At 35.4% G+C, this 57671-nt stretch carries 63 protein-coding genes (1 of these 63 cut by a window edge); 58 read left to right on the top strand and 5 right to left on the bottom strand.

Features of this window, described 5'->3' with window-relative positions; translation table 11 throughout:
• From prsW to BM260_RS02615, 35 genes are all read left to right on the top strand, one after another.
• On the top strand, positions 1 to 64 hold the end of the coding sequence (gene prsW / locus BM260_RS02785) for a glutamic-type intramembrane protease PrsW (protein ID WP_093534783.1). The gene continues 629 nt to the left of window position 1, outside the view; the window shows 64 of its 693 coding nt (coding positions 630-693); its start codon lies off the left edge, out of view; it ends in the stop codon at positions 62 to 64.
• 70 nt (positions 65 to 134) lie between these two features.
• Positions 135 to 923, top strand: coding sequence for a spore cortex-lytic enzyme (gene sleB, locus BM260_RS02780; RefSeq protein ID WP_407691696.1), 789 nt, complete (start codon positions 135 to 137; stop codon positions 921 to 923).
• Between the two features lie 9 nt (positions 924 to 932).
• Positions 933 to 2216, top strand: a complete 1284-nt coding sequence (locus tag BM260_RS02775; RefSeq protein ID WP_093534779.1) for a PepSY1/2 domain-containing protein — start codon at positions 933 to 935, stop codon at positions 2214 to 2216.
• A gap of 76 nt (positions 2217 to 2292) precedes the next feature.
• Positions 2293 to 2940, top strand: a complete 648-nt coding sequence (locus BM260_RS02770) for a flagellar brake protein (RefSeq protein ID WP_093534777.1) — start codon at positions 2293 to 2295, stop codon at positions 2938 to 2940.
• A gap of 148 nt (positions 2941 to 3088) precedes the next feature.
• Positions 3089 to 3763, top strand: a complete 675-nt coding sequence (cmk, locus tag BM260_RS02765) for a (d)CMP kinase (RefSeq protein WP_175496167.1) — start codon at positions 3089 to 3091, stop codon at positions 3761 to 3763.
• Between the two features lies 1 nt (position 3764).
• Positions 3765 to 4352 carry a lysophospholipid acyltransferase family protein gene (locus BM260_RS02760; RefSeq protein ID WP_093534775.1) on the top strand — a complete coding sequence of 196 codons (588 nt, stop codon included), beginning with the start codon at positions 3765 to 3767 and terminating at the stop codon, positions 4350 to 4352.
• Positions 4353 to 4445: 93 nt separating this feature from the next.
• Positions 4446 to 5594 (top strand): 30S ribosomal protein S1, encoded by a 1149-nt coding sequence (rpsA, locus tag BM260_RS02755; RefSeq protein ID WP_093534773.1) that lies wholly within the window; start codon positions 4446 to 4448, stop codon positions 5592 to 5594.
• Between the two features lie 101 nt (positions 5595 to 5695).
• Positions 5696 to 7006 (top strand): ribosome biogenesis GTPase Der, encoded by a 1311-nt coding sequence (der, locus tag BM260_RS02750; RefSeq protein WP_093534771.1) that lies wholly within the window; start codon positions 5696 to 5698, stop codon positions 7004 to 7006.
• 30 nt (positions 7007 to 7036) lie between these two features.
• Positions 7037 to 8056: an NAD(P)H-dependent glycerol-3-phosphate dehydrogenase gene (locus BM260_RS02745; protein ID WP_093534769.1), complete on the top strand. Its 1020-nt coding sequence runs from the start codon at positions 7037 to 7039 to the stop codon at positions 8054 to 8056.
• Positions 8057 to 8308: 252 nt separating this feature from the next.
• Positions 8309 to 8497, top strand: a complete 189-nt coding sequence (locus BM260_RS02740; RefSeq protein ID WP_093535689.1) for a DUF2768 family protein — start codon at positions 8309 to 8311, stop codon at positions 8495 to 8497.
• Positions 8498 to 8510: 13 nt separating this feature from the next.
• Positions 8511 to 9221, top strand: coding sequence for an LptM family lipoprotein (locus BM260_RS02735; RefSeq protein WP_093534767.1), 711 nt, complete (start codon positions 8511 to 8513; stop codon positions 9219 to 9221).
• Positions 9222 to 9549: 328 nt separating this feature from the next.
• Positions 9550 to 11028, top strand: a complete 1479-nt coding sequence (gene spoIVA, locus BM260_RS02730; protein WP_093534765.1) for a stage IV sporulation protein A — start codon at positions 9550 to 9552, stop codon at positions 11026 to 11028.
• Between the two features lie 172 nt (positions 11029 to 11200).
• Positions 11201 to 11473, top strand: coding sequence for an HU family DNA-binding protein (locus tag BM260_RS02725; protein WP_093534763.1), 273 nt, complete (start codon positions 11201 to 11203; stop codon positions 11471 to 11473).
• Positions 11474 to 11711: 238 nt separating this feature from the next.
• Positions 11712 to 12281 carry a GTP cyclohydrolase I FolE gene (folE, locus tag BM260_RS02720; protein WP_093534761.1) on the top strand — a complete coding sequence of 190 codons (570 nt, stop codon included), beginning with the start codon at positions 11712 to 11714 and terminating at the stop codon, positions 12279 to 12281.
• 67 nt (positions 12282 to 12348) lie between these two features.
• Positions 12349 to 12570, top strand: a complete 222-nt coding sequence (mtrB, locus tag BM260_RS02715; RefSeq protein WP_093534759.1) for a trp RNA-binding attenuation protein MtrB — start codon at positions 12349 to 12351, stop codon at positions 12568 to 12570.
• 56 nt (positions 12571 to 12626) lie between these two features.
• Positions 12627 to 13388: a heptaprenyl diphosphate synthase component 1 gene (locus BM260_RS02710; protein WP_093534757.1), complete on the top strand. Its 762-nt coding sequence runs from the start codon at positions 12627 to 12629 to the stop codon at positions 13386 to 13388.
• A gap of 3 nt (positions 13389 to 13391) precedes the next feature.
• On the top strand, positions 13392 to 14096 hold the full coding sequence (locus BM260_RS02705) for a demethylmenaquinone methyltransferase (protein WP_093534755.1): 705 nt from the start codon (positions 13392 to 13394) through the stop codon (positions 14094 to 14096).
• A 27-nt stretch (positions 14097 to 14123) separates the two neighbouring features.
• Positions 14124 to 15089, top strand: coding sequence for a heptaprenyl diphosphate synthase component II (gene hepT, locus BM260_RS02700; protein WP_175496198.1), 966 nt, complete (start codon positions 14124 to 14126; stop codon positions 15087 to 15089).
• 143 nt (positions 15090 to 15232) lie between these two features.
• Positions 15233 to 15679 (top strand): nucleoside-diphosphate kinase, encoded by a 447-nt coding sequence (gene ndk / locus BM260_RS02695; protein WP_093534753.1) that lies wholly within the window; start codon positions 15233 to 15235, stop codon positions 15677 to 15679.
• Between the two features lie 453 nt (positions 15680 to 16132).
• Positions 16133 to 16903: a CheR family methyltransferase gene (locus BM260_RS02690; protein ID WP_093534751.1), complete on the top strand. Its 771-nt coding sequence runs from the start codon at positions 16133 to 16135 to the stop codon at positions 16901 to 16903.
• A 256-nt stretch (positions 16904 to 17159) separates the two neighbouring features.
• Positions 17160 to 18341, top strand: a complete 1182-nt coding sequence (gene aroC, locus BM260_RS02685; RefSeq protein WP_093534749.1) for a chorismate synthase — start codon at positions 17160 to 17162, stop codon at positions 18339 to 18341.
• Positions 18342 to 18343: 2 nt separating this feature from the next.
• A complete protein-coding gene (gene aroB, locus BM260_RS02680) occupies positions 18344 to 19435 on the top strand; it encodes a 3-dehydroquinate synthase (protein WP_093534747.1) in 1092 nt (363 codons plus the stop codon).
• On the top strand, positions 19432 to 19794 hold the full coding sequence (aroH, locus tag BM260_RS02675) for a chorismate mutase (RefSeq protein ID WP_093534745.1): 363 nt from the start codon (positions 19432 to 19434) through the stop codon (positions 19792 to 19794). Before aroB ends, aroH begins: the two co-directional genes overlap by 4 nt.
• A gap of 22 nt (positions 19795 to 19816) precedes the next feature.
• Complete coding sequence (gene hisC / locus BM260_RS02670) at positions 19817 to 20917, top strand: histidinol-phosphate transaminase (RefSeq protein WP_093534743.1); 1101 nt, start codon at positions 19817 to 19819, stop codon at positions 20915 to 20917.
• Positions 20917 to 22017, top strand: a complete 1101-nt coding sequence (locus tag BM260_RS02665) for a prephenate dehydrogenase (RefSeq protein ID WP_093534741.1) — start codon at positions 20917 to 20919, stop codon at positions 22015 to 22017. Before hisC ends, BM260_RS02665 begins: the two co-directional genes overlap by 1 nt.
• 12 nt (positions 22018 to 22029) lie before the next feature.
• The gene (gene aroA, locus BM260_RS02660; protein ID WP_093534739.1) at positions 22030 to 23322 is read left to right on the top strand and encodes a 3-phosphoshikimate 1-carboxyvinyltransferase; all 1293 of its coding nucleotides are present in this window, start codon (positions 22030 to 22032) and stop codon (positions 23320 to 23322) included.
• A 132-nt stretch (positions 23323 to 23454) separates the two neighbouring features.
• A complete protein-coding gene (locus BM260_RS02655) occupies positions 23455 to 24699 on the top strand; it encodes a tetratricopeptide repeat protein (protein WP_093534737.1) in 1245 nt (414 codons plus the stop codon).
• A gap of 20 nt (positions 24700 to 24719) precedes the next feature.
• Positions 24720 to 25271 (top strand): ReoY family proteolytic degradation factor, encoded by a 552-nt coding sequence (locus tag BM260_RS02650; RefSeq protein WP_093534735.1) that lies wholly within the window; start codon positions 24720 to 24722, stop codon positions 25269 to 25271.
• 12 nt (positions 25272 to 25283) lie between these two features.
• Positions 25284 to 25730, top strand: coding sequence for a YpiF family protein (locus BM260_RS02645; protein ID WP_093534733.1), 447 nt, complete (start codon positions 25284 to 25286; stop codon positions 25728 to 25730).
• 158 nt (positions 25731 to 25888) lie between these two features.
• Entirely contained in the window at positions 25889 to 26392 is a 504-nt protein-coding gene (locus BM260_RS02640) for a QcrA and Rieske domain-containing protein (protein WP_090561754.1), read from the top strand.
• Positions 26393 to 26412: 20 nt separating this feature from the next.
• Entirely contained in the window at positions 26413 to 27087 is a 675-nt protein-coding gene (gene qcrB / locus BM260_RS02635; protein ID WP_093534731.1) for a menaquinol-cytochrome c reductase cytochrome b subunit, read from the top strand.
• Positions 27088 to 27128: 41 nt separating this feature from the next.
• Complete coding sequence (locus BM260_RS02630; RefSeq protein ID WP_093534729.1) at positions 27129 to 27908, top strand: menaquinol-cytochrome c reductase cytochrome b/c subunit; 780 nt, start codon at positions 27129 to 27131, stop codon at positions 27906 to 27908.
• A 69-nt stretch (positions 27909 to 27977) separates the two neighbouring features.
• Positions 27978 to 28574 carry a lipoprotein heptaprenylglyceryl N-acetyltransferase LhaT gene (gene lhaT, locus BM260_RS02625; protein ID WP_093534727.1) on the top strand — a complete coding sequence of 199 codons (597 nt, stop codon included), beginning with the start codon at positions 27978 to 27980 and terminating at the stop codon, positions 28572 to 28574.
• A 56-nt stretch (positions 28575 to 28630) separates the two neighbouring features.
• The gene (locus BM260_RS02620; RefSeq protein WP_093534725.1) at positions 28631 to 29311 is read left to right on the top strand and encodes a zinc metallopeptidase; all 681 of its coding nucleotides are present in this window, start codon (positions 28631 to 28633) and stop codon (positions 29309 to 29311) included.
• 403 nt (positions 29312 to 29714) lie between these two features.
• Positions 29715 to 30926 (top strand): MFS transporter, encoded by a 1212-nt coding sequence (locus tag BM260_RS02615; protein WP_093534723.1) that lies wholly within the window; start codon positions 29715 to 29717, stop codon positions 30924 to 30926.
• 433 nt (positions 30927 to 31359) lie between these two features.
• Here the strand turns inward: BM260_RS02615 and BM260_RS02610 are convergent, their stop codons facing one another.
• The 4 genes from BM260_RS02610 to BM260_RS02595 all read right to left on the bottom strand — a co-directional run bounded on the left by BM260_RS02610 (position 31360) and on the right by BM260_RS02595 (position 36420).
• The gene (locus BM260_RS02610) at positions 31360 to 33960 is read right to left on the bottom strand and encodes an ABC transporter permease (RefSeq protein WP_093534721.1); all 2601 of its coding nucleotides are present in this window, start codon (positions 33958 to 33960) and stop codon (positions 31360 to 31362) included.
• Complete coding sequence (locus tag BM260_RS02605; RefSeq protein ID WP_093534719.1) at positions 33957 to 34640, bottom strand: ABC transporter ATP-binding protein; 684 nt, start codon at positions 34638 to 34640, stop codon at positions 33957 to 33959. Before BM260_RS02605 ends, BM260_RS02610 begins: the two co-directional genes overlap by 4 nt.
• Before the next feature lie 102 nt (positions 34641 to 34742).
• Entirely contained in the window at positions 34743 to 35735 is a 993-nt protein-coding gene (locus tag BM260_RS02600; RefSeq protein ID WP_093534717.1) for a sensor histidine kinase, read from the bottom strand.
• Position 35736: 1 nt separating this feature from the next.
• Entirely contained in the window at positions 35737 to 36420 is a 684-nt protein-coding gene (locus BM260_RS02595) for a response regulator transcription factor (protein ID WP_093534715.1), read from the bottom strand.
• Between the two features lie 211 nt (positions 36421 to 36631).
• On the opposite strand from BM260_RS02595, the gene BM260_RS02590 reads away from it, so the two are divergent.
• The 17 genes from BM260_RS02590 to BM260_RS02510 all read left to right on the top strand — a co-directional run bounded on the left by BM260_RS02590 (position 36632) and on the right by BM260_RS02510 (position 50626).
• Positions 36632 to 37117 carry a GNAT family N-acetyltransferase gene (locus BM260_RS02590; RefSeq protein ID WP_093534713.1) on the top strand — a complete coding sequence of 162 codons (486 nt, stop codon included), beginning with the start codon at positions 36632 to 36634 and terminating at the stop codon, positions 37115 to 37117.
• A gap of 357 nt (positions 37118 to 37474) precedes the next feature.
• Positions 37475 to 37942 (top strand): DUF3885 domain-containing protein, encoded by a 468-nt coding sequence (locus BM260_RS02585; protein WP_093534711.1) that lies wholly within the window; start codon positions 37475 to 37477, stop codon positions 37940 to 37942.
• A gap of 129 nt (positions 37943 to 38071) precedes the next feature.
• Positions 38072 to 38449, top strand: a complete 378-nt coding sequence (locus tag BM260_RS02580; RefSeq protein WP_175496166.1) for a DUF1428 family protein — start codon at positions 38072 to 38074, stop codon at positions 38447 to 38449.
• Between the two features lie 142 nt (positions 38450 to 38591).
• Entirely contained in the window at positions 38592 to 39002 is a 411-nt protein-coding gene (locus tag BM260_RS02575) for a VOC family protein (protein ID WP_322788063.1), read from the top strand.
• 167 nt (positions 39003 to 39169) lie between these two features.
• The gene (locus tag BM260_RS02570) at positions 39170 to 39541 is read left to right on the top strand and encodes a YxiJ family protein (protein ID WP_093534705.1); all 372 of its coding nucleotides are present in this window, start codon (positions 39170 to 39172) and stop codon (positions 39539 to 39541) included.
• A 331-nt stretch (positions 39542 to 39872) separates the two neighbouring features.
• Positions 39873 to 40139, top strand: a complete 267-nt coding sequence (locus BM260_RS02565; RefSeq protein WP_093534703.1) for a hypothetical protein — start codon at positions 39873 to 39875, stop codon at positions 40137 to 40139.
• Positions 40140 to 40144: 5 nt separating this feature from the next.
• Positions 40145 to 40654, top strand: a complete 510-nt coding sequence (locus tag BM260_RS02560) for a hypothetical protein (protein WP_175496165.1) — start codon at positions 40145 to 40147, stop codon at positions 40652 to 40654.
• A gap of 445 nt (positions 40655 to 41099) precedes the next feature.
• Positions 41100 to 41432 carry a hypothetical protein gene (locus BM260_RS02555; RefSeq protein WP_093534699.1) on the top strand — a complete coding sequence of 111 codons (333 nt, stop codon included), beginning with the start codon at positions 41100 to 41102 and terminating at the stop codon, positions 41430 to 41432.
• 151 nt (positions 41433 to 41583) lie between these two features.
• A complete protein-coding gene (locus tag BM260_RS02550; RefSeq protein WP_245762616.1) occupies positions 41584 to 41946 on the top strand; it encodes a hypothetical protein in 363 nt (120 codons plus the stop codon).
• A gap of 442 nt (positions 41947 to 42388) precedes the next feature.
• On the top strand, positions 42389 to 43207 hold the full coding sequence (locus tag BM260_RS02545) for a CPBP family intramembrane glutamic endopeptidase (RefSeq protein ID WP_093534695.1): 819 nt from the start codon (positions 42389 to 42391) through the stop codon (positions 43205 to 43207).
• Positions 43208 to 43485: 278 nt separating this feature from the next.
• Positions 43486 to 43761, top strand: a complete 276-nt coding sequence (locus BM260_RS02540) for a YesK family protein (RefSeq protein WP_093534693.1) — start codon at positions 43486 to 43488, stop codon at positions 43759 to 43761.
• A gap of 135 nt (positions 43762 to 43896) precedes the next feature.
• The gene (gene rraA, locus BM260_RS02535) at positions 43897 to 44379 is read left to right on the top strand and encodes a ribonuclease E activity regulator RraA (RefSeq protein WP_093534691.1); all 483 of its coding nucleotides are present in this window, start codon (positions 43897 to 43899) and stop codon (positions 44377 to 44379) included.
• A gap of 384 nt (positions 44380 to 44763) precedes the next feature.
• Complete coding sequence (locus tag BM260_RS02530) at positions 44764 to 45555, top strand: phosphotransferase (protein ID WP_093534689.1); 792 nt, start codon at positions 44764 to 44766, stop codon at positions 45553 to 45555.
• A gap of 707 nt (positions 45556 to 46262) precedes the next feature.
• Positions 46263 to 47975 carry a hypothetical protein gene (locus BM260_RS02520; protein ID WP_093534687.1) on the top strand — a complete coding sequence of 571 codons (1713 nt, stop codon included), beginning with the start codon at positions 46263 to 46265 and terminating at the stop codon, positions 47973 to 47975.
• A gap of 415 nt (positions 47976 to 48390) precedes the next feature.
• Positions 48391 to 50103 (top strand): hypothetical protein, encoded by a 1713-nt coding sequence (locus BM260_RS02515; protein ID WP_093534685.1) that lies wholly within the window; start codon positions 48391 to 48393, stop codon positions 50101 to 50103.
• A gap of 75 nt (positions 50104 to 50178) precedes the next feature.
• Positions 50179 to 50334, top strand: coding sequence for a hypothetical protein (locus BM260_RS18340; protein ID WP_175496164.1), 156 nt, complete (start codon positions 50179 to 50181; stop codon positions 50332 to 50334).
• A gap of 49 nt (positions 50335 to 50383) precedes the next feature.
• Entirely contained in the window at positions 50384 to 50626 is a 243-nt protein-coding gene (locus BM260_RS02510) for a hypothetical protein (protein WP_093534683.1), read from the top strand.
• 83 nt (positions 50627 to 50709) lie between these two features.
• Here BM260_RS02510 and BM260_RS02505 read toward each other — a convergent pair whose 3' ends face one another.
• Entirely contained in the window at positions 50710 to 51858 is a 1149-nt protein-coding gene (locus BM260_RS02505; RefSeq protein WP_093534681.1) for a YhgE/Pip domain-containing protein, read from the bottom strand.
• A gap of 128 nt (positions 51859 to 51986) precedes the next feature.
• Here BM260_RS02505 and BM260_RS02500 point away from each other — a divergent pair, with 128 nt between their 5' ends.
• From BM260_RS02500 to BM260_RS02475, 6 genes are all read left to right on the top strand, one after another.
• Positions 51987 to 52583, top strand: coding sequence for a TetR/AcrR family transcriptional regulator (locus BM260_RS02500; protein WP_093534679.1), 597 nt, complete (start codon positions 51987 to 51989; stop codon positions 52581 to 52583).
• 203 nt (positions 52584 to 52786) lie between these two features.
• Entirely contained in the window at positions 52787 to 53914 is a 1128-nt protein-coding gene (locus BM260_RS02495; protein WP_093534677.1) for an ABC transporter permease, read from the top strand.
• Positions 53914 to 54585: an ABC transporter ATP-binding protein gene (locus BM260_RS02490; protein ID WP_093534675.1), complete on the top strand. Its 672-nt coding sequence runs from the start codon at positions 53914 to 53916 to the stop codon at positions 54583 to 54585. The genes BM260_RS02495 and BM260_RS02490 overlap by 1 nt, the downstream gene beginning before the upstream one ends.
• Positions 54586 to 54638: 53 nt before the next feature.
• Complete coding sequence (locus tag BM260_RS02485) at positions 54639 to 55310, top strand: response regulator transcription factor (protein WP_093534673.1); 672 nt, start codon at positions 54639 to 54641, stop codon at positions 55308 to 55310.
• Complete coding sequence (locus BM260_RS02480; protein ID WP_093534671.1) at positions 55307 to 56692, top strand: sensor histidine kinase; 1386 nt, start codon at positions 55307 to 55309, stop codon at positions 56690 to 56692. The genes BM260_RS02485 and BM260_RS02480 overlap by 4 nt, the downstream gene beginning before the upstream one ends.
• Before the next feature lie 4 nt (positions 56693 to 56696).
• The gene (locus tag BM260_RS02475) at positions 56697 to 57089 is read left to right on the top strand and encodes a hypothetical protein (RefSeq protein WP_093534669.1); all 393 of its coding nucleotides are present in this window, start codon (positions 56697 to 56699) and stop codon (positions 57087 to 57089) included.
• The last annotated feature ends 582 nt before the right edge of the window (positions 57090 to 57671 follow it).

Here is a 57671-nt window from a genome sequence, read left to right as displayed (position 1 = left end):
TCATGTTCTATCTCGTAGAAAAAGATATGCAAATCATGAATATTATGTAGAAGAAAAAGTCTAGCAAATGCTAGACTTTTTTTGTATAATTTGGCGCATCTTACTCCATGCTAAGAAAAAAGGAGAGATGTCGTTTGAAACAACTAAAGTACATCCTGATCAGTTTACTATTTTGTACATTCAGTTATTCGTTTATCAGTGAGCAACCAACTACCCAGGCTTTTTCTGCTCAGACATTAGAACGAGGTGCCTATGGAGACGACGTTATTGAACTCCAGGCAAGATTACAGTATATCGGATTTTATAAGAGTGACATAGATGGCAAGTTTGGTTATAGTACCTACTGGGCATTAAGGAATTTCCAGGAAAAATACGGTCTGCCGATAGATGGACTATTAGGACAAGACACTAAGAAAAAACTTGTAGGTGTTTCGGATTACGATAAAAAATTTGTACACGATCAAATAAATAAAGGAAATAGTTTTACGTATTACGGTGGGATTGATTTAGATAAACAAGTAAAAAACAAAAAAGAAGAAAGTACAAATATGCAATTGCCACCACAATATTCGGAAAAAGATTTGAAATTGATTGCAAATGCTGTATATGGAGAGTCGCGTGGAGAGCCTTATGAAGGACAAGTGGCAGTTGCTGCGGTAATTCTAAATCGTGTTGAACATCCTGAATTTCCAAATACAGTTTCGGAAGTAATCTTTCAACCTTTAGCCTTCACTGCAGTAGCGGATGGACAGATTTGGCTTGAGCCAAATGAACGGGCTAAGGAAGCAGTATTAGATGCACTCAACGGTTGGGATCCTACTGAAAATGCTATTTATTACTTTAATCCGAAAACAGCAACTAGTAAGTGGATTTGGAGCCGACCACAAATTAAAACAATTGGACAGCATATATTCTGTTCATAAGGAGATAAAATGAAAAAAACTATATGGGTTATCGTGTCTTCTGTTGCTGTAGTCTTCCTTGTGTATCATTTCTCTGTTCAGTCTCAAAATAATAGGCTTGAGAATGCATTAGCAGTACAATATTCAAATCAATTGACCTCAGCTTCAGAGAAATTGACGAAGCTAACAGAATCCGTAGATCAGACAATGCTGTTTACCGATAAGGAAGCATTAGAGCAGCCTTTAGATGATGTGTGGAGGATTTCCTCGGATATAAGAACTTCGATAAGTGCATTGCCGATAAATAACGAAACATCTGCTATATGGATGAATTATCTAAACAGATTAGGAAATGGTGCTGCACAGGTCAAAGATGGCAAGGTTCCTATTGAAGAATGGCAAAAAAATATGGCTGGTGCTAGAGAAAACTTGCAGGAACTTTCAAATCAGTGGGCATTTACAAACAAAGACGGTGGGAGTAAGGATTATATTGTTAAAGCATTTGTTCAGAACAAATTAGATCAAAATGGCGAAAAGAGTTGGAAGTCGCTAGGTAACTCAGTGAAAGCTTATACAGAAAGCGATTTCCCAATGACTGCAAGTGAGGCAGATCAACAAAAGAAAAAAGATTTACAGCATATTAAAGACGCCGATATTACATCAGCGGAAGCAAAAGAAAAGTTCTTTAAATTGTTTCCAGAATTTAAGGATGCAAAGATTCACATAACGGAAAGCTCACAGGATGCCCCTTATCCTTTTTACCATATCCAATTTCATGAAGGTATTCGTATAGGATACGCAGATTTGACTAAAAAAGGCGGACATTTACTATCCTTTTTAATGGAAAGACCTTTTGAAAAGACGACTATAACTGTGCAGCAGATGAAAGACAAGTCCGCTGAGTATATGAAAAATTTCGGATTTACTGATACGGAAATGGTTGAATATCGTGAAAATTCAATTGCTTGGCATTTATCATTTGCAAGAAAAGCGCAGGATAACGATGCTTTAATTTATGCAGATGGAATCCAATTAAAGATTGCGAAGGATAATGGAGAATTGCTTGGCTTAAATGCGATGGAATACATTCAAAAAGAAAAAATTGATAAACAAAAAATAGTACCAATCGATAAAGCAGAGCTTTTTTCAAGTAACTTTTCGGTAGAAGAAGAGCGATTAGCATATGTGGAAAATAAACAGCTACAACAACGTTTGGCCTATCAATTGATAGCTGTAAACGAGTCTATTGGCACATATAAAATTTATATTGATACTGAAAACCACGAAATTTTACATGCAGAAAAACTTCCGTAGAGCTTTTTTCTATAGAATTATATCCATTTCAGTGTCATAATAGAAAATATATTATGACACTAAAAGAGGATTGCCTATGAAAATCAAACTTGGTACACAATTAATATTAGAGCCAACCTTTACGGATAAAACGGAAAAATATCAATGTAAAGTTGTGGATTTAGATGATCAATTTATATATATCGACTATCCCATGGATACACTTTCCAATAGAACAGTTTTCCTAATGGATGGTATGCAGCTTAGAGCGAGCTTTGTAGAAGAATCTAAAGCCGTTTATGCATTTCAAACAGAGGTCCTAGGTAAAAAGTCTAAACAAATACCGATGATTAAGCTTGCATTACCGCCGGATTCGGAATTTTTGCGAATTCAGCGAAGAGATTTCGTCCGTGTTAATACTTCTATTGATATATCCGTTCAATTCGAAGAGGAAAGATACCAATTTGTCACAGATGATGTAAGCGCTGGAGGAACAGCAATTATTTTAAACACGCCAGTAAATTTTAAAGCAGGTGATGAAGTCTCTTTGTTAATTCCATTGTTGTTTAATAATGGAGATATTAAATACGTCTCCACACTAGCACAAGTGATTAGAATATGGGATAAAGGTTCTTTAACCATCGCTTCTTTACATTTTACGGATACAGATGACTTAGACAAACAACAAATTGTAAGATTCTGTTTTGAACGTCAACTATTGATCCGAAAGAAAACAATGAGTTAAATCAAAATAGAGGTTACCCAGAAGTTAAACTTTTGGGTAACCTCTTCAAATTTGAAGGAAAAAACAAGTTATATTTTAGAAGCTTGCTTTTTCCTCATTAATGCTGTTCTATGATAAAATGTATAGGAATAGAGTGGAGGCAAATAAAGTGAAAAAACAAATACAAATAGCCATAGATGGCCCAGCAGCAGCAGGTAAGAGTACGATAGCAAAAAAAACCGCAGAGTTATTAGGTTATACATATGTAGACACAGGTGCAATGTACAGGGCAATCACGTATAAAGCATTACAACAAAACATAGATTTGCTAGATGAAGATAAATTAACTGCTTTATTAAAAGAAACTATAATTGAGTTAAAGCCTTCTCCAGAGGGTCAATTAGTATTTCTTGACCAAGTGGCTGTTACGGACGAAATTCGTTCTAAAGAAGTAACATCTTCTGTATCGGCTGTTGCTGCACATGCAACGTTACGGGAAGAAATGGTTAAGAGACAAATGCAAATGGGTAAAAACGGTAGCATCGTGATGGATGGTAGAGATATAGGTACCCATGTATTAAAAGATGCTGAGCTGAAGATATTTATGAGCGCCAGTGTAGAAGAAAGAGCGAATAGAAGATATTTAGAAAACCAAAATAGAGGAATTGAAACAAACTTAGAAGAACTTAAACAAGAGATTGCTTTACGAGACAAGCTAGATAGTGAAAGACAAGCATCGCCATTGATCCAGGCAGAAGATGCTATTTATATAGATACAACATTATTAACAGTTGATGAAGTATCAAATAAAATTATGCAACTAGCAAAAGAAAGGATGTCTTAATTTGAATCTATATTCGTTTGCAAAGACGGTTGTTTTTTCAGCATTAAAACCACTTTATAGATTTGAAGTTATTGGAACAGAACATTTCCCAAAAGATGGAGGGATTTTGTTATGTTCTAATCACATTAATGCTTTGGATCCACCGGTGGTAGGCATACTAGCACCACGACCTGTGCACTTTATGGCAAAAGCAGAATTATTTAATGTACCCCTTTTAAAAGGTATATTACCTGGCGTTAACGCCTTCCCGGTGAAAAGAGGGCTAAGTGACCGAGACGCACTTCGAACAGCTATTAAACTCTTAAAAAGTGGGGAAGTTGTAGGCTTATTTCCGGAAGGAACTAGAAGTAAAGATGGAAAGCTAGGAAAAGGATTTAGTGGAGCAGGGTTCTTTGCTTTACGCGGGGAAGCTAATGTTGTTCCTTGCGCAATAATTGGCCCCTATAAACCTTTTAAAAAGTTAAAGGTAGTCTATGGTGAACCAATTGATATTGCGCCGTATCGTGAAAGAAAAGCTTCTGCTGATGAAGTTACTGAAAAAATAATGGAAAAAATAGCTGAGTTATTAGAAGCACATCAGTCTAAATAGTTAGAATCTTTTCGTTTTTAAAGTGCTTCCTTTTGTAATTCTGTATCAGTTCGCATAAAATAGAATAGAAACGCTGTGAAGGAGGAATATCATATGTCTGAAGAAATGAACTTAAACGACACGAATGAGTTTAAAGAGGGTGAACTAGTAAAAGCAACGGTTGCACAAGTAGATGAAAAGTCTATCATTGTAACAATTGAAGGAGCACCTTTTGACGGGATAGTACCTATAAGCGAACTATCTAGCTTGCATATTGAAAAAGCATCCGACTCCGTTTCCATAGGTGACGAATTAGAGCTAATGATTACCAAAGTGGAAGAAGCTAACTTTGTCCTTTCTAAAAGAAGAGTAGATGCAGAAAAAGCTTGGGATAGATTAGAAAAACAATTCCAATCTGGAGAAATAATTGAAACAGAAGTAAAAGAAGTTGTAAAAGGCGGATTAGTAGTAGATTTAGGTGTCCGTGGATTTATACCTGCTTCCCTAATAGAGGATCATTTTGTAGAATCCTTTGAAGATTATAAAGGGAAGGTAATGACCTTTAAAATTGTAGAACTTGAAAAAGAGAAAAATAGACTTATCCTGTCCCATAAAGCAGTTGTTGAAGCTGAAAAATCAGTTAGCAAACAACAAACATTTGAGTCCATTAAAAGTGGGGATATTTTGACGGGTACAGTACAACGTTTAGCTTCGTTTGGCGCATTTGTCGATATAGGTGGAGTAGATGGACTTGTTCATATTTCACAAATTTCGTACGAGCACTTAGACAATGTTACGGACGTTTTAACCGAAGGGCAAGAAGTTAAAGTAAAAGTATTATCGATCGATCGCGATGCCGAAAGAATTTCTTTATCCATCAAAGATACACTGCCTGGTCCTTGGTCTGTGGTAGAAGAAAAAGTTGCAAAAGGAGCAACACTTACTGGGAAAGTGAAGCGTCTAGTTTCATACGGTGCATTCGTAGAAGTATTCCCAGGAGTTGAAGGTTTAGTGCACATTTCGCAAATTGCACATAAGCATATTAGCAATCCACAAGAAGTTTTAAAAGAGGGCGAAGAAGTACAAGTTAAAGTACTAGATGTTAATAGTGCTGAAAAACGTCTCTCCTTAAGTATTAAAGAATTACTTGAAAATGAAGATAAATACAACATAGAAGATTATCAAATGCCAGAAGAATCACGTGGGTTTTCTATAAGTGATGTATTAGGAGACAAGCTGAAAGGCTTCACTAATAATAACTAACATAATATACGATCTTAAACAGGTGACTTCAATAAAGTCGCCTGTTTTTGTCTTTTTGTTGTATAATACAACATAGACGAAGTTGGAAGGATGAAAAAGTAATGACAAAACCAGTAGTAGCAATCGTTGGTAGGCCTAATGTCGGCAAATCGACTATATTTAATCGAATCGTAGGAGAGCGTGTATCTATCGTGGAAGATATTCCAGGTATTACACGTGATCGTATATATAGTTCTGCCGATTGGTTAACAAATGAATTTAATATCATTGATACAGGTGGTATAGAACTTAGCGACGAACCGTTTTTAGAACAAATTAAGCAACAAGCAGAAATAGCGATGGACGAAGCAGATGTAATCATCTTCTTAACTAACGGTCGCGAAGGAATTACAGCAGCAGATGAATATGTTGCAAAAATTTTATATAAAACGAAAAAACCAATCGTTTTAGCTGTTAACAAAATAGACAATCCGGATATGCGTGAAATGCTTTATGACTTTTACGCTTTAGGACTGGGAGAACCTTTCCCAATCTCAGGTTCTCATGGACTTGGTCTAGGAGATTTACTAGATGAAGTAGCGAAAAACTTCCCAGATGTAGAAGATGTAGACTACGGGGAAGAAGTTATTAAGTTTTCTCTAATTGGGCGTCCTAATGTAGGGAAATCTTCTTTGGTCAACGCATTTTTGGGACATGATCGTGTAATCGTAAGTGAAATCGCTGGGACAACAAGAGATGCGATTGATACGGAATACTCTTTTGATGGTCAAGAATACGTAATGATTGATACAGCAGGTATGCGTAAAAAAGGGAAAGTATATGAAACAACTGAGAAATACAGTGTTTTACGTGCATTAAAGGCGATTGAACGATCTGACGTTGTTTTAGTTGTTCTGAATGCTGAAGAAGGTATTCAAGAACAAGATAAAAAAATTGCTGGTTACGCTCATGAAGCCGGTAAGGCAGTTATTATCGTGATGAACAAATGGGATGCTATTGAAAAAGACGATAAAACGATGAATGTAATGACAAAGAAAATTAGAGATCATTTCTTATTCTTGGATTATGCTCCGATTGTTTTCGTTTCAGCTAAAACAAAGCAACGTGTTCATGCACTTCTACCAGTTATCAATCAAGTAAGTGAAAATCATGCAATGCGTGTTACGTCATCTGTTCTGAATGAAGTTATAGAAGATTCTGTTGCAAGAAATCCGGCTCCAACTGATAAAGGGAAACGTCTGCGTATTTACTATGCAACTCAAGTGGCTATCAAACCACCAACTTTCGTGGTATTTGTTAATGAACCTGAGATGATGCATTTTTCTTATGAAAGATTTTTAGAAAATCGTATTAGAGAATCCTTTGATTTTGAAGGAACTCCAATTCGTATTATTACGCGCGCAAGAACTTAATCCTATTAGTTTTAAAGGAGCGAAATAGCGATGGAAAAAGTAACTGTATTGGGTGCAGGAAGCTGGGGAACAGCCCTAGCTATGGTTCTTGCAAACAATGAACATGACTGTTTACTGTGGTCCCATAGAGAGGATCAGGCAACAGAAATAACTACAAATCATACCAATAAAAAATATTTACCTGAGACTATTTTACCGACTAATTTAAAGGCTACTAGTGACTTTCAGCAAGCGATTCAACATGCAAATGTTATTGTCATTGCTGTTCCCACTAAAGCTATTAGAGAAGTTTGCCAAAATATGCTACCTTTCTTAGCTGAAAAGAAGCTATTTGTACATGTTTCGAAAGGTATTGAACCTGATTCCCTAAAAAGAATATCAGAAATGATTGCGGAAGAACTGTCAGAGGATGTTACAGAAGCAATCGTTGTATTGTCTGGGCCAAGTCATGCAGAAGAGGTTGTCTTAAAGCATCCAACAACGATAACAGTTGCAAGTGAAAATATGGTTGCTGCCGAAAAGGTTCAAGATTTGTTTATGAACAAATCTTTCCGCGTCTATACTAACGACGATGTTATTGGTGTAGAAATTGGAGCAGCACTCAAAAATGTAATTGCTTTAGCCGCTGGGATAGTAGATGGATTAGGTTACGGTGACAATGCAAAAGCTGCACTCATTACGAGAGGTCTAGCTGAAATATCCCGTTTAGGTATTAGTCTAGGTGCTCAACCTTACACGTTCTCTGGATTAACAGGTATGGGTGACTTAATCGTAACCTGCACTAGTGTGCATTCTAGGAATTGGCGTGCTGGTAATATGTTAGGTAAGGGAGCTACACTTAATACAGTGTTAGAAGAGATGGGTATGGTTGTAGAAGGTGTGCGTACTACAAAAGCAGCATATCAACTAGCTACAAAGCAACAAGTGGACATGCCTATTACTAAAGCTCTGTATTCTGTCTTATTTGAACAGGTCAATCCTAAAGAGGCTGTAGACATCCTTATGCATCGTACAAAGAAGCATGAGTTAGAAGATTATAAAACGTTCTAAAATTGTCACAAATGGAAAGAGTTGTTGTTAAAAACAACTCTTTTTTGACTGTATACTAGAAATATTATTTTTATTAAAGCTTCTTTTCCATGTTCCTTCTGAACTTTTTGTTATACTCTGTCTAGCTCCTGTACAATGTATGTTACAGAAGCCTTTTGTCAGAATTACATAGGCGCTTGCTCAATTCTAGTATGTTATACTTTTTTATTGTAGAAAGGTGTGGAAGTTGTTGTGGTGTTATTAGTTTCATCAATGGATAAAATGTGGATATCGTTTGGATCTATGGGTTGTATGTTTTTAGCTATGGCTTTTATGTTTTTTGTAAAGACAAAACTAAAGAATAAATTATTGAAATTTATATTAGGTTTGATCGCTTACATATTATTGTTTATAGGTTTCATTACGATGATCTATATTATATCTAACCCAACTAAGGCTTAGTAAGGAGATTCCTATGAAAAACTTTAAACTTATTGCTGTGTTCATTATAATAACGGTTTTCTTAGCAGGATGCGGTTATAAAAGTGGTTATGAGCCTGAAAATTTATTGCCATATGAGGACCAACTAACTGCAGTTCAAACTGCTGTTGACAGTTTTCAAAAAGATTCCGGTGGACTTTTACCGATAAAAACGCGTGATATGGAAACAGATCAATATATTAAATACCCAATCGATTTTAGCAAAATTATTCCATCAAAGCTTGGAAAGGCTCCTGCCAATTCTTATGAGGCTGGGGGGATCTATCAATATGTACTCATGGATGTAGAAGAGAATCCTACGGTTAAGTTAGTAGACCTACGTATTGCAGATACGTTGCGTGATATTAACCATCGAAAGAGTATAAATGGATTTGGTCCTATAGCTGAAACGATTGTAGATGGCGTATATAAGCTAGATTTCAAAAAAATGGGTTATGACAGCGAGTTAACTGTTCAAAGCCCTTATTCTGATACTCAGTTGCCTATAGTGGCTACTGGTGATGGGGAAGTCTATGTAGATTACTCCATCGAATTGAATAGACTACTTCAGGAATCTGATAAGAAAATAGAGCCTGGAGATGATATTCGGTTTTTGTTAACGGACAAATTTGCGATTGTGCCAGCATACTCTCTGCCTTATACGGTAAATGAAAAGAATGAACCTGTTTTTATGATGAATAAATAATAAAAATAGGGCTAAAAGATAGTGTTCAAAGATCTTTGAACAGGGTAGTTTGACAGAGGTTGGTTGTGACGGACGTCATGACCGGCCTCTGTTTTATGCATTTGTTTATCCGTTGCTCTCCTAGAAACAGATTTCTACGTTTCGTGATTTAACTAGGAGACCTCTGCGTAAAAGAAAAAAACAAAGCGCTATAATTTGTTGAATTATTATGTTTCCTAATGCTTGTTACATATTTACTTTCTTAATCTTTGTAAAAAGACGTTTCGTGCAATATGCATGAAACGTTTTTTTTGTGCATATATTAAATTGCTAAGAAAGGAGAGTATCCATGTCGAGTAAACTGTATGAACAGATAGCAGAAAGAACGAATGGTGATGTGTATATTGGTGTAGTCGGCCCTGTCCGAGTAGGTAAATCGACTTTTGTAAAACGAGTAATGGAGCTAGTAGTAATTCCTAATATTCAAGAAGAGGCCGAGCGCCTACGTGCACAAGATGAATTGCCGCAAAGTTCACCAGGTAATGTGATTATGACAGCTGAGCCTAAATTTGTGCCAGCACACGGGACAAATATACATCTAGGAGAAGACCAGCTACGCTTACAAATCAGACTAGTAGATTGCGTCGGTTACATGATTGACGGCATTAAAACACATTCTGGTGAAGAAGGTCAAAAGTTGGTGCACACCCCATGGCATAGCGAAGCAATACCTTTTGAGGAAGCTGCTAGGATTGGGACAGACAAAGTAATTAGAGATCACTCTACAATTGGAATTGTTGTTACGACAGATGGATCTGTTAATAATATTCCTCGAATGGCCGTTGAAAGTGCTGAACAACAAATAATTACCCAATTGAAAGAAATTGGTAAACCATTTGTTATCGTTCTAAACAGCAAAAATCCAGGTCATTTAGAAACAATTCAACTAAGTGAAGAATTACAAAGACAACATGAGGTTCCAGTAATTGCAACTGCCGTTGATCGCATGACTGCTGAGGAAATTCAATACATACTCCAACAAGCACTCTATGAATTTCCGATCACGGATATCGAATTAGTTAAGCCTGATTGGACGGATGTATTAGAACCAGATCATTTTGTCAATAATGCAATCACTTCCTCGTTACAGGAGTGGCTACAATTAGTATCCAAAATGAAAGACGTAAAGGAATTAGCTTCTAGATTTAAGCAAGTTCCTTTTATACAATCTGCAGAAGTGGTTGAGGCTAACCCCGGCAGAGGATCGGCATGTATACAAATTGGCTTAAAACCTGAAGTATTTCAAGAGGTTTGTGATGAGTGGCTAGATGAGCCTATTGAATCGAAAAAAGACTGGCTGTTATTCGTAAAAGAGGCTTCTACTGCTAAAAAGGCTTACAATAAATTCTCAGAAGCTCTAGAAGCTGCAAAGAAACATGGCTACGGCGTATCATTACCAACTATACAAGATTTTCAGCCGACTGCACCAGAAATTATTAAACAGAATAATTTCTATGGTGTCAGTTTAAAAGCAAAAGCCGCATCTCTCCATATTATTCGAGTGGATATGGAAGCAGAATTTGCTCCATTAATAGGGTCAGAGTTTCATAGTCAGCAATTATTAAAAGATTTAAAACATGGTTTTTTACATGACAGAGATGCTTTATGGCAAACGCAGGTTTTTGGTACTTCCCTAGTCGAAGTTTTAAAAGAAAGTTTGCGATACAAAACAGAGAGTGTTTCTGATGTTGCGAAGAAAAGAATGCGAGAAACGATTGAAAGAATGGTTAATGAAGGTGATCGAGGGATGGTCACATTTATATTGTAAATCCAACACAGGGCTTTTTGCGACTATGCAAAAAGTCCTGTTATTGCGTTAAATTGCCCTTTTTTTGAGGAAACTTAGCGAAACTCGTGCAAATAGTGTTGCGTAGGTTTTTCTGTTGTGATACTCTTTTTACAGGATTGAAGCTATCTTCCTTTGAGAGGAGGTGAATGGTATGAATAAAACAGAACTAGTTAACTCTGTTGCAGAAGCTACAGAACTTTCTAAAAAAGACGCTTCTAAAGCTGTTGAAGCTGTATTTGAATCAATTCAAACTGCTCTTGCAGATGGCGAAAAAGTTCAATTGATTGGTTTCGGAAACTTTGAAGTTCGTGAACGTGCTGCACGTAAAGGACGTAACCCACAAACAGGTGAAGAAATCGACATCGCTGCAAGCAAAGTACCTGCGTTTAAACCAGGTAAAGCACTTAAAGACGCAGTTAAATAACTGATGTTGTAGTACATAGAACGGTTATTGTGGAGCTTGCTTCACGGTAACCGTTCTTTTCAATTAAATGCTAATCTCAGATTGTTCGATAACTTATAAAAAAAAATTCAATAATTTAAAGAAATCTAATATACAAATATTTGCAAATGATAGAGCGACCGGGATAAATTTATTTATTATAAGCATTTCATATGCTAAGATGCAATTGGTATAATACATAGTTTTAGGGGGTCTACAGATGACAAATGTCGATCTGAACAAAATAGAAGAAGCGGTCAAAATGATTTTAGAAGCAGTTGGTGAGGATCCTAACAGAGAAGGATTATTGGATACACCTAAAAGAGTTTCTAAAATGTACGCAGAAATGTTCGAAGGCTTACATCAAGATCCAAAAGAATATTTTAAAACCGTATTTAACGAAGATCATGAAGAGTTAGTTTTAGTGAAGGACATACCATTTTACTCCATGTGTGAACATCATTTAGTTCCTTTCTATGGAAAAGCACATGTAGCATATATTCCTAGAAATGGTGTAGTTACTGGTTTGAGTAAACTTGCCAGAGCTGTCGAAACAACCGCGAGACGTCCTCAACTACAGGAAAGAATCACTTCAAGCGTTGCAGATGATATAATGCAAATGTTAAATCCGCATGGAGTTTATGTAGTAGTGGAAGCAGAGCATATGTGTATGACGATGCGAGGTATTAAAAAACCTGGTGCCAAAACAATTACTGCGGTAGCGCGTGGAATTTTAGAAACAGATGATGTTAAACGCTCGGAAATACTTTCATTCATAAAGATGAAGTAACACCTTTGGATGTCGGCTTTAGAATATGGTATGATGGAAAAAGACTGTGAACAAAGGAGACTATAAAATGTCTAGTTCAGATTATATTGTGATAAAAGCTGAAGAAGATGGAGTTCATGTAATTGGTCTTACAAGAGGAACGGATACTAAATTTCATCATTCTGAAAAACTGGATAGTGGCGAAGTAATGATTGCTCAGTTTACAGAACATACATCAGCTATAAAAATTAGAGGAAAAGCATCCATTCATTCATCGAATGGAATTATACAATCCGATTCTAAAAAGTAGTTATTAATATAACCATATAGACAGATTAAGCGCGGTTGGGAAATGGAGTAAGGTGTATGAACGAAGCATTGATCAAACAACATATAAAGCAATATAAAGAAGCTATTCTCCATCAAGTTCAACAAAGCACATTGTTGAAATATACTGGGGCTCCTGTCATTGATGAAGAGCGTTTGTTTTTTACACTTTTACCACTTTTTAATGGAGAAGAATGGGAAGAATCCCAAAGAAAGTCTGCTATTGCAGTAACTCTTATCTTTTCTGCCTTAGCTGCTCATGATTTAGTAAAAGAGTTGAATGCAACTAGCAAAGATCAACAGTTACAAGTATTAGCTGGAGATTATTACAGCGGGAAGTATTACCACCTATTAGCGATCGATGGACAACTAGACTTGATCCAGATTTTGTCGGAAGGTGTCGCGACTATTTCAGAACATAAAACAAGATTTTATGACCGACAAATCTATGGGTTCGATCAGCTCATTCAATCCATTCAACTCATAGAATCTCAATCCATTGAACAATTACTTGAGTATTATTCTTTTCATGAGTATATATTCGTAATGAAAGAGTCTCTCCTCCTCATTGCTTTAAAAAAGGAACTTGCAGCATATGAGCAAGGTGAACAACCATTTTATATTAGTAAGTCAAGTCAGTTACAGGCTAATATTAATATTCTCCAGTTGGAGATAGAAAAGATTGAATCCATACTTATGGATGAGATTAAAAACTCTGAGCTATTAGAAGAACAACTAAAAAGTATAATTCTAGAAAAGTTAATGAAATGCACCTTAGAAAAGCAGTTGAGAGAAGGTTAAGTCGTGGAAAAATCAAAAGAACAGCATGTACATGAAGTGTTTGAAAAGATATCTGATAACTATGATTCGATGAATTCGGTTATTAGCTTTCAACAACATAAAGCATGGCGTAAAGATACGATGAAGGCTATGCAAGTAAAACCTGGAAGCAAAGCATTGGACGTATGTTGCGGGACAGCAGACTGGACAATTGCATTGGCGGAGGCAACTGGACCAACTGGTGAGGTAAGGGGATTAGATTTTAGTCAAAACATGTTAAATGTGGGATTAGAAAAAGTGAAGCATATCTCACAAATTGAGTTAATCCAAGGAAATGCTATGGAGCTGCCATTTGAAGATAATTCCTTTGATTTTGTAACGATTGGTTTTGGATTACGCAATGTTCCAGATTATACACAAGTGTTAAGTGAAATGAATCGTGTTGTTAAACCAGGTGGGATGGTCGTTTGCTTAGAAACGTCTACACCAGATTCGAAATTATTTAATGGTTTATTCCGATTCTATTTCCGTTATATCATGCCATTATTCGGAAAACTTTTTGCAAAAAGTTATAAAGAATATTCATGGTTACAGGAGTCTGCTAAAGAGTTTCCAAATCGAGCTGAGTTAACTAAGCTATTCGAAAAAGTGGGCTTGGTCAATGTAACGAGCAAACCATATAGCGGTGGGGCGGCAGCTAGACATATTGGCTTTAAAAAAGATATTTAAGTGAGTGAGGTTGTAACCGTGGACAAGATGAAATTAAAGTTACTCTATTCCGATTTGAAATCGGATCTTGATATCATCGAAAAAGAATTAGCTGTAGCGGTAAATTCTTCTTCTCACTTATTGAATGAGGCGTCTCTTCATCTGCTATTAGCCGGAGGAAAGCGGATTAGACCAGTTTTTGTGTTGCTTGCAGCAAAATTTGGAAACTATTCGATAGATTCTATAAAAAGCGTAGCTGTTTCAGTTGAACTCATTCATATGGCTTCCCTCGTCCATGATGATGTAATAGACGATGCAGAAACTAGACGAGGCAGAGAAACGGTGAAGGCACAATGGAATAATCGGGTCGCAATGTATACAGGAGACTTTCTTTTTGCCAATGCAATTGAATACATAACAGATTTACAAAATACATATGCACATGAAGTGTTATCTCATACGATGGTAGAACTTTGTATTGGGGAAATTATTCAAATTGAGGATAAGCACTATTTAGAACAAACAGTTCGTGACTACTTACGCCGGATTAAACGGAAAACGGCTATATTAATTTCAGCTAGCTGTGAGTTAGGAGCAATTGCTTCCCAAGCAGATGAGGAAACGGTCAAGCATTTGAAATGGTTTGGCTATTACGTCGGTATGTCATTCCAAATCATAGATGACATTTTGGATCTTACATCTACAGACGAGGAGTTAGGTAAACCTGCTGGATCTGATCTTGCACAGGGGAATATTACATTGCCTGTTTTATACGTTAAAAACGATCCAGATATTGAACCATTATTAAAAGAAATTTTAGCAGGGACAATAAGTGGCGAGAATCGACAAATTCTGTTAACTAAAATTCGGGACTCAGATGGCATCAATCGAGCTAAACAAATTAGTAATCTTTACTTGCAAAAAGCGCTAAATGAAGTAAAGCAATTGCCGGCAAATTCCGCTAAAAAATCATTACAAAACATTGCATTGTTTATGAGTAAAAGGAAATTTTAAATGGTATTTTGTTCAGTTACCTGCCTTTAAAACCTAAACATTAGCTACCGTCTATTAATTTAATTTGAAAATAATGAATTATAATGATAATATTTGTAACGGTGGAGAATAAGTCCATTATATATATTCGAGGAGTGTTAACTATGGAAAAAACATTTTTAATGGTAAAACCTGATGGCGTACAACGTAACTTAATCGGTGAAATCGTAGGTCGTTTTGAAGCAAAAGGATTCCAATTAGTTGGAGCAAAATTAATGCAAATTCCTACTGAACTTGCTGAAGAGCATTACGGCGAGCATAAAGAACGCCCATTCTTCGGGGAATTAGTAGAATTCATCACTTCTGGACCAGTTTTTGCAATGGTTTGGGAAGGGGAAAATGTTATTTCAACTGCACGTTTATTAGTTGGAGCAACAAACCCTAAAGAATCAGCTCCAGGAACTATCCGTGGAGATTTCGCATTAACTGTAGGGAAAAACATTATTCATGGTTCTGATGCTCCTGAAAGCGCTGAACGTGAAATTGGATTATTCTTCAAGCAAGAAGAGCTAGTATCATATAAAAAAGATGCTAACAACTGGATTAACTAATCCGGAAAATGGTTGTTTATGACTTCGGTCATAAACAACCATTTTTTTATTTAGGATTAAGAAAGTATTGAAAATTGTCTGGTGAACAAGCTTCAGTCTCCTCTTCGTTGAACTCAAGTCATTACAATCAGTAGTACTAGCTCAACCATAAGATTAAGCATAGCCTTTTGCTTAGATGATAAGAGTAGTCAAAGTAAGCGGCTGAAGGCTTGCCCACGGAAAGCGTCCGCTCGGAGCGGAAATTCAATGGCAAGGACTGGTGTCTTTTTTGTCCGGTTCTTCTTATTTTATAAAAGTAAGATATAACAGATGAAAAGAGCTATATCATAGCCACTCGGTTTCAATTTATAAAAAAATAGGCAAATGCTCACATTTATCAGTCTTTTTAGTATGTTCTAAATGCTATGTATACGATATACTAAATAAAGGTTTTCAGAAAGGGGCGAAATCATTTTGCCAGATTACATAAAATTTGTGGATTCCATAAAGAAAAAAACAGGCATTGATCTTGCAGCATATAAAGAAGCGCAGATGAGACGCAGACTAACTTCATTATATGAAAAAAAAGGTTACAAAAACTTTGTTGAGTTTTATCAAGCACTTGATTCCAACAGGGATTTGATGAATGAGTTTCTAGATAGAATGACGATTAATGTTTCAGAGTTTTATCGGAACGCAAAACGCTGGGATATATTACAAACGAAAATATTTCCAAAGTTATTAGAAACAAATAAACGATTGAAAATTTGGAGTGCCGCATGCTCTACTGGTGAAGAGCCTTATACCATTGCGATGGTTTTGTCCAATCATGTTCCTTTATCTCAAATTGCCATACATGCAACAGATTTAGATGAAAATGCAATTCAACGTGCAAAAGTTGGTATTTACCCAGAACGTTCACTAGCTGAGGTACCAATTGACATTAAAAATAAGTACTTTGAGACACAAACACCATTTTATAAGATAAGCGATTCCGTTAAAAAGACCGTCACATTTAAAAAACATAACCTATTGAAAGATACATATGATAAAAATTTCGATTTGATTGTTTGTCGTAACGTCATGATTTACTTTACAGAAGCTGCAAAAGATCAAATTTATCAAAACTTTAGTGATTCTCTGCGACCTGGAGGAATTCTATTCGTCGGTAGTACAGAACAGATATTCAATCCAGGTAAGTACGGGTTTGAAACCGAAGACACCTTTTTCTATCGGAAAAAATAAGTGGAACTGTCCGATGCATTTCGGGCAGTTTTCTTCTAAGCAAAGATAAAGGTTAATAGGTTCCATAAATTAAGTAATACAGGAAGTGAAGCGATAATCGATCATGATAATCGATTAATGAGGATGGAAGAACTTCAGTGGTTTTTGTTTGTGTAAGAGGCTTTCGTAGGCTCTTGCGCTTTTCTTCTATACATGGCACCAAAATTTTGATATAGTGATAAACAAATACTTTAGCGAGTTGAAGGAGGAAAGTGTTGTGAGATACTTAACTGCAGGTGAGTCACATGGACCACAACTAACAGCGATTATTGAAGGATTACCAGCGCAATTGGAAATAACGAGTGAAATGATAAATAAAGAGTTAAAACGTCGACAGGGTGGACATGGTCGTGGAAGACGTATGCAAATTGAAAAAGATACAGTAGCTATAACATCAGGTGTACGTCATGGGAAAACGTTAGGCTCTCCAGTTTGTCTAGTTGTAAATAATGATGATTGGAAGCACTGGACAAACATTATGGGAATTGAACCGCTTGGAGATGAAATCGATCCAGAGGATATTAAAAGACAAATCACTAGACCACGTCCAGGACACGCCGATTTAGTTGGTGGTATGAAATATGGTCATCGTGATTTACGTAATGTTCTGGAGCGTTCCTCCGCACGAGAAACTACTGTAAGAGTGGCAGTAGGAGCCGTTGCAAAAGAGTTGTTAAGCAAACTAGGAATAACTATTGTGGCTCATGTTACGAAAATTGGTGGGATTGAAGCTAATTTGGATTTGGCTAATGGAAAGACAATAGAAGAAATCCGTACAATTGTAGAAGATGATCCTGTTTATTGTTTAGATCCTCAAGCCTCTGCACAAATGGTAGAAGCTATTGATAATGCAAAAAAAGCAGGAGATACAATTGGTGGAGTAGTAGAAGTAATTGTTTCTGGGATGCCAGCTGGAGTTGGAAGTTACGTTCATTATGATCGTAAACTAGACGGTAAACTCGCAATGGCGATGATGAGTATCAATGCATTTAAAGGAGTAGAAGTAGGGTTGGGATTCGAAATGGCTAATCTTTTTGGAAGCCAAGTTCATGATCAGATTTCTTGGAGTGCAGATAAGGGGTATACACGTGATACAAACCGTCTAGGGGGTCTAGAAGGCGGCATGTCCACAGGAATGCCAATTGTAGTACGTGGTGTGATGAAACCAATTCCTACGCTTTATAAGCCACTTCAAAGTGTTGATATTGATACGAAGGAACCGTTTAAAGCAAGTATTGAAAGGTCTGATAGCTGTGCGGTACCAGCAGCTTCAGTAGTTGCAGAAGCTGTTATTGCTTGGGAAATTGCACAAGCGGTTCTAGATACTTTCCATGGAGATAAACTAGAAACATTACTTGCAGATATAGAGAGTCATAGAGCTTATACAAAGGGGTTTTAATGATGTCTATCCAAGTAAAAACAAAAGACTCCGTATATGAAGTTTATCTAGGAGAAAATATTCTACAATCCTTTTGTAGTAGAGAAACAGATAAATTATCCAAATATGATCAATTGGTCATAATCACAGATGAACATGTGTGGAGTTTACATGAGGAATATGTACGCAGAAATTTTACGCTACCATTTAAACTTTATATTGTTCCTAATGGTGAATCCTGCAAAACATTTGAATCCTATTATCAAGTCCAATCATTTTTGTTAGATGAAAATTGTTCTAGAAATTCTGCGCTTCTGGCATTAGGGGGAGGAGCAGTTGGAGATTTGACTGGGTTTGTAGCAGCAACCTTTATGCGTGGTATTCCTTTTTACCAAATTCCAACGACTATCTTAGCACATGATAGTGCCGTTGGGGGTAAGACTGCGATCAATCACCCGAATGGAAAAAATATGATTGGAGCTTTCTATCAACCTACGGAAGTAATATATGACTTTCATTTTTTAAAAACGTTACCAGAAGGAGAAATTCGCTCAGGATTAGCGGAAGTGATCAAACATTCATTGATCAGTGATACTAAATGGATGGATGAATTTCTTAATCTTCCAAACCTATTGGCAATCGAAAATAAACAATTATTGCATTGGATTGAAAAAGGAATTCGAGTTAAAGCGCATATTGTTGAGCTGGATGAAAAAGAACAGTCTTACCGAAAGTTTTTGAATTTTGGCCATACATATGGTCATGCGATTGAGGCCTCTGTAGGTTATGGGCAAGTCACGCACGGTGAAGCTGTGATGATCGGTATGATCCCAGCATTAATGCTAAGTGAGCTTCACGGGAATGTGGAAAAGGGTTATGCAAGAAGGGTTTATGACCTAGCAAATAGACTTGGGTATAATTTTACACACGTGCTTCATTGTTCATTTGAAAGCTTATCAATGTTTATGCAAAAAGATAAAAAATCGATGAATGGAGAACTCCACTTTGCATTGCTTCAAGAAATAGGGCATCCATTTATGCAGAAAGTTTCGGTAGAAGAGATTAAAAGTTGTGATAATCAGCTACGACAATGGGTGAAGGAGGAGAACAAATGATTAGAGGAGTAAGAGGAGCAACCACCGTATTAGCAGATTCAAATGACTTAGTTCTGCAGGAAACAAGACGTCTTGTGGAAACAATGGCAAAATCGAATGATATTTTACCCGAAGACATTGCTTCCGTGATCATTTCTACTACGCCGGATATAACTTCTGCATTTCCGGCACGTGCCGTTCGAGGCATAGAAGGATGGGCATATGTACCGGTAATGTGCACCCACGAGATGAATGTACCAGGGGCTTTGGAAAAGTGTATTCGATTACTCATGCATATAAATACAGATAAAAACCAACAACAAATTGAGCATATCTATTTAAATAATGCAGTCGCATTAAGACCAGATTTACTTAAATAATTTATAGAATTGAGGGGTTAAAATGAAATTTAAGCAACAGATTAATGGGTTACATGCATATCAGCCTGGAAAAACTACCGATGAAGTGAAGAAAATGTTCAACTTAGAAAAAGTGACGAAACTTGCATCCAATGAAAATCCTTATGGTGCTTCACCAAAAGTTAAAGAATACTTTGCAAACGCAAATATAGATTTTGCTATCTATCCAGATGGATATGCATCAAATTTAAGAGCTGCTGTGGCAAATCATTTGAACGTCTCTGAAAAGCAATTATTATTTGGCAATGGATCTGACGAAAATATTCTGATTGTATCAAGAGCTATTTTACGACCTGGATTGAATACTATTATGGCGGATTTAACATTTGGTCAATACAAGCACAATGCGGTTGTGGAGGGAGCAGAAGTGCGTGAAATACCCCTTACTAAAAATGGAGAACATGATTTAAATAACATGCTAGCAGCAATTGATGAAAATACCGCAATTATTTGGGTGTGTAATCCAAACAATCCAACAGGGACTTTAATACCTAGCGATAAATTGAAACAGTTTATCGAGAAAGTGCCAAATGACGTATTAATTGTTTTAGATGAAGCATACACAGAATACATAACAGATAGTAACTACAAAGATTCTCTTGGATTATTAGAAAACCATCCGAATGTCTTAATAATGCGTACATTTTCTAAGGCATATGGTCTGGCAAGCTTCCGTATTGGATATGCTATTGGCTCGGAATCAGTAATAGCTCAGCTAGAACCAACTCGTGAGCCATTTAATAATACAGTTATAAGTCAGCAGGTAGCACTTCTTGGATTAGAAGATCAAGCGTTTATTAATGAATGCAAAGAGAAAAATAATGCGGGGAAAGCTCAGTACGTGACTTATTGCAACGAAAGAAATCTGCATTATTTCCCTTCGCAAACGAATTTTATCTTAATGGAAGTGAAGGCAGATAGTGATGCAGTTTTCCAAGGTTTGATGAAGCGCGGATTTATAGTTCGAAGTGGAAATGCATTAGGGAAACAAGGGTATTTACGTATTACCATTGGAACGGAACAACAAAATAGTGAGTTATTAGAAAAGCTTGATGAGGTTCTTAAAGAGGAAGGCGTTTTATAATGCAACAAAACGTATTCATTATAGGACTCGGATTAATAGGTGGATCCTTGGCACTAAGCTTAAAGCGCAATAAAGATGTGAAAATAATTGGATATGACGCAAATGGCCAAACGTTAAAAACAGCGAAAAGAATTAGTGTCATCGATGAGATAGCGACCAATCTAGAAGAGAGTAGTGCCTTTGCAGATGTCATTGTTTTTGCTACTCCCGTGAGTGAAACGATTCGTTTGATGAAAGAATTACCGAAATGGCAATTGAAGAAACAAGTGATTATTACAGATACAGGAAGCACAAAAAAAGAAATTATGAAAGTCGCGATATCATTAAAGGAGCAGGGCATAACTTTTATAGGGGGTCACCCTATGGCTGGCTCTCACAAGAGTGGTGTGGAAGCTGCTAGACCAATCCTGTTTGAAAATGCCTATTATTTGCTAACCCCTTTTGAAGATGAAACTGATGAGCGTGTTCAAGTGCTGATCAATCTATTGCAGGTAACGAAAGCGAAGGTAGTACAAGTCGGAGCAGAAGAGCATGACCATATGACCGCTGTAGTTAGTCATTTCCCCCATTTAGTTGCTGCGTCTCTGGTGCATCAATTGTCTTTCGAAAATGAACAATATCCATTTACGAAACAACTGGCGGCAGGAGGATTTCGTGATTTAACAAGAATCGCTTCTGCCAACCCTATTGTTTGGAGGGATATAACGCTTCAAAATCGGCAGGAATTAACGGATCAATTGAAAGCGTGGACTAATGAAATGATTAAATTACAAGAACTGCTTTCATATGCGGATTCTAGTGATATAGAAAATTATTTTAATGTTGCTAAAAAAGTACGAGATGATCTTCCTATTAATACACAAGGCGCAATGTTTAGTGTATTTGATCTGTATGTGGATGTACCAGATTATCCCGGTGTTATATCTGAGATTACAGGTTATTTGGCAAAAGATAATATAAGTATTACAAATTTACGAATCGTAGAAACTCGTGAAGATATTTTTGGAATTTTAGTTATCAGTTTTCAATCGACAAATGATCGTGCTAAAGCGGTAGAATGTATTGCAAATAATACAACATTTGAAACATATATTTCTTAGGGAGGGAAGACATTGTTAACTAGTAAGAAGTTAGATTATGTACAGCCCTCTTTGAAGGGCACTGTTCGTATACCGGGAGATAAATCCGTCTCTCATAGATCTATTATGTTTGGTGCTATAGCTGAAGGAACTACAACAGTTGAGGGTTTCTTACAGAGTGATGATTGCTTAAGTACAATTGATTGCTTTCAAAAGCTTGGAGTGGATATATCCATCGAAGGGGAGAAGGTTACGATTAAAAGTGACGGAATTGCGAACTGGAAGGAACCTGACGAAATATTATATACGGGGAATTCGGGAACAACTACTCGTTTAATGCTCGGAATTTTAGCAGGCTCCTCCGTGTCCTCCGTTTTAATAGGGGATGAATCTATTCAAAAACGTCCAATGAGAAGAGTAACGGATCCTTTAAAAGATATGAATGCTAAACTAATCGGGCGAGAGAACGGCCAGTTTACACCAATTGCAGTTGAGGGTACTCAATTACAAGCTATTCGTTATACAATGCCTGTAGCTAGTGCGCAAGTGAAGTCTGCCATTTTACTAGCAGCTTTAAATGCAGATGGAGAAACTATAGTGGAAGAACTAGAAACTTCTCGGGATCACACAGAGAAAATGTTACAACACTTTGGTGCAACTATTGCAGTAGATGGTAAAATGATACGTTTACAAGGTGGACAAAAGTTAACAGGAACTCATGTGGTCGTACCTGGAGATATTTCCTCTGCTGCCTTCTTTTTAGTAGCTGGAGCAATTGTTCCTAATAGTAAACTTACCTTAACAAATGTAGGTTTAAACGTAACAAGAACTGGCATTATGGACGTTCTACAAGCAATGGGTGCATCCTTTACAGTGAATGACTCAGAAAACAGTAGTCATGAAGAAATGGGTACAATTGAAATTGAAACTTCTAATCTTGTAGGTACTGACATTGGTGGAGAACTTATCCCACGACTAATTGATGAAATTCCTATTATTGCCCTACTTGCTACCCAAGCTACTGGAAAAACTGTTATAAAAAATGCAGAAGAGCTCAAAGTGAAAGAAACAAATCGTATTGATGCAGTAGTGAATGAATTAAAGAAACTGGGCGCAAATATTACTGCCACCGATGATGGGATGATAATAGAGGGACCCACGTTACTCCATGGTGGGGATCTGCTTACTTATGGAGATCATCGTATTGGAATGATGGCTGCAGTAGCTTCTCTAATCACTACTGAACCCGTAACAATTGATAATGCAGGATGTATTGCTGTTTCTTATCCAACATTCTTTGAAGATATTTCAAGTGTTATCAAGTGATACTTGCATGACTAACTGATTTTAGGATATTTAAGATGAAACAGACACCCTCTTTTTCCAAAGAGGGTTTTTTTCTTGTTCAAAAACAAATGTTCTTGTAGGATAAAGGTATAATGAAAGTATGGTGATAATATGGACAACTTTACTCCCTTTATCCACGCGATGGAAGAAGGAAACATAGAAAAAATTAGTACAATGCTTGAAAGCTTTTTATTGAATGGCGATCCCGACGAGCAATACCAGTTAGCAGATCTATTAACACAATCTGGTTTTTTACAGGAAGCTATTTCAATCCTAGAACATCTTCAGTTTTTATTTCCTGAGGAAAATCAATTGAAAATCGATCAAGCCCAGCTGTATTTAGAAATGGACAAAGAAGATGAAGCACTAGAAATGCTAACGACTATCGAAAAAACAAGTGACGCGTATCCGCAAGCACTACTCACGTTAGCAGACTACTATCAAATGCTTGGACTATATGAGGTTGCAGAACAAAAGATAAACGAAGCACTGACACTTTTACCTAAAGAGCCTTTGCTTTTGTATGCTAAAGGTGAATTATTGTTTGAAACCGGCAGATACTTAGAAGCAGCACGTGTGATGGAGGATCTACTGCCCCATCAAGAATCACTTCAGGCTATCGATTTGTCCCTTAAACTAGCAGAAATTTATAGTGCAGGAGCAGCCTATGAAGAAGCGATTCCATACTACGCATTAGCGCTTGAAAAGGAAGTAGCTCCAGACGTACTATTCCATGCAGCTTATGCATCGTTCCAAGTGCAGCAATATGAAACTGCTGCCAAGCAATTGGAGGACCTCCTTCAAATCGATCCTGACTACTTCTCAGGCTATATGTTACTTGCAGAGACCTATGCGATGCTCGAAAAAAATGAGGATGCTCTAAAAGCAATTACAGATGGAATCGCTCGTGATGAGTTTGAAAAAGAATATTATTTATTTGCAGGTAAAATTTCCTTGAAATTGGGTAAAGTGAAGGAAGCAGAAACTTTTTTAAGAGAAGCAATTGCATTGGACCCAGAATATATGGATGCTATCTTCATTTTATCTTCGTTGTATTCAACAGAAGAAAAAGATGAAGAGTTAGTGGAGCTCTATGAAACGTTGAAGCAGGAGCATTTTGAATGGTCTGCCATGTATCCGTTTTTGGCAACCGCTTACGAAAGATTAGAATTGTATGAAAAAGCATACGAATTTTATCAGCTTGCATATACTGAACATATAGAGGATGTTCCATTTTTAGAAAAGTATGTTTATTTCCTTCTAGAGGAAGGGAAAAGGGCAGAAGCAAAAGAAGTTGTACTGATTTTACAAAAACTTCAACCGGAAAATAGTGAATGGTTTGAAATGTTCGAATAAATGAGGGAAGGAGAGGTTACGTGACTGCTTCTGTTTCAGTTGGTGAGAAAAAAGAATTTGTTCGTTGGTTTTTGAAAAAGTATCAGATGAAAAGAAGAGAGTGCGTGTGGATCTTGAATTATTTAATAAGCCATGAGACATTGTTAAATAATGTACACTTCGTAGAGGAGGCACATTATTGTCCTCGAGCAATGATCATGTCTGTGACTACGTCCTCAGGTATACCTTTTAGATTTTACAAGGGAAGTATTATGACCGCTGATGCTGAAAAATCTTTCCATGATTTACGATTACATCCAGAAGAGGATATGTATATTCAATTAAACTTTCAAATGATGCCACCGAGTCCAGAGTATCTTGCAGTACTAGAAGAGAATCCTTATATGCCAAAATATTTACAGATCAATGAGAAGGATAAAATGATAGCTGAGGATATAGTTAGTGAAAGCTTGTATTCATTTCAAGTAGAGCAATTAAAAAAGCAAATTGATAAAGCAATTGATGATAATAACAAAGAAAAGTTTATGGAACTTTCTTCGTTGTGGAAGCAAATACAACATAAAGAGATGTAGGAGAGGTTACAAATGCATTGGAACGGAAAAGATAGCACAGTTTTTCAAACACAAAAAGAATATATAGATACAGCAGTGATTCCACTTATACAGATTGATGGTTCTGATGAAGGTTTCCGTTTTGCAGCCTCAGCAGCTGAATTCACATTGTCATTAGCAAACGTAATTGAAAATCAGTTCAAAGGGAGGATTGTTTTATTTCCTTCCTTCTCTTATACAAAGAGTCAGGACAAGCAATCGATATTTGAAACGTGGCAAGAAGAACTAAACAAAGCCTCATTCAAACACATCTTTTACGTTACTTCTGATAGAGACTGGAGTACAATGGGAGAAGAACAAAATATTATATGGATTCCATCTATTCCACTGGACTCCATGGACCAAAAAATGAGAAACTCAGTATTAGAAGATCAATTACGACAACTTATTCCGATTTTTGCGAAAATATGGGCGAATTAGTGACAATTTGGAACATAATTTGTCTATAAAGTTTATAATTCGAGGAAATCGAATATTGACCTTCCTTTTTTATTGATATATCATGTATATGTCCTAGTATTATTATTCAAGCAAGTATGTCCATTGGACTGAACCTTTAAGTAAGAGGGGGGAAAAGGATGAGTAACAATAAAGTATCAAGACGTCAGTTTTTAAGTTACACCCTAACAGGTGTTGGCGGATTTATGGCAGCTGGAATGCTTATGCCAATGGTACGATTTGCAGTTGATCCTGTATTGCAGAAAAAAGAAGGCGGAGATTTTGTATTAACGGAGAAGAAAATTGCCGATATTACAGAAGTTCCAGAACGTGTTGACTTCACTTTTGAACAAGTGGACGCATGGTACAAGTCTGATATTACCAATGCAGCTTGGGTATACAAAGAAGGCGATGAAATTATCGCACTTTCTCCAGTATGTAAGCATTTAGGTTGTACAGTAAACTGGGAAGCAGACCCAGCGCACAAAAATCAATTCTTCTGTCCATGTCACGCTGGTCGTTACGAGAAAAACGGTAAAAATGTACCAAAAACACCACCTCTAGGTCCGTTGGATCAATATGAAGTTCGTGAAAATGACGGGTTCTTAGAAATTGGGAAAGCTATTCCTAACACATTAGTTTAAAGTAAGGGGGTACGACATCAGTGCTTAATAAAATCTATGATTGGGTGGATGAACGTCTTGATATTACTCCTATATGGCGTGATATTGCAGACCATGAAGTACCAGAACACGTAAACCCTGCACATCATTTTTCGGCATTTGTATACTGTTTCGGAGGATTAACGTTCTTCATCACGGTAATTCAAATTCTTTCAGGTATGTTCTTAACTATGTATTATGTACCTGATATTGAAAATGCATGGGAATCTGTTTACTATCTTCAAAATGAAGTAGCATTCGGTGAAATTGTACGTGGGATGCATCACTGGGGAGCATCACTTGTAATTGTTATGATGTTCTTACATACATTGCGTGTATTCTTTACTGGTTCTTATAAAAAACCTCGTGAACTAAACTGGATGGTCGGAGTACTAATCTTCGCTGTTATGTTAGGTTTAGGATTTACAGGTTACCTATTACCGTGGGACATGAAAGCATTGTTCGCAACTAAAGTAGGTATTGAAATTGCAGCATCTGTTCCATTCGTTGGTGGAATTATTAAAACGCTTTTAGCTGGTGATGAAACAATCATCGGTGCACAAACATTAACAAGATTCTTTGCGATTCATGTGTTCTTCTTGCCAGCTGCTCTATTTGCATTACTTGCAGCTCACTTTATCATGATTCGTCGTCAAGGTATTTCTGGACCACTTTAATGGGTAAATGGAACAGATAATTGTTACAAGGAGGGGACACTATGCATCGCGGAAAAGGCATGAAATTCGTTGGAGACTCACGTGTACCAGATCTTTCTAACCGTAAGAAAAACACTCCAAAAGACTATTCTGAGTATCCAGGCAAAACAGAAGCTTTCTGGCCTGACTTTTTACTTAAAGAATGGTTAGTCGGTGCGGTATTCTTAGTTGGTTATTTGGTATTAACTGTTGCACATCCATCGCCACTTGAACGCCCAGCTGATCCAGCTGACACAGGTTATATTCCAGTACCAGACTGGTATTTCTTGTTTTTATACCAATTATTGAAATATGAATTTGCTTCAGGACCATTTAATATTATTGGAGCAATCGTAATGCCAGGATTGGCTTTCGGAGCGCTATTATTAGTACCATTTTTAGATACAAGCAAGGAAAGAAGCCCATGGAAACGTCCATTACCGACAGGATTCATGCTTCTAGCAATTGCTTCAATCATTTACTTAACATGGGAATCTGTTGTAAACCATGACTGGGAAGCTGCTAAAGCTTACGGTGAGATTAAAGAAGAAGTATCAGTCGAGTTTGATGAAACTTCCGAAGGTTATCAACTTTATCAAGGTTCTTCTTGTATTGGGTGTCACGGTAACTCCTTTGAGGGCGGTATCGGTTTACCATTAGTAGGATTAGAATATACTGCTGAGGAAATCGTTGAAATCGCTCATGAAGGTAAAGGCGGTATGCCTGGTGGAACATTTACAGGTACCGAGGAAGAGTTACAAAAACTAGCTGAGTATATCACTACATTACAACCAGCAGAATAATTTTAACAAATGAAGAGAGTCAGGAAACTGACTCTCTTTTTTTCTTACACAAAAAGGGAGTCCAAATAAATGAAAGAATTGCTAATGTATATAAAACTAGTTCTCTTTAACAAAACATTTATGTGGCTATTATTCATAGTAAATCTACTTGGCACTATTTATGGCTACATTTGGTATGAAGGTCAGTTGTCCCAAACGGAGGCAAAATTCCTACTATTCGTTCCTGATAGTCCTACAGCAAGTTTGTTTTTTACAATTGCTTTATTTGCTTGGTTATTAAAGAAAAACTGGAAGTTGATTGAAGCTCTAGCTTTAATCACACTAGTTAAATATGGGTTATGGGCTGTAGTCATGAATATTTGGACATATGTTGAAAATGATTATCTAGGTTGGATGGGTTGGATGCTCGTAGCATCGCATTTTGCAATGGCTGTTCAGGCTATTCTCTACATTCCTTTTTATCGCTTTAGATGGATACACATCATAATAGCTGCTATTTGGACATTACATAATGATGTGATTGATTATGTCTTTGATCAGATGCCAATATATAGTAGTCTAGATAAGTATGCTGATCAGATTGGTTACTTTACATTTTGGCTATCTATTGCTTGTATTTTGTTAGCTTCCTTTATTTATCAACAAAGGTCAAAGCGTATTAGTTGAATGTCTCTATTATTCCTATTAAAATAAGAAGTATAGATTATAGAGGGGGAAAAAATTTGGCTTCTTATCTTATATACTTTGCAATAATTCTGTTATTGCCTTTGTATGCACAAATGAAAGTTAAAAGAACATATAAAAAATATTCAAAAGTTCGTTCTACATCCGGGATGACAGGGGCTCAAGTAGCAAGAACAATTCTTGATGCAAATGGTTTAGCTGATGTTCAGGTTGTGGAGAGTAGAGGGTTTTTAAGCGATCACTATAATCCAATGACAAAAATAGTGGCATTATCTTCTCATAATTTCCATGAAGCTTCTGTTGCAGGTTCTGCGATTGCAGCACATGAAGTCGGTCATGCCATTCAACATAAAGAATCATATTCGTTTTTAAATTTACGTCATAAATTAGTGCCAGTAGCTAATATTTCGTCAAATGCTTCTTGGGTTTTCATCATGATCGGTATGATAGCTAGTTTCCCTAATCTGATGTTGATAGGGATCGTGTTATTAGCTGCTGGTGTTGTATTCCAAATTGTAACATTACCTGTAGAATTTAACGCTTCGAGTAGAGCGATGGACCAAATGGTTTCTCACGGCATTATTCGCAATGAGGAAGAACGTCACGCGAAAAAAGTATTAAGCGCAGCTGCTTTAACTTATGTTGCTGCTACAGCAGTTGCTGTTTTAGAGTTATTACGTTTAGTATTAATCTATACTGGAATGAGTCGAAACGATTAATAAAGTTTAAAAAATGGAGGGAGATGACTGTAGTCATCTCCCTCCATTTTTGTTTGCAAATGAATTGCAAATGAATTGTTCACTTGTAACATCATCTAACGAATTCGAAAAAAGGGTCGATTTTTCCTCAAGAGTTTTAGCACTTCAACATAATTATTAATTTTTTTGGTTCTGTTAAAGATAAAGGTTGATAATCGTTATGAATTGCGAAGAACGCCCATTTAATTTAATAAAGATTTAAGGTACAATCAAGTTAATATTCAAACGTAATATGATAAGTCATGTTATCCCCCAGTGATTTTTGTCATACTGCGTACATAAAGGAGCAAAGTTTCATGCATAATAGTCCAATTTAACACCCTTCATTTTTTTCAGGCAATTCAGAAGAAAATGGGGGATAATATTGAAATCAAATCGTAATTTTCTTTTTTTAATGATTGGCCAATCATTAGCTAATATAGGCGACGTGTTGTACATTGTCGGTGTTATTAGCATTATTTACAGTTTAACCGAGTCAGCTACCGCATCAGCCTTCGTTCCGTTTACCATTACTTTTTCTATGTTTATTTCAAGTGTTTTAACACCACTGCTAATAGGTAAGTACAATTTGAAACGTTTATTAGTTGGTTCACAGATAGGAAAAACATTATTTTTATTGGGCTTAGGATTTTTTTTGATGATGGGTTTTAATTCAAATAACTATTATTTCATATTTGTAGCGATTGGTTTGATTGCTCTTCTTGATGGTTGTGCGAATCCAATTAGACAAACTTTAATTCCTTTTTATGTAGCGGAAGAAAGCTTAGTAGAAGCAAACGGAATAGCAGAAACAGTTACACAAACTATCCAAATAGGGACTTGGTTTTTTGGAAGTATGCTATTAATCGTATTCAGTCCAAACCAACTAATCTGGATAGTTACTGTACTATTTATTTTTTCAAGCATTTTCTTGAGTTTGTTAAAAAATGTAGAACACAAAGAAGAAAGACAAGAAAAAAAATGGTCTCAATTAACCAAAGGTTGGCGAACTATTAAACGGACACCGTTATTAAAAACAGTGGTCCGTATGGAATTTTTTGAAACTATTGCTGGCTCAGTTTGGATAGCAGCAATAATATTGGTCTATGTCGAACAGGCTTTAAAGGCGGAAGAATATTGGTGGGGTTATATTAATGCAGCTTTTTTTATAGGCTTAGTAGTAGGAAGTTTATTGTGCATTAAGTTTTCCTTGTTTGTAGATAAAAAACGTCACGTTTTTATCATTACAGGAGCGTTTATGACTTGCATTTTTACGGTTGTATTTGGATTGACGAGTTTCCCTGTAATCGCAATGGTGCTATCCGTCTTAATTGGGCTTTTTGGACAATTGAAAAATATACCCCAACAAACATTAATTCAAACAAGCGTACCCAAAGACCAATTAGCAACTGTTTATACTTCTCTTGGCACTATTGGAACAGGCACATTTGGAATTGCCTCGCTAACAATGGGTATTCTTTCAGATTACTTCGGTGTACGTAGTATTTTTATTGTTTCTGGTATTTTACTTGCAATAGTTAGTATTATGGCTTTAAAGAATCAGAATTTGTTTAGAAAAACGACGGAGTCAGAATAATATATTTAAAAGAGAGAAGGAATTTTACTTCTCTCTTTATTAAGTTATATATGCTTTCCTTTTATGAAGGATTGCTATGATAGAGATGTTTTTTACTAACGGGTGCTTGTGCGGCCAATCCTAGGTCGTATCATATAGCGGGTGGGATTCCCGTCGAGAAAGAACTAGCCATTCACTCGTAGCGAGTCTTGGAGGGCTAATGGTAACATTAGCCTTTAAGCGTAGACAGTTAGGTGGCGGGCCGAAAGCCAACTGGTTGAAGGGATTGAGCTCCATAATGTTAGTAAATCGAGAGGTGCCTTAACTTCGTATAGGGCATAATCTATTGTTGTACAAGTGAGAATGAATCTGTCATCTATCGGTGCCCTACTATAACAAAATAACCTAGTAGCATTTCACTACTAGGTTAAAATCTTAAAACCTAATTATAAACTTATATACTCTCCTGTTTTAACGCATCTATAATGTTTTCCTTCTTCACTTTTGAACTCGCATATAACATGGTTGTGCTAACCATGATAAATACAGCCATGATAACATATATTATACTTATCCAAGGGAGTGTGAATTCAAATTGGAAGCTAGTCATCAGTGCTTTGTATATCAAATATATTACACCGATACTGATTGGAAGCCCATAGAGTAATGATTTTATTCCATAAAATATACTTTCGTAATTAATCATTTTATTGAAACCTTTGGGCGTCATCCCAACTGATTTCAGCATCGCGAATTCTCGTTTGCGAAGTGAGATACTCGTCGAGATGGTGTTGAATATATTGGCTATAGACACCAATGTAATTAATAAGATGAATCCATACCCCAATACGGATATCAAGAGAATCAGCTGTTCATTTTCCTGCCTATCTTTTAACCCATTGTTAATGATAAGATTACTTTCTTTCATTTCCTCGATTTCCTGTTGTGTGGCCATGGGATCCGTGGACTTTAGATTTAGCCACAATTGAACATTTTCTCTGCTTTCCAATTGATCCATGACTTGTTCAGAGATAATCATATTCAAATTCCCATAACTCGCCTCTGCTTGCTCGACTCCCATAGGAAGTTGACCCGTTAAGGCAGCTATCTTAATCTTATTTACGGGTGTCTCTTTTCCGGTTTCCCAATCTATATCAACTATGTCAAGGCTCTGATCAACTTTTGCATGAATGGCCTTTTTCGCTACAATTTTATTTGCTGCTGCATTGTTATAAGAAAGCTTATCAACCACAATAGCAGACAGGTTTTCTGCGTCAATGAGTTGCTTGTAATCTGCACCCACACTTTTCGCATAATTTTGTAGGTTTTTATCATCTAAGACATGAAAACTAATGAAATATCGGTACTTTCCTTCTTTCAGTAAACTTGGGTCATCTTTAGCCAAGTCATGATATTCATTTGCAATTACATCTTCATCAACCCAAGAAAACAAACCAAAGTTTTTCGTTACATTCCATTCCGTTATATCATCAAGATTAGCAATCGAGTTGATAACCCGATCATCTAAGTTTTCCATACCGAATTTAGAAACTTGAATATCATAGTTCTTATCCGGTGGGAGTTCAATCGTTTTCTGTATATTGTCTGTAAAGTAAGACATGCTCAAGAAAAGAACGATACTGATGACAAGTGAAAAGACCGTCGCTTGATATCTACGTTTATTTCTCTTTAAATTTTTCAGACCAATGTCTGCTTCCATACCGAAAATTTTGCTAACCAACTTGGATGTTTTCACTGTTTTATTTGTTAGTTTAACATCGTTTGTTTGTCGTATCGCATCAATCGCAGATATTCTAGATGCTTTTCTTGCTGGTAGATAGGTTGAAAGGAAGATTGTTAGGATCGACACGGCACAGGCAATCAATATAGACCCTGGTGTAATAGTTATCGCCAACTCCTCAGTTATGCCAAAAATCCCTTGACGAATCATCGGATTAATAAACAAGAACGTAATACCAATTACTACAACTCCCAGAATGATTCCAATTGGTATACTGATTAAGCCAATAACCATCCCTTCAAAAAATACCGAATTCCTCTTCTGTCTTGCTGTAGCGCCCACGCTTGAAAGCATACCTAAATGACGAGACCGTTCGGAGACAGAAATCGCAAATGCGTTATATATAAGCGATACTGATCCAACAATAATGATGCCCGTAATGACTAATGATAATGATAGAATTGTTCTATTCAATTTATCGCTAATCGCCAATCCATAGCGTTTCAATAAACTATAATTAAAATCAATAGACTCAGATCCAATGTTATTTTGATTAGCTAAATCCTCTGCGTGTGTAAACAAGGAACTCTTCACTTTGTTTAATACAACTGCGGCATTAACGATATCATTTGCACCCAATGTGCCTTCATCTACATAACTGAAAATGGAATATCCCGGTGCCTCTGCTGACTCCCATGTCGGTCGTTTTATGATGCCTACAACTTTATAACTTTTAGCTTCTGTATGTTCTATTGTTTCAGCACGCTCACCTTTATCTGTTACCAGTGGGTCCTCTTGTTTTAGTGCCGGTGCATCTCTAGCCCCCGTCCTAATTCTTTCGCCAATATCGAGTGTTATCGTGTCTCCGATCTTGTATACCACTTTAGCGTTCGTTGCAATTTCCTCCGAAATAACAATTTCGTTGTCTGCTTGAGGAAGTTGCCCTGAACTTAGTTCAATTGGAAATTGCTTGAATCCTTGTTCATTATATTCCCTAATATGTAAATAGGGTTTATTCGCATTATCTCCCTCTTCTATTAGGGCATAGCCTCGATCTCTTGATACACCAATTGTATGAGTGTCCTCATCTGCATCAATCGCTTTGAGTTGAGATGGATTCACATCTTTATAAAGGACATGCCATTCCCCAGTAGTTGTTATCGTTTGCCTTAGCATTAAATCCATAACCGAAACCACAAATGTAGGAACCATTGTCACCATCATTACAGAGATAATGACACCGATAATAGTCACTAGTGTGCGGCGTTTGTTCTCCTTTAATTGTCTTACTGTTAATTTGTTAACAATATTCACGGACGAATCACCTCGTCTTTGGCAATCCTTCCGTCTTCAATGGTAATGATTCTATCGGCTTGAAGCGCAATCCGCTCATCATGGGTAATGATAATCAGCGTTTGATTAAAGGTTTTATTAAACATTTTTAATAAATCTATGATTTCGTTGCCATTTTTACTATCCAGATTACCTGTTGGTTCATCTGCTAGCATAATCGTAGGATTACTAATTAGTGCTCTTCCAATCGACACCCGTTGTTGTTGTCCACCCGAGAGTTGATTTGGTAAATGCTTTAAGCGATTAGCTAAATTTAAAGTCTTCACGATATCCGCGAATTGCTTCTTATCCACCTTATGTTCATCAAGAAGTAGGGGAAGCTTAATATTCTCTTCCACCGTTAAGACCGGAATAAGATTATAGAATTGGTAGATTAATCCAATTTGTCTTCGTCTAAAGATCGCCAGTTGCGTCTCATTAAGATTATAAATATCTGTGTTGTCCACGAACACTTTGCCACTTGTCGGTCGATCCACACCACCAAGCATATGTAGAATCGTTGATTTCCCTGAACCTGAAGGACCAATAATAGCGATGAATTCTCCTTTGTTTACTGTAAAAGATACATCATCAAGTGCTTTTACCGCACTTTCACCTTTACCATACGTTTTAGACAGATGTTCAATTTTTAATATTTCCATTGTAAGACCTCCATTTGTGTTAATGAGATCAGTATATCTGTCTATTGTGACTTTACAGTGACTGTTACATGACTATTTAGTCACTTAACTTAATGCATTGAGTTATTTATAAATTTTAATATGAAACTGTGTGCCTATTCCTTTCTCACTCTTGATATTGATATCTCCATTCTGACTTGTAATAATACTGTGAGATAAGGCTAGTCCAATACCGACACTATCTTCGCTTGCATTCTTTCCTTTGTAGAATCGTTGGAAAACATAGGGTAACTCTTCTTTCGGAATCCCTTTTCCGTTATCAGCAATGATTACTTCGGTATACAGTGCATTTTCTGCAAAAGATATAGAGATCTCCCCACCCTCAGGTGTGTGCTCCACGCAATTTTTCAGAATGTTGATGACAGCTTCAGCGGTCCAATTAAGGTCACCAAGAAAAGATACGGCGTCATCACCCTTAATCGAGACCGTTTGTTCCTTAATGTCCATTGGAATCAGAACAGGCTCGAGTGATTTTTGAAACAATGTTCTGACCAAAATAGAATCTTTTTTAAATTGAACCGTTCCTGCATCGATTTTGGAGAACTTTAATAATGAAGATACAAGCCATCCAATCCTTTCGAGTTGAATCCGTATATTACGTGTGAATTCCGTTCTTTTCTCAGGAGGAAGTTCGGGTTCACTTAATAAATCTGCCATGACTGTCATGGAGGTTAGGGGAGTCTTAAGCTGATGTGATATATCGGAAATCGCATTCGTAAGCTGGACTTTATCATGTTGTAAAAGCGCACTATGTTCAGATAACATGAGTGTCACTTTATAGATGTCGTTCTTTAGAATACTCAGCTCACCTTCCTGATTATCACGAACGTCTAACGTGTAATTCCCATTACTGATTTGGCGTAAATAGCTAGAGAGATTCCCAATCTCCGTATATCTCCATCTCGTAAATACCAAACTGCATGTAATAAGTAACGCTGAAGTGATACAAGTAAGCACTACGACAGCGAGTGACATCATTGCCGAGATCACAATTGCCACGAGACTAATCGAACACATCGTAACGAATAACCACTGAATCTCTCTATTTCGAAGCATACTAAACACCTACCTTATATCCTAGACCGCGCACTGTTTTAATAATCTTTGGATCTTGAGAGTTGTCCTCTAATTTTTCTCTTAATCTTTTAATATAGACCGTCAATGTATTATCATTCACAAAATCACCTGCCACATCCCAAATCCGTTCTAATAACTGATTTCTTGAAAGAATCTGCCCAATATGGTTCGCAAAAATAAGCAATAATCGGTACTCTAAGGCAGTCAATGAAATCTCATCGTCATTCTTATAAACTTTCCCTTCTAGCGTGTTAATCCGTATATTTTCGATTTCAATGATCGATTTGGTTTGGGTCTGTTGATGATATCTTCTTAAGACGGATTTAATTCGCGAGAGAAGCTCACGGATACGAAAAGGTTTAGTAATATAATCATCTCCTCCCATATCAAGCCCCATCACGACATTCACCTCATCATCTATCGCTGTTAGAAAAATAACAGGAATATCACTCCGTTCCTTCACCATCCTACATAATTCGTATCCATCACCATCGGGTAGGGATATATCAAATAAACATAACGTAAATTGATCTAATTGTTCAGCTATCACCTGTTTAGCGGTTACCGTATCATAACAAAGAACCGTAGAAAAGTGATCCTGTTGCAATGAATATTCAAGTCCTGAAGCAATTGTACGATCGTCTTCCACCAGCAATATTTTCATTAGAAAATCATCCTCACTTATTGTTACTTTAAACCTTACCTTAATATCAAAAAAGCAGCAATAATTGATATGGCAAAAAATTCTGGTTGCTGTACTATTTTAAAGATAAAGAGGGTCGTATATTGTTAGTCAAGCTTAATAAGAAGGTTTTTCTACGATTGTGTTGAATAAGTTAATATATGTAAGTTATTGAACAAAAGGAGGACTTTATATGAGTATTACGATTCGTAAGATGCAGTACGCAGATACAAAACAAGTTCAAAGTATAGCGAAAACAACTTGGAATGCTACATATGAGGGCATAATTCCATTAGAGGTACAAAATAACTTCTTAAATTCAGCTTACAATGATGAAGGTATGAAACAACGTTTAGAACGTTCTATTCTTTATGTTGCGGAAGTTAATGGTAAAGTTGTCGGTTTTGCAAACTATTCCCCAGTAAGAGATGGTGGGATTGTTGAATTAGCTGCTATCTATCTTAATCCAGAGTTTCAAGGGAAAGGAATAGGTACTGCTTTATTACAACAAGCAATTAATGAATTAAAAGGTACAAAAGAGATTTATATAAACGTTGCAAAAGGAAATAAGATTGGAATGACCTTTTATGAAGCGAAAAGGTTTGAAATTGTAAAAGAGTTTGATGATGAATTAGATGGGCATATTTTAAGAACAGTACGGATGGTTAAGAAAATATAATTATTAAGCGTAGCTTTACTTCAAGAAGGGGTAAAGCTTTTTCCTAATTGTACTAAAGTCGCAGGGTAGCTGAATAAAGAAGATTGAAAGAAAAGTAATTTACAAAAAAGGGATGGGAAGTAAGCTCGCTATTATAACAGTAAACATGGAGATGAAAGTTATACAAAAAATAAATCCATAATTTGGTGGATAGTGAGTATGATTCTTATTGTTAGGTGTTTTCATAATCACTTTGGATAACTGGTGGTTTCAAATGTACTTAAACAGACGTCCTGCATTACTTGAACAACGGTAAACTCCTTTCTTCTCAAATAACTCCGCAGATAGTGAATAATTCGAATATAATATTTCATATGTATGTATGATGACCGAGGTTGTGATGTTTTTAGCATAAATAAAGATACTCTTTTACCTTTATATCATAAGTATAGAAAATGGATTTTAGATTATAATCGTATTGAAATTGATCATTCCCTTGGTGTAGGGCTATTCAATTGCTATGAAACCTCTGAAGAAAAGGAAAAAAGACTTAAGGCAAACAGAATAAAAATAAAACAATCCCAAATAAACTTATCGCAGGTGAATACATGTCACATTACCCATGTACTTGCAATACCAAATGAATTTGCAAGAGAATGTATTAGTGAGATAAGTGAAACGGGATTTAATATTGCCATTGAAGACAAAAGTTTTGATTATATAATTAAAGCGACTAAAACAGAAGCTTTGGCACTTGTTGATTATCAAACTGAGCTTATGTTTTTATATTCCAAAAAATATAAAGGTATTTATAAAGGGTGGTCAGTAAAAAAGCTTTTTAATTAGAAGAGTTGGAGTATTAATTATTAATTCCCTTTATCATACAGGAGGACGAGGACTAAACGCCTCTTTGTTGAACTTACTGAACTAATGGGTGCTTTACTTTAAGAGGGAGAAAGCCTTTTACTTGTTTAGTTGAAGAAGAAAGGAAAGGAGTCTTTTATGTACAATGTATTGTATTTATATCCAGTCTTGAAACAGAATAAGGAACGGTTTATAGAAATTAATAAAATGGCCTCTGTTATTTACAAGGAATATGGTGCGATTGAAGATGACACTTACCAAAGCACTTTTATTGATGCTATCTATGGTTGTAAAGGGATGGATTCATCGGTTGAACTACAGGAAAATGAAACTTTGATGTGCTCAGTTTCTACATTCAATAATAAACATCATCACGATGTTGTTCTGAAAGAAGTTGACGCTGATCCTAGAATTGAAGAATTATATAATGAGATGCTTAACGTTATTGATATGAGTCGAGTAGTTCGAGGTGAGTTTGAAAAGGTTTAATTAGAAAATAGATACTCTTCTTATTTCATTAAGTCGGGATTTTGGTCTTCCAAGAAGGGATTAATGCCCCTTTTGTTGAACTTGTTTAACTAAATGGACAGCTTAGTGGAAAAAGGAAATATAATAAAATGGGGGTTTTAATATAGCAAAACGATGGGGATTTACATATATATTTTGTAACGATTTGGAGAAAATGAAGTGGTTTTACTCAGACATACTTCAGTTAATACTTATATGGGATGATAAAGGTTCCATAGCTTTTAAAATTGGTGAACACCAATTGAGCATTGATTACAATGAAGAATTTAACCCACCATCAAGAAAGTTTTCCATTCAACCAGGGTGGAAAGGTGGAACAGAACCAAGGATAGGTTGGTCGTTAGAATGTGATAAAGAAAATTTCGGAAAAATTGTAAATTCCGTATTAATAAATGATATAACAAAATATTACAATAAGCCCATATGGAAAGGATATTGGAGTTTTCCTATTTTAGACCCTATGAATAATACAATAGAAATCACATGTTCATGTACTGAAAAGATTATCCACTAATAATCATGACATGAACTAAGTAGGATAAGTATTATACATTTTTCACTAACGGATGCTTTACTTCAATAAGGGGTAAAGCCTTTTTTCTTATTCAATTAATGCCGGAGGTTAGTTGTATAGGGAAGCATGATAAAATAGGTAAATGACATACTTCAACGGGTGAAAATATGGATAATATTATAGATCAACTAAATGAAATTAAAAACGAATTAGAAAAGCCAATTCCATACAGGGATACAGATAAAATACAAGTAGATTTTCGAACAGAATTTTTAAGTTTATCTGATGAAGAAGATTGTCTAACGGGTGATTTTAATAATTACTGTATGAATATAGCTGGAAGTCTAAGTTATGTTTTAGCGGGTAAAACAAATAAAGTTCCACAAGGTCAAATTGAGATGTTGCAGAAATCTTTCTTTGATTCCTTTAAACAATATAAGTTTTTTGAAGACAAAATTGAAATCTATAACGATTTCTTTCGGGAATATAAAAACTTTGAAAAAACAAGAACATTGTTATTACATCTGTTGTCTAAATAAGCATTTCTTATTAAGCTAACGAGTGCTTTACTTCAAGAAGGAGTAAGGTCTTTTTTAGAGGATTTAACTAAAAAATACTGAATTGCTAATATAGTACAATATATACAAATGAGAGTTGTGACTCATTTTGAAAAATGAATTTTATAATAAAGCAAATGAATATGCGATTGGCAGACCAACTTATCCAAAAGACATTATAAATTTACTAACGTTACAGTTTAGTTGAAGAAACTAAGATGGCGTCTTTTTAAATGGGTAAATTATTTAAATTTGGAACCCTCATTTAATTCAAACGTAAAATAAGGCAGTATTAATGATCAGGAGTGATGGAATGGTTAGAAGAAGAGGGACATATCAAATAAAAATTCGTGACAAGCAGCTCGTTTGTTTTTTTTGTCAGCACGATGAATTTTTGCATCGTGAAGTTTATACGGATTTAAATCCTTTAGGTGAAACGGTAACAGACCAGCTCACATTGCAATCATTTTATTGCACGTCATGTGGTGAAATCCGAATGTTTCAAGAAAAAAACCGATTTGATCATATGTTACAAAAACATGTATCTATTATTGAATACACGGAAGTGACAAAAGAATGAGCGGGATGGATGAACCCCTACGCCCCCAAAAAAGTCGTATCACGATTTATGATGAGCCTGTTATTTGTAGATTTTGTTCACGTGATGTGTTTATTCCCTATGAAGTTTTTGTGAATGTTGAACAACCGGGTGTAAATAGGCGACATGTTAGTTATATAGCAATTTGTCATCATTGTGGTCAAGCCAAACATTTTGGAGATCCAAGCCATTATGATAACGAAAAAGATAATTATATTTGGGCCTTGAATCAGTATTTAATTTCCATTAGAAGTTATAAGATTAAGATTATATTTTATGTTGGAAAGAAAGGTAACGGCAAAATAAAAAATTTTACAAATAAGCTTATTCAAGATTTTGGTATAGAAAAAGAGAATATAAATATCAGTAATTTAAAAGGATTAGCAGAACTTCAAATAAAGATTTCTAATTTAAATGAAATTGAAAATATCAGAGCTGATATAATGAATTCCGCGAGACGACTTTATATAACGATTAAGGATCTAACCATTAAATAAATTATCTAAGTACTCTAATTATTTGTGAAAAATTATTGTTGGCACAACTTTTTTCTCCAAACATAATCATCCTCAATTTTTCTTGTTATCTTAAGCTAAAGTTTTGGTTGGCAAAGATTCAGGGGGAATTAATAGGTTGGCGGTGAAATAAAATATTAGTTTCTATTTATATTCTAATGGCAACGTGGGTTATTATATTTACTATGTTTTTATACAGTCTGAAAAGAAAAGGTAAATTAAAGATTAATTTTAATCAATTTGTAATAGTGTACCTAATTTCTATTGGATCAATGATTTTAACAATTGGGTTTTTGATTCTAATGGGATAAAAGGAATGTAGAGATGTTTTTCACTATTGGGTGCTTTAGTTAAACAGTGGCTGCCTATAGTGGTAGCTGTTTTTTATTTAACTAACGAAGCAGGATAGTGAAGGAAGGGGAATTTTATGAAGAGTAAAAGAACTTTATTTTCGGCTATAACAATTTCTGTTGCCTTTTTAATTGTTTTTTTAATTTATAATTCTTTTTCGTCTGTGTTAACTGTAACTGATTTTACTGTCACTGAAAAAGGGTATTCTAACGATAACAATGAAGCATGGATAAAGGGATTTAACCCTAATGCCCCAGTAGGACATCAAGAAGGGACTAAAGTAATTGTTAGGGAACCGATGGTAATGAATTTAATTCAGAAAGATAAGACGTACTACGTAAGATACACGATAAAAAGAAATGGTTTAATTTTTCTTAGTGATATTGAAACTATTGAGGATCTCAAATAAGCTTAGTTATTCAAATAACGGATCCTTTACTTACAGAAGGGGTAAAGGCTTTTTTCTTATTGAACTAAAGCAGCAGTTTAGTTTAACAAGAGTTGAATTATTGAATACCAAAATAGATTTTATCGTCTAATTGAAAAGAGGTTAAAGTATTATGAAATTAAAATTTTTATATTTAACCTTAGCAGTATTTTCGATATGGGTAATCATTGGTTGTTCAAATAAACAAGTTATAGAAAATACAAATGATACGGATAATTATGGAGATGTTAGGGCAGTAGCATGGGAATTTATAAATGAAAAAGGTTGGTATGACAGGGCTAAAGAAGATTGGCAAAGTGCGAAAGTGAAAAAAACGATTGCTGATAATAGCTACGAATTTTTGGATAAAACTTATGATGGAAAAGAGGTATTAACGGTTTCGTTCGAAGATAAAGATACTGTTGTATTCGGTACACCTTTAATCCTCGTTGACCCCAATACCAATGAAGTAATTGGCTATATACCAAGTGAATAAAATAAATTTTATTAAGCTAACGGGTCTTTACTTCAAGAAGAAGTAGAGCCTTTTTTCTTACTGAACTAAAGAATCAGATTAGTTGAAGAAGGAATAACTAGAGGGAAGTAGAATATATTTAAAAGGTCTTTTCTCTTAAATTAAGTACGTGTTCATAATGATAAGTTATGTTGATCAAAAGCTCTTTTTTCTTAACATTGGGGGAGGTGTGAAAGGAGTAGTTCATGTGAAATCTAATAAAGTATTAAAAATTGTTGACCCCGAAGTCTTCTTATTTAACAGATTTGGCGAAAGAAGAATTAAAGTCATATGAACATTTTACTGAGGAATATGACACAAAATACTTAAAAGGTTTTTCACCAGAAAAGATTTAATATTAATCTATTAGAAAGAGAGGAGAATTCAAATAGATTCATCAAGTTTCAGGATTAGCAGGTTAATTTTGTACTTTGTACTCGTGTCATTATTCCTCTTTGTATCGGGTAATATCGGACAATATTTGATAGAAAAACAAGATATGGATCGACAAATAGGCATGCTCTTACAAGGAGTAATCTTTACTGGGTTAACGCTTTTTATACTTTATATACTTAAAAGAAAAAAACCAGACGTTTTTAGTAACATTGGCTTGAAGGGTGTAAAATCATCATCTAAGTTGATAGTGGGAATTACTTTGCCTTTTACTTTAGTCCTATTAGGTATTTTAACGGCTTATATATTTGGTGGCATTGAAAATGTTAGATTTAATTTTACATCAAGTGTTATAATTGCCATTTTAATCAATGCACTGACAGCATTTATGTATGAGGCATTTCCAGAAGAAGTCTTTATACGTGGGTTAATATTTCAAGAGTTGAATAAGAAATTTCGCTTCATCATCTCATTAATTTTGCAACCGTTGATGTTCATTTGTATTCCGATTACTGTAATGGCATTGGAGTCAATATTCTTTAGTGATCCATTTGTAATAATAACTATAGATTATATTATATTGCTCCTCACTTTTGGAATTGCTCTACAGCTATATAGAAAGTATACAGGAACATTATGGATGAGTATTATTTTCCATCTTGTTTATCTTGAAGTGGTTCGATATATTTCTATGGGTGGTATTTATAACCCGGATGTCGCTCTTATAGAGTTTGATGAGGCATTTGAAGGATTCATGACTCTATACTTGTCATTTTTGTTTATAGTGGTATTTAGTGTAGTGGTGTTGTCACTTTTATTACTAATTGAAAGCAGAAAAAATAAGTTATAAAACTTAACTTATTTTTTCTGTTTTTAGTCGTTTAACATTTGAAAAAACACTTATTCAACCAAACGGGTGCTCTAGTTGAGTATCATGGGGGTACTAAGGTTAGTCATTTTTCTTACTGAACTAATGCGGCAGTTTATGGTAATTTGTTTAATATTGGAACTTCTGGTTATTTTAAACGTATTAAAATAAAGTAACAGATTAGTTGAAGAGTGTTGTTTAACTTGTGTTCTGTTCAACAATCGTGCCAGTTTGTAGAAAACATAACAGGAGGTAAATAAATGGATGCTTTGATGTTAGATGGATGGACTCCTATATTGCTTTGCGGAATTGTGTTTGCAATTGTGATGTTTATTACGTCCCGTAAAGTTTCAAGAAAATCTTTAATTTCCACTTCTACTGTATTAAGTCTAATTTGTATCGGGGTAATTATTTATAGCGTAATTGGAATTGGTGGTTGGGATGGTATGGGACTGGGTTTATTTATGATTACTATTTTAGCAGGAATATGGATAGGTACTGTTATTGGAGCTATCTCAAGGAGTTCAAATTTATAAGAATGTCATCTCGTTTTTCACTTATTAATGTTTACTCTTTTATCTGCTACCGTTACTTCCAGAGCATGACTATTCTATACACCCGATTGCGGAAAAATGAATTTTATATTTATAAAATATTAGGAGGAATCCATTATGTTAGACTTTAAAACTACTGATTTATGCGACGACTATTCAGATGAACTACAAATTAGCGATATCGCATTTCGTTCTTTCGGAAAAAAGACACGTTTTTCAGGAAAAATTGAAACTGTAAGTGTGTATGAGGATAACGTGCTCCTCGTTGAAGCACTTGAAAGTGTACAGGAAGGCTCCGTAATTGTTGTAGACGGTGGTGGTTCTAATCGATGCGCACTTCTTGGCGATCGTTTAGCGGGCATAGCGCAGTTAAGAAAGTTATCAGGCGTTATTATTAACGGTTATGTTAGAGATTCTGTTGATCTTGCTAAAATGAATGTTGGTATTCTTGCGTTAGGAACAAATCCCCTGAAAAGTAAAAAAGATGGAACAGGCGAGCGCAATGGCAAATTCCACTTTGGTGGAGTCGACTGGAATCCAGGAGAGTATGTTTATGTGGATGAGGACGGGGTTATTATTTCTAAACAGCCTCTTTTATAAAAAATAGAGTATTTACTAACGCTGCATAGAATTTTAAAAATGCCCTTTTCCATTTGGATAGGGGCGTATTCAGAAAAGCACGAGTTTTGGAACATAAAAGGTTTATGAAATTACTGATAGTTTTTTAGCAGCAACAATATAGAGAATGAGAAGAAATGTACTTAAAGTAATGGGTGCTTAGTTAAACAAGTCGCTGCCTGTAAGGGTATAGAGTGGTAGGAATGATTATTAGTGGATTTACTTTCGTATTTCTCAAATATCCTTTTTCTGTTATTACTCTTATCTTTTGTATGTAACCTTTTTTACTTTCGATAAGGAAAAGGAAGATAATCATTGGACATTTATAATGGGTATATTATTATCTTTGGTGGGAGGGATATTTACATGTCAACTTATGAAAACGAAGAAGTGCTAACAGGAGGGAATGTCTCTAACGTTTATCGTTCGGGAGATACTGTGCGACGAGAATTAAAGCCAGATAGTCACAAAATCCATAAGCTATTACAGCATTTGGAGAACAAAGGTTTCAGTTATGCACCAAAGTTTTTAGGTATCGATGAAATAGGAAGAGAGATATTATCATTTATTGAAGGAGAAGCTGGGAATTATCCTTTAAAAGAATACATGTGGTCTAATGATGTCTTAAAAGAAATAGCGAATATGCTCCGTCTTTATCATGATTCTGTGAGTGATTTTTTATTTGATGATAGCTGGCAATCGTTAGATAACACCCCCAAACTATTTGAGGTACTATGCCATAATGATTTTGCAATATACAACCTTATTTTTAATCATAAAAGACCAGTAGGTATTATTGATTTTGATGTTGCTGGTCCTGGTCCAAGACTTTGGGACATAGCGTATACTCTTTACACCTGCGTCCCCTTAAGTAGAGTTTATCATTCCGAAACCGGTGAGGCTGTTTATTATAATTCATACCAGCATGCCGACCGTATAAAACAAAGAGTAAAATTGTTTTTTGAATCCTATGGTGAGGGAATAGATCAGGATTATTTGGAGATGGTATTGCTAAGATTAGAAGGATTATGTAAAACCATAAAAAGAAAAGCCAATGAAGGTGACATTGCTTTTCAAAAGATGATAAATGAAGGGCACGTTGAACATTATCAAAACGATATTAAATTTATTCGCGAACATGGAAAAGAGTGGATTTAATATAAGAAGCAAAATATGGATTTTTGGATATTTTCAAATGCACATTAGTTTAAAGTAAAGATGCTAAAAACCACTTTCCGTTAGCGTTATGGGAAAGTGGTTTTTTCTTGAAATAAAGTTAATGTATCTTTTGCATCTGCTATGGCATCTAGTAATGATTTACCTAATTGATCCGTTACTGACACAATATATTCTTCATCTGTTGGTGTATTTAAAATCGCGGAAATGGCATTAATCGAGTAATGGGCACTTCTTAAACTACGAATAACTCGTAGCTGCTCAAGTTCTATTTCACCATAGGCTCGGTCCAGTCACGGAACGGTAATGAGTCCGCTACGTTCCCAATTTCGTACAGTTTCAGCTGTAGTATCTAGAAGTAGCGCAACATCTTTTCGAGAATGTGTGCGTTTACTAACAGTAGGAATTTTCTCGAAAAAGCAGTATGTTCCAGGACGATCTTCCTCAATTAGGTGCGAGTGTTGAACATGCGTCCCCTTTCTTGTTGAGTTACGCAGCGGGGTATGTGGCCGGGCCTAGGTCGTATCATATAGTGGTGGCACTCTGATTATATTATTTAAATCAACATCTAGCTGGATATTCTGGGTTCAGACTAGAACTTTCTACCAATATACAACCATACCCGAATCCAATAGAATGGATAAGGTAGTTTTTACAAGATTCTTAATAGTATAAGGAGAGCAAATGAAGTGAAGAAATGGAAAGTTATATCGGTAGTCATTATGTTAACTGTTGTTATGATGATAATGCCTAGTAAAAGTAATGCTGCTTCCCTGTCAGAAACAGAGAAGTTGGTTCAAAAAGCGGAGAATGCTGCAACAGCATTAAAATGGGAAATCTCCTTAGAGCATCGAAAAACATTATATTCAGATCCTATTGCATTACCGAATATGAACTTATATAATGCTACGAAACGTGCTGGTCAATTAGCATACAATGCAATTAATACGTTACCAGCTAAGGAAAAAGTTAAATTAACTAAAAGAATGGAGAGCAACGTAGACATACATTTTCATAGGGCAATGGCTTATATTGACGCTGTGAAATCTGGACATAAGATTGCGGTTAAAACAAGTGACTTAAATGATGCCTATCGATTAAATCCGTTAGGTACGCAAACCGAAAAGGCTTATCATGATTTATCGAGCGAGATTAGAAAGCAAGCGATATTGCTATATCGTGTATATGGTAAGTCAACTAGAGATGCGATTTTAGAGAAATATAAAGATCCAGGGGAAAAAGCCAGACAATCTAGCATGTATGTAATAAGTGCAAAAATAGAAATTGAGCAGTTTCAGCGATCAATTGCTAATAATAAAACCAAAGAAGAACTTCTCTTGACCGCCAAGCAAATTCAAGCGACTGTTAATAAAATACAAGATGAAAACGCTCGACAACTATTACTCACAAAATTAGATGCGGCTAAAAAGACCATTCCAGGAATCAGTCTACTAGATTATGATGAGTTCTTTTATTTACCGAATTTAATTCGGGAGGTTGTTATTCATCCATCCCAGCCTATTATTTATGCTTTAAATGAAAAGAAAGATATCCTAGAGATTAACTACAAAACGGGTAAAATTCGGCAGCTTACAATGAATCTAGTTCCCGAGACTATTTATTTCTATAATAATGAGCTTTATGTCGCTTTACTAAAAGGCCCACGTGGTCCTTATGGGCAAGTTCAAAATCAACAAGGGGCAATTGCAATTATTAATACTTCTAATTTCACCTTGACGGACCAGTTTGATATTCAAATAGATCCATTTGATATTGTCGCAGATGACAAGGCCATATACGTATCAAGTGCTTCAGATGATACAGGAAGTATTCGAGGGTATTCAAGAGAAACATTACTTGAAACTTCTAAAGTCCTCTACATTGATAATCAAAGTTATATAGAAATGCATCCAAGTTTAGATAGACTTTATGCGGTTGATACGACTGTTAGTCCTAGAGATGTGGAAACTCACTTTATTGTAGATGGTAAAATAAAAAGAGGATACGATTCACCTTATCATGGTGATTATCGACTTAATACAAATATAAGCATTTCTCCAGATGGAAAATATATTTTCAACGGTTCGGGTGTCGTTATGGTTGCTTCTGATTCAAAGGCAATGAATATGACGTATTTAACAAAACTAAATACACCGTTTGAACAAATTACCTATAACTTGAATGATGGACTGTTCTATACAGGTAATAGGAAAAATCTAGAGGTATACAATTATGAAACAATGGAAAAAGTTAATAGTTACACATTGAGTGGTTATATCAATAATATATTTTATCAAAATGGGAGATTAGTGGTTGTTACCACTGAAGTATTATATTCTTCAAAACTCCCCAAAAATGCTATAAAAACATATAAGGTTAAAGGTAATGAAATTATACAGTAGTGGAAGGTTATTTCTGAGAAATCGATTTAGGGAAAAACTATTTGGAATCACCTAGAAAAAGGGGGCCAAATGAATAAATGATTGGTCCCCTTATCTTTATCCATCTAAAAACAAAAAAGCGTATTCAGTTTCTTTCTTTCTTTCTATCTATCTAAATAAAATTTATAATAGAGCAATTTTACTGCATTAAATAAATAGACTATAAATTCTTCATGTAGAATTCTGTACATATGGCTATAACTGATAATGTCATTAAAGCAAATTGAATAATGAAAGAAAAATGCTTTGTTCAGCAGATGTTTTAGTAAAAGAGCTGTTAGGACTGAATAAACAGATGAAGTTTAGGGATTGAATCTTTTAGCATGGATAAAGATAGTTTTTATAAGATTCTTAATAGAATAAGGAGCGCAATGAAGTGAAGAAATGGAAATTTTTATCGATTGTCATTATTTTAGCTGTTTTTATGATGATATTACCAAGTAATAACAGTGCAAGTTCCCTGTCAGAAGCAGAGAAGCTGGTTCAAAAAGCGGAGAATGCTGCAACAGCATTAAAATGGGAAATCTCTTTAGAGCACAGAAAAACAATATATTCAGATCCTGTTTCATTACCAAATATGAATTTATATAATACGACAAAAAATGCTAGCCAATTAGCATACCAAGTACTTAAAACGCTGCCAGCTCAAGAAAAAGCTAAATTAACTAAAAGAATGGAAAGTAACGTAGATATCCATTTAAATAGGTCTATGGCTTATATTGACGCTATAACGTCCGGTAAGAAGATCACAGTTAAAACCGATAACTTATATGAAGCGTATCGATTGAATCCGCTAAGTGATCAAACCGAAAAGGCTTATCATGATCTGTCTAGTGAGATTAGAAAACAAGCAATATTACTTTATCGTGTTTATGGGAAGTCAACAAGAAATGCGATCTTAGATAAATATAAAAGCCCAGGGGAGAAAGTTAAAGAATCGACAAAATCTGTCATCAGTGTGAAAATGACAATCGACCAACTTCAACAATCTATTGCTAAAAATAAAAACACGGAAGAATTACTTTCGAGCGTTAAGCAAATTGAAACTACAGTAAATACCATACAAGATGAAAACGCTAGACAGCTTTTACATATAAAACTAGATAAAACTAAAAAAGCCATAGAAGGAGATGGTACGTTTGATCAATCGTTCTTCTATTTATCTGAGTTAACTCGCAAGGCTGTTATACATCCTTCACAGCCTATTATTTATGCGCTAAATGAAAATAAAGACGTCTTAGAAATCAACTATGAAACTCGGAAAGTTCGGCGCCTTACAATGAACTTAGTGCCCGAAACAATTTACTTTCAAAATAATGAGTTATATGTCGCCTTATTGAAAAGTACACGTAGTTCCTATTTGTGGGAGGAATATCAAAAAGGGGCCATTGCCATTATAAATGCGACTTCTTTTAAATTGGTAGAGCAGTTTAATATTAATATCGATCCATTTGATATTGTCGCAGATGACAAGTCTATTTATGTATCAAGTGGTTCAGGACAATGGGGAAATATTTTAGGTTACTCAAGAGAAACGCTACTTGAAACATCAAAGAGCGAATCCGTTTATGATCAAAGCTTTTTAGAAATGCATCCAAATCTAGATAGGCTTTATTCTATAGATACAACTATAAGTCCAAGAGATGTGGATACCCACTTAATTGATGATGGGAAAATAATAACAGGATACGATTCACCTTATCACGGTAAGTATGAGCTGGATACAAATATGGCTATTTCTCCAGATGGAAAATATATTTTTAACGGTTCTGGTGTTGTGATGATTGCTACTGAAGCCGAAGCAACGGATATGAGATACCTAATGGAACTATATACTCCTTTTGAACAAATTACATTTAATCTGAAGGATGGGTTTTTCTATACAAGCGATGGAAAAGGTATAGATGTTTACAATTACAACACTATGGAAAGAGAAAAGCATTATGAAATGAGTGGAAAAATTCAAAACTTATTTTATCAAAATGGAAAATTAGTTGTTGTTTCAGTCGAAGAATTATATTCTTCCAAACTACCCACATACGCTATAAAAACGTATAACGTAGTAGGAAACAAAGTTATTCAATATTAGTAACGGTAAATTTTTGCGATTAAGGGCATGTCGAGTTAATAGAGTCATGTTGACTTTTCTAACAGGGGATTATTGATGGATATAAAATTAAGTGCACAGGCATATGGAATAGGTGTTTTAATTAGATTTAACATAGCCATTTTCAGAAAATTATTATGCTCTGCTCAAGTAATTGAAAAAGCCAACCACATATGGTTGGCTTTCAGTTTGACGACAAAGGTATTTTTATAAACGGTTATGAATAATAAATGGGTTTATTCATCCTATTAAAAGTAAGATATTGAATACTCTATTGGAACTCTTTAGAAGGCAAGGTCCACCACGAAGACTCCAGTGGGAAAAGCTTGAGCTGAAGACCCCGCAGGAACGTAGTGACGAGGAGGCTGAAGCCAAGCCCACGGAAAGCGAAGTGGTGGGCCTTGCCGAGTTTAATATTCAACTCTATACACCTAAAGTTGAGTTTGTCTACAGTTTAAAAGCCAACCACATATGGTTGGCTTTTTCCTTCACTTTAGTTGCGTAAGTCGATAATAATGTTAGATCTGATTGGACGGAACAAAAGAGCACTTTTTAATGATGGAAGCATATACGCTTTCCAACTGTTCTTTATTTTGCACTAGTTTTTGTACGTACTGGTTTAAAAATAGACAGTAGGAAAATCAATAAACCTGCAATACCAATTCCTAAAATAGTGTTGAAAGATTCCCCTGTGTAGAAGCCGCTACCAAAGTAGAAGATTTCACGTAAACCTTCAGAAGCAAACCGAATTGGTACCCAAGGACGAATGAAGTTTACAAAGAAACTTGGAAGCATTTCTTGTGGCGTCATTAGAACACCCATACCTAATAGCATAACGACCATAAATAACGTAATGGCAGGTTTGCCAATCCATGCAGTTATAGCTGATACCAATAAGTAGAAACAGAAAGCTGCAAAGGATACAAAGAAAGCGACTAAAAAGTAGCTTGGCATATTAATACCAGCAATCTGTGCAAGTGTTGCAACAGTAAAGCCTGAGAACAGGGCGATAATTACACCGAATAATACTTGTCCACTCATTAGACGCAATGTTTGTTTACGTGTTAGCATTTCTTTTTTATAGATGCTAGATGTAGCTAGGAAGACAATGAAGCCACCAATTAATGCTCCAACCCAAGCAGGCACGGCCAATAATGTCGGTGCACTCCCATTCGCTGTGGCAGTAGTGATTGCATTGAATACTTTTTCTTCAGATACGACGGGGTGGACAAGCACAGATGCTTGGTTAGCATCTATTTGTTGATCGCCCAATTGTCCTATAAGGTTTGTTGAATATTGATCGCTAATTTGGGTAACTAATCCATTTAAAGCAGTTTTCGCAAAGTTTGCACCTGTCATGTTAAAACCTTGATTAATATATATTTTTAGAGTTGCTGATGTGTTACTTGTCATGGCATTTTGTACGGCATCGTTATACCCTTCAGGAATAACTAGAGCTGCATAATACTCTTTTTGAGCAAACAACTCTTCAATATCTGCTTCTTTTTCACTTGAAAAAGTTAACATCGGTTCCTCACCGTCGATACCTTTACTCATTTGTTCGATTGCTTCTTTTACAGCATCCACATGACTGCCTTCATCACTCGTTATAAGTGCAATTGGTAGATTTTTAACTTTTGGATCTCCTTGAGCAAATAAGTTCAAAGAGAATAGAGCAATTATTAATATTACAGCGATAGGAGCAACCCATGCTAATTTTTCTTTAAATAATCTCAACTGGAATTCATCCTTTCTCAATTTACAACATGTTGTTTAGTGGTACTTGTTTATCTTACAATTTACGCGTATATTAAAGCAATAAACAAAAGTTAACAGTGTGTTCATTTTTGGGAGGAGTTGATTTTTTGAGTATTTATACAGAAAAAAATCGCAAAACAAAAAAACTTATCCAAACGTCATTTATGCAGATTATAGAGAATAAGTCATTTGAAGCAATTACGGTAGGTGACATTACAAAAGTTGCGCAAATAAATCGCGGGACATTTTATTTACACTATAAAGATAAATTTGATTTACTTGATCAAATTGAGCAACAGTTATTTGAGGATTTAGGCAATCATATTGATGAATTGCAAAAATATTATTCATCTATGCAAAAATTTGAAAAGAATCAAGAACAATTAGCTGCTACCTTATTTAACTCGATTAAAATGCATGCGCCAATGTTAAAAATATTTTTAAGTGATCGTGGTAGAGCTGGTTTTCATCTTCGATTTAGAGATGCCTTTTCAGAAAAAGTGCGTGTTAATTTAGAGAAAAATGAAAGTTTCCATACAAACTTAAAGGTGCCAATGGAATACTACTTATCCTTTATCACATCAGCATTTTTAGGGTTAATTGAACAGTGGATTCAAAATGGTTTAGATAAGACCCCTGACGAAATGACAGCGTTATATATCGAGATTATATCTATTATTCAAAAGAACCAATCAGGTTTATAAGCTCGGAATATATATTGGTGATGAAAAAGTATCTGATACATCCTGCTCAAATATTTGAGTGGGTTTTTTTGTCTTGTGATGAAATATATTAATAATTTTGGCGGATTTCTATATCTCTAATTCTGCTTAATTGGTGAAAGTTTATATAAAGTTTATATAGCTTGTATATGATGAGAAATGTAAATAAATAAGGAGGTTATTATATGTTTTTGGCATTAAAAGAACTAAAACATGGTAAGTTACGTTTTACAATGATTGGGCTTATCATAATATTAATCGCATGGCTTGTATTTATTCTTTCGGGTTTAGGAAATGGTTTATCTACACTAAGCGCTGCGACGATTAAAAACTGGGAAGCAGAGCATGTTGTTTATGAAAATGGGGCGGGTGCGACATTTTCAAAATCATTATTATCTCAATCGTTGCAAAGTAAAATTGAAGCGCAGCCAGGGGTAGAAGAAGTTGCACCATTTTCTCAGTCAGTCATAGCAATCTTACCAATTGATGGTGTTGCTGAAGGGGAGGACAAAGTAGATGCTGCTTTATTAGGTATTGAAGCAGGCTCATTTTTACATCCAGAAGTAATAGAAGGTAAAGCCGTTGATCCGAAGATTAAAAATGGTGTGGTTGCTAATATCACATTAAAAAATACAAATGGCTATGAAATTGGTGACTCTGTAGCGATTGATGGTTCTGAACTAAATGCAGAAATTATTGGTTTTGTGAAAAACGAGACATTCAATCACTTGCCTTCACTATTTGCAAACATGGATTTTGTACGGGAGTATAAATATTCTGCACCGGGATCAAATAATGGAGTAGAAGATGCTATCAATGCATTCGCCATATTAGGTAAAGACGTGGATGCAGCACAAATTGAAAAAGAAGTCGATGGCGTGGAAGTAGTTACCAAATCCGCTGCTATTAATGGTATGCCAGGTTATACTGCGGAAAATGGTACAATAATGATGATGCTTGTGTTCTTAATTGTCATTTCAGCTTTCGTAATTGCAGTTTTCTTCTATGTTCTAACAATCCAAAAAACACAACAATTTGGTGTGATGAAAGCAATTGGTGCTTCAAATGGATTTATAGCTAAAGCAATCGTATCTCAAGTATTTGTGTTGTCATTTTTTAGTATTTTATTAGGTATCGGTCTTACGTATCTAACTGCGATGGTTTTCCCAGAAGAAATGCCATTTAATTTAGATCCTGTATTAGTTATTATTTATGGAATAGTATTATTAGTGATATCTGTTGGTAGCTCGTTGTTTTCAGTTCGTCGAATTTCAAAAATAGATCCATTAACCGCGTTAGGGAGGGTTGAATAATGACTTTAAGCATGAAAAATGTCTCAAAGGTATATAAAGAAGGCGATTCACAAATAATAGCTTTAGATCAAGTTTCAATGGAGGTTGCATCTGGAGAGTTTGTGGCCATTATTGGCCCATCAGGTTCTGGTAAATCAACATTTCTATCGATAGCAGGGGCATTATTGAAACCTTCGCAAGGTGAAGTCAAAATTGATAATAAAGATATTTCAAAAATAAAAGATAAAGAGCTTTCTAATTTACGATTACAAGAAATAGGATTTATATTACAAACGTCTAATCTAATGCCGTACTTAAATGTTTTAGACAATTTACTTCTTTTAAAAAAAATGTCTGGTAAAGTAACAAAACAAGATATAGCCTTTGCAAAAGAATTATTAAAGGAGCTTGGTTTGGGTAGTAAATTCGAAAAATTCCCTAACGAGCTTTCTGGTGGTGAACGACAACGTGTAGCAATCGCGCGTTCATTTATGAATGATTCATCTCTTATTTTAGCGGATGAACCTACAGCATCATTGGATACAAACCGTGCAAATGAGGTCGTGTCCCTTATTTCAAAAGAGGTTAAAGCACGTGGTAAGGCAGCTATTATGGTAACCCATGATGAACGAATGTTGGCATATTGCGACCGCGTTTACCGCATGGAAGATGGTAAATTAACGTTACAATAATATAATTAATAACTTACATGAAACCAAATTCACTAGAAAGCGGAGGCGTTACTATGCACATTTTATTAGTAGATGATGATTTAGATACATTACAACTAGTAACTATACATTTGGAACGTGAAGGGTATAAAGTGCATAATGCTGACAATGCGGAAGCAGCACTAACTTTACTTGAAACTTACAAAGTGGATTTGGCGATTGTAGATGTAATGATGCCGGGTATGAATGGTTTTGAGTTAACAGAAATTTTGACGGAAGATTATGATATCCCGGTGATTTTATTAACCGCTAAAGGTCAATTAGCAGATAAAGAACAAGGATTTACTGCTGGATCAGAAGATTACATAGTAAAGCCATTTGAACCTAGCGAATTATTATTTAGGGTTGCAGTTGTTTTGCGACGTTATGAAAGATCTTTAGAAAACTTCATAGAAATTGGGAATATGAAAATTGATCGAAAAAACTATGAAGTTATTATAAAAAATGAAACCGTTTTGTTGCCTTTGAAGGAATTTGAACTACTCACATTGCTAGCATCACGAAGTGGAAAAATCGTCCAACGAATATTTCTAATTGAGCAAACATGGGGATTTGATATTGAGGGTAGTGACTTTACGCTGAATACACATATTAATCGATTGAGGGAGCGATTAATACGTTACGAGGCAGATGTTGAAATTCTAACCGTTCGTGGAATAGGTTATAAATTAGAGCTGTTGAAATGAAAACACTTTATCGACAATTTATTAGCGCGACTGTATTAATTTTGTTTTGCAGTATCATCGTCGGATTTGTCCTTGCAAATATTATTTACTTTTCAGTCTCAAAAAACAATATTGATTCACAGAATGTAGAATTTGCTCTTGAGGTTGCAAATGGAATTGAAAATATGCATGATTCGAAGGATTCTATGCATGCCTATTTATCATTAATCGGTAATTCAGGATATCAAATCTATCTAATATCTAGTTCTGGAGAAAAATACCCCTTTGGTGAAGAATTTCAAAATCTAAAGATACCCCCTGAAACAGTTCAAACTATTATGGATGGTGAAATATATCACGGGATGAAATATGCACCGAGTTCGTTATTAATGATGGGACATTTTTCCAATAGTTTGGAAAATTCCGTTGGGGTACCTGTTGTTACACAGCAAAACCAATATGCATTATTTTTGAGACCCGATAACAAGTCCATTTTCTCGGATATCCATGTTGTTTTAATGAGCTTTGTCGTTGCAATCGCTATCATTAGCTTACTCGGTGTGGCTGTTATGACACGAAAACTAATACGACCGATTTCATCCTTAACAGAAGCTACTAAGGCGGTAAAAAACGAAAATTTCAATTACCGATTAAATATTTCACGAAACGATGAGATTGGCCAATTGGCGGAAAATTTTAATTTGATGCAGCAGCAGCTTGCTCATAATGATGAATTACGCAAGGGATTTGTAAATGACGTTTCTCATGATTTTCAATCGCCATTAATGAATATTCAAGGTTACTCTGATCTACTTCAAACTGATGAACTAAAGAAAGAAGACAGGTTACAGTATGCAGCCATTATTCAGCGAGAATCTAAGCGATTATCGAACTTAACAAAACAGTTACTTATTTTAACTTCTTTAGATCAGGCATCTTATTCCTTACAAAGGAATAGTGTCCGATTAGATGAACAGTTAAAAGAGATTATAAGGAAGTCGCAATGGCGAATCAATGAACGTGAATTAGAATTATCCTATAAATTAGAACCTGTATCTATTCAAGGGGATGCAGAATTACTCATGAGTGTGTGGGATAATTTATTGAGTAATGCTATTAAGTATTCTGAATTAGGAAGTATCATCTCTATTACTTGTCGAGAAGTACATGGTGAAATTCAAATTATTTTCAAAGATACAGGAATAGGGATTAGTAATGAACAATTAGCGCAAATATTTGTCCGCTTTTATCGAGTAGATACAGCTAGAAAAAAAGATGGTACTGGGCTAGGACTATCAATAGTCAAGAAAGTTGTGGAGTTACATGGTGGACAAGTAAATGTCACTAGTAAAGTCGGAAAAGGAAGTACATTTGTAATTAAATTACCAATTAGAAGGAGTTAACATTATGGAAAAGAAATGGTCAATTCGATTAATTCGTTTTGCTGCTATATTTGGAATAATCGGTACGTTTTTAGGGTCTAAAATGAGCGGAAGTATGGATTATTCATTGCGTCCCATACATGCACATATATTATTAGTTGGATGGTTATCCGTATTTGCATGGGGAATATTTTATAGAGTGTATACTGTAAAATACAAAAAACTTGTACCTATACACGCTATTACAGGAATGTTAGGTGCACTTGGTCTAACGTTTGGTATGTGGATGTATAATTTAAACCCATTTAACTTAAATGAAACATTTGTGATGATTTTGTTCATTGTAGGCGGAACTTTATTATTATTGGCATTTGCATTATTTGTAGTTATTACCTTCTTAACAGAGGATACGAAATAAATTAAGTAAAGACATTGTGAAGAAATACATTCAAAGTAACAGGTGTTTAGTAAAGAAAGACAGAAAAAAGAGTTTGGAAGTTTCATTTTCCAAGCTCTTTTTTAATATGTGAACAATTATTATTAAATTTGGCTAAGTAAAAGGTAAGGGTTAATTGATTTTTAGTAAAAGCATTATGAATTTAACCTGCATCTAAAAGTTTGTGAAAGTAACGCGGCAGTTTCGTTGAAGAAGAAGGTTATTTTGCTACTGTGTTGAATAAGTTAATATATGTAAAATATTGTGCAAAAGGGTTGCTTACTTCAAGTTTGGAGATGGATCAATGAAACCTATATTATTGATTATTGGATTATTACTCTGTTGCATGTATATCTTGAGCGGTTTTTACATTCGAATTAAAAGAAGGCCAGTTTCCGGAACTCCATTTATTGTCACAGGAATAATAGGGATTTTTGTTTTTTTGATATATTCTTTTTTCTTCACTTAAATTTCGATTATGCAGTTAGTCAAATAAGGATATGAGAATAGATTCTACTTAGACTAATGGGTGCTAAGTTAACCAAGTGGCTGCCTGTATGGGTA

The organism is Psychrobacillus psychrotolerans (assembly GCF_900115805.1).
Taxonomy (GTDB): Bacteria; Bacillota; Bacilli; order Bacillales_A; family Planococcaceae; genus Psychrobacillus; species Psychrobacillus psychrotolerans.
This window is presented reverse-complemented; position numbering and strand designations above follow the sequence as displayed.

What these genes read in the sequence shown, in the direction of transcription:
- BM260_RS02605 (WP_093534719.1), bottom strand. Translation starts at nt 34,640, where the DNA reads ATGGAAATATTAAAAATTGAACATCTGTCTAAAACGTATGGTAAAGGT.
- BM260_RS02540 (WP_093534693.1), top strand. Translation starts at nt 43,486, where the DNA reads ATGGATGCTTTGATGTTAGATGGATGGACTCCTATATTGCTTTGCGGA.
- BM260_RS02555 (WP_093534699.1), top strand. Translation starts at nt 41,100, where the DNA reads ATGAAGAGTAAAAGAACTTTATTTTCGGCTATAACAATTTCTGTTGCC.
- hisC (WP_093534743.1), top strand. Translation starts at nt 19,817, where the DNA reads ATGAAATTTAAGCAACAGATTAATGGGTTACATGCATATCAGCCTGGA.
- BM260_RS02485 (WP_093534673.1), top strand. Translation starts at nt 54,639, where the DNA reads ATGCACATTTTATTAGTAGATGATGATTTAGATACATTACAACTAGTA.
- BM260_RS02565 (WP_093534703.1), top strand. Translation starts at nt 39,873, where the DNA reads ATGGTTAGAAGAAGAGGGACATATCAAATAAAAATTCGTGACAAGCAG.
- BM260_RS02480 (WP_093534671.1), top strand. Translation starts at nt 55,307, where the DNA reads ATGAAAACACTTTATCGACAATTTATTAGCGCGACTGTATTAATTTTG.
- BM260_RS02770 (WP_093534777.1), top strand. Translation starts at nt 2,293, where the DNA reads ATGAAAATCAAACTTGGTACACAATTAATATTAGAGCCAACCTTTACG.
- BM260_RS18340 (WP_175496164.1), top strand. Translation starts at nt 50,179, where the DNA reads ATGGATATAAAATTAAGTGCACAGGCATATGGAATAGGTGTTTTAATT.
- BM260_RS02530 (WP_093534689.1), top strand. Translation starts at nt 44,764, where the DNA reads ATGTCAACTTATGAAAACGAAGAAGTGCTAACAGGAGGGAATGTCTCT.
- aroB (WP_093534747.1), top strand. Translation starts at nt 18,344, where the DNA reads ATGTCTATCCAAGTAAAAACAAAAGACTCCGTATATGAAGTTTATCTA.
- BM260_RS02590 (WP_093534713.1), top strand. Translation starts at nt 36,632, where the DNA reads ATGAGTATTACGATTCGTAAGATGCAGTACGCAGATACAAAACAAGTT.
- BM260_RS02495 (WP_093534677.1), top strand. Translation starts at nt 52,787, where the DNA reads ATGTTTTTGGCATTAAAAGAACTAAAACATGGTAAGTTACGTTTTACA.
- BM260_RS02645 (WP_093534733.1), top strand. Translation starts at nt 25,284, where the DNA reads ATGCATTGGAACGGAAAAGATAGCACAGTTTTTCAAACACAAAAAGAA.
- BM260_RS02550 (WP_245762616.1), top strand. Translation starts at nt 41,584, where the DNA reads ATGAAATTAAAATTTTTATATTTAACCTTAGCAGTATTTTCGATATGG.
- aroH (WP_093534745.1), top strand. Translation starts at nt 19,432, where the DNA reads ATGATTAGAGGAGTAAGAGGAGCAACCACCGTATTAGCAGATTCAAAT.
- BM260_RS02490 (WP_093534675.1), top strand. Translation starts at nt 53,914, where the DNA reads ATGACTTTAAGCATGAAAAATGTCTCAAAGGTATATAAAGAAGGCGAT.
- BM260_RS02585 (WP_093534711.1), top strand. Translation starts at nt 37,475, where the DNA reads ATGTATGATGACCGAGGTTGTGATGTTTTTAGCATAAATAAAGATACT.
- BM260_RS02735 (WP_093534767.1), top strand. Translation starts at nt 8,511, where the DNA reads ATGAAAAACTTTAAACTTATTGCTGTGTTCATTATAATAACGGTTTTC.
- lhaT (WP_093534727.1), top strand. Translation starts at nt 27,978, where the DNA reads ATGAAAGAATTGCTAATGTATATAAAACTAGTTCTCTTTAACAAAACA.
- BM260_RS02595 (WP_093534715.1), bottom strand. Translation starts at nt 36,420, where the DNA reads ATGAAAATATTGCTGGTGGAAGACGATCGTACAATTGCTTCAGGACTT.
- BM260_RS02560 (WP_175496165.1), top strand. Translation starts at nt 40,145, where the DNA reads ATGGATGAACCCCTACGCCCCCAAAAAAGTCGTATCACGATTTATGAT.
- BM260_RS02640 (WP_090561754.1), top strand. Translation starts at nt 25,889, where the DNA reads ATGAGTAACAATAAAGTATCAAGACGTCAGTTTTTAAGTTACACCCTA.
- BM260_RS02630 (WP_093534729.1), top strand. Translation starts at nt 27,129, where the DNA reads ATGCATCGCGGAAAAGGCATGAAATTCGTTGGAGACTCACGTGTACCA.
- BM260_RS02665 (WP_093534741.1), top strand. Translation starts at nt 20,917, where the DNA reads ATGCAACAAAACGTATTCATTATAGGACTCGGATTAATAGGTGGATCC.
- BM260_RS02740 (WP_093535689.1), top strand. Translation starts at nt 8,309, where the DNA reads ATGGATAAAATGTGGATATCGTTTGGATCTATGGGTTGTATGTTTTTA.
- rraA (WP_093534691.1), top strand. Translation starts at nt 43,897, where the DNA reads ATGTTAGACTTTAAAACTACTGATTTATGCGACGACTATTCAGATGAA.
- mtrB (WP_093534759.1), top strand. Translation starts at nt 12,349, where the DNA reads ATGTCTAGTTCAGATTATATTGTGATAAAAGCTGAAGAAGATGGAGTT.
- ndk (WP_093534753.1), top strand. Translation starts at nt 15,233, where the DNA reads ATGGAAAAAACATTTTTAATGGTAAAACCTGATGGCGTACAACGTAAC.
- folE (WP_093534761.1), top strand. Translation starts at nt 11,712, where the DNA reads ATGACAAATGTCGATCTGAACAAAATAGAAGAAGCGGTCAAAATGATT.
- BM260_RS02775 (WP_093534779.1), top strand. Translation starts at nt 933, where the DNA reads ATGAAAAAAACTATATGGGTTATCGTGTCTTCTGTTGCTGTAGTCTTC.
- BM260_RS02710 (WP_093534757.1), top strand. Translation starts at nt 12,627, where the DNA reads ATGAACGAAGCATTGATCAAACAACATATAAAGCAATATAAAGAAGCT.
- hepT (WP_175496198.1), top strand. Translation starts at nt 14,124, where the DNA reads ATGAAATTAAAGTTACTCTATTCCGATTTGAAATCGGATCTTGATATC.
- BM260_RS02655 (WP_093534737.1), top strand. Translation starts at nt 23,455, where the DNA reads ATGGACAACTTTACTCCCTTTATCCACGCGATGGAAGAAGGAAACATA.
- BM260_RS02745 (WP_093534769.1), top strand. Translation starts at nt 7,037, where the DNA reads ATGGAAAAAGTAACTGTATTGGGTGCAGGAAGCTGGGGAACAGCCCTA.
- BM260_RS02600 (WP_093534717.1), bottom strand. Translation starts at nt 35,735, where the DNA reads ATGCTTCGAAATAGAGAGATTCAGTGGTTATTCGTTACGATGTGTTCG.
- BM260_RS02475 (WP_093534669.1), top strand. Translation starts at nt 56,697, where the DNA reads ATGGAAAAGAAATGGTCAATTCGATTAATTCGTTTTGCTGCTATATTT.
- der (WP_093534771.1), top strand. Translation starts at nt 5,696, where the DNA reads ATGACAAAACCAGTAGTAGCAATCGTTGGTAGGCCTAATGTCGGCAAA.
- rpsA (WP_093534773.1), top strand. Translation starts at nt 4,446, where the DNA reads ATGTCTGAAGAAATGAACTTAAACGACACGAATGAGTTTAAAGAGGGT.
- spoIVA (WP_093534765.1), top strand. Translation starts at nt 9,550, where the DNA reads ATGTCGAGTAAACTGTATGAACAGATAGCAGAAAGAACGAATGGTGAT.
- BM260_RS02725 (WP_093534763.1), top strand. Translation starts at nt 11,201, where the DNA reads ATGAATAAAACAGAACTAGTTAACTCTGTTGCAGAAGCTACAGAACTT.
- BM260_RS02570 (WP_093534705.1), top strand. Translation starts at nt 39,170, where the DNA reads ATGGATAATATTATAGATCAACTAAATGAAATTAAAAACGAATTAGAA.